54 protein-coding genes (2 of these 54 cut by a window edge) are annotated in these 56,744 nt (G+C 70.4%); 26 read left to right on the forward strand and 28 right to left on the reverse strand.

Going from position 1 to position 56,744, the window contains the following annotated elements:
• A protein-coding gene (locus IG08_RS0139365; protein WP_030614561.1) for a fumarylacetoacetate hydrolase family protein crosses the window boundary here: on the forward strand, positions 1 to 498 show its 3' portion. 282 nt of this gene lie to the left of the window's left edge; the window shows 498 of its 780 coding nt (coding positions 283-780); its start codon lies off the left edge, out of view; the stop codon is at positions 496 to 498.
• Between the two features lie 77 nt (positions 499 to 575).
• Here IG08_RS0139365 and IG08_RS0139370 read toward each other — a convergent pair whose 3' ends face one another.
• Positions 576 to 1,844, reverse strand: a complete 1,269-nt coding sequence (locus IG08_RS0139370) for an MFS transporter (protein ID WP_030614563.1) — start codon at positions 1,842 to 1,844, stop codon at positions 576 to 578.
• A 745-nt stretch (positions 1,845 to 2,589) separates the two neighbouring features.
• On the opposite strand from IG08_RS0139370, the gene IG08_RS0139375 reads away from it, so the two are divergent.
• The 4 genes from IG08_RS0139375 to IG08_RS0139390 all read left to right on the forward strand — a co-directional run bounded on the left by IG08_RS0139375 (position 2,590) and on the right by IG08_RS0139390 (position 6,071).
• A complete protein-coding gene (locus IG08_RS0139375; protein ID WP_030614567.1) occupies positions 2,590 to 3,594 on the forward strand; it encodes a C-terminal binding protein in 1,005 nt (334 codons plus the stop codon).
• A complete protein-coding gene (locus IG08_RS0139380; RefSeq protein WP_030614569.1) occupies positions 3,591 to 4,643 on the forward strand; it encodes a phosphotransferase family protein in 1,053 nt (350 codons plus the stop codon). Before IG08_RS0139375 ends, IG08_RS0139380 begins: the two co-directional genes overlap by 4 nt.
• Before the next feature lie 19 nt (positions 4,644 to 4,662).
• Positions 4,663 to 5,193 carry a cupin domain-containing protein gene (locus IG08_RS0139385; protein ID WP_030614571.1) on the forward strand — a complete coding sequence of 177 codons (531 nt, stop codon included), beginning with the start codon at positions 4,663 to 4,665 and terminating at the stop codon, positions 5,191 to 5,193.
• Between the two features lie 218 nt (positions 5,194 to 5,411).
• Positions 5,412 to 6,071 carry an MFS transporter gene (locus tag IG08_RS0139390; protein WP_199820984.1) on the forward strand — a complete coding sequence of 220 codons (660 nt, stop codon included), beginning with the start codon at positions 5,412 to 5,414 and terminating at the stop codon, positions 6,069 to 6,071.
• A 302-nt stretch (positions 6,072 to 6,373) separates the two neighbouring features.
• Here the strand turns inward: IG08_RS0139390 and IG08_RS0139400 are convergent, their stop codons facing one another.
• Entirely contained in the window at positions 6,374 to 7,531 is a 1,158-nt protein-coding gene (locus IG08_RS0139400; RefSeq protein WP_030614575.1) for a magnesium and cobalt transport protein CorA, read from the reverse strand.
• A gap of 153 nt (positions 7,532 to 7,684) precedes the next feature.
• Here IG08_RS0139400 and IG08_RS0139405 point away from each other — a divergent pair, with 153 nt between their 5' ends.
• Entirely contained in the window at positions 7,685 to 8,803 is a 1,119-nt protein-coding gene (locus IG08_RS0139405) for a winged helix DNA-binding domain-containing protein (protein WP_030614576.1), read from the forward strand.
• An 87-nt stretch (positions 8,804 to 8,890) separates the two neighbouring features.
• On the opposite strand, the gene IG08_RS0139410 is transcribed toward IG08_RS0139405, so the two are convergent.
• A complete protein-coding gene (locus IG08_RS0139410) occupies positions 8,891 to 9,538 on the reverse strand; it encodes a LysE family translocator (RefSeq protein ID WP_030614577.1) in 648 nt (215 codons plus the stop codon).
• Between the two features lie 71 nt (positions 9,539 to 9,609).
• On the opposite strand from IG08_RS0139410, the gene IG08_RS0139415 reads away from it, so the two are divergent.
• Positions 9,610 to 10,479: a LysR family transcriptional regulator gene (locus IG08_RS0139415; RefSeq protein ID WP_030614578.1), complete on the forward strand. Its 870-nt coding sequence runs from the start codon at positions 9,610 to 9,612 to the stop codon at positions 10,477 to 10,479.
• 92 nt (positions 10,480 to 10,571) lie between these two features.
• Positions 10,572 to 10,754, forward strand: coding sequence for a 4-oxalocrotonate tautomerase DmpI (dmpI, locus tag IG08_RS0139420; RefSeq protein WP_030614580.1), 183 nt, complete (start codon positions 10,572 to 10,574; stop codon positions 10,752 to 10,754).
• A gap of 97 nt (positions 10,755 to 10,851) precedes the next feature.
• On the opposite strand, the gene IG08_RS0139425 is transcribed toward dmpI, so the two are convergent.
• From IG08_RS0139425 to IG08_RS0139435, 3 genes are all read right to left on the reverse strand, one after another.
• Positions 10,852 to 11,643 (reverse strand): S1 family peptidase, encoded by a 792-nt coding sequence (locus tag IG08_RS0139425; protein WP_030614582.1) that lies wholly within the window; start codon positions 11,641 to 11,643, stop codon positions 10,852 to 10,854.
• Positions 11,644 to 11,890: 247 nt separating this feature from the next.
• A complete protein-coding gene (locus tag IG08_RS0139430; RefSeq protein ID WP_030614587.1) occupies positions 11,891 to 14,698 on the reverse strand; it encodes a helix-turn-helix transcriptional regulator in 2,808 nt (935 codons plus the stop codon).
• Positions 14,699 to 14,840: 142 nt separating this feature from the next.
• Positions 14,841 to 15,680: a helix-turn-helix transcriptional regulator gene (locus IG08_RS0139435; RefSeq protein ID WP_030614590.1), complete on the reverse strand. Its 840-nt coding sequence runs from the start codon at positions 15,678 to 15,680 to the stop codon at positions 14,841 to 14,843.
• Between the two features lie 115 nt (positions 15,681 to 15,795).
• Here IG08_RS0139435 and IG08_RS0139440 point away from each other — a divergent pair, with 115 nt between their 5' ends.
• Together IG08_RS0139440 and IG08_RS0139445 are read left to right on the forward strand one after the other, a co-directional pair.
• On the forward strand, positions 15,796 to 17,460 hold the full coding sequence (locus tag IG08_RS0139440; RefSeq protein ID WP_030614593.1) for an AMP-binding protein: 1,665 nt from the start codon (positions 15,796 to 15,798) through the stop codon (positions 17,458 to 17,460).
• Complete coding sequence (locus IG08_RS0139445; RefSeq protein ID WP_030614596.1) at positions 17,457 to 19,049, forward strand: AMP-binding protein; 1,593 nt, start codon at positions 17,457 to 17,459, stop codon at positions 19,047 to 19,049. Before IG08_RS0139440 ends, IG08_RS0139445 begins: the two co-directional genes overlap by 4 nt.
• A 112-nt stretch (positions 19,050 to 19,161) precedes the next feature.
• On the opposite strand, the gene IG08_RS0139450 is transcribed toward IG08_RS0139445, so the two are convergent.
• Complete coding sequence (locus IG08_RS0139450; protein ID WP_030614599.1) at positions 19,162 to 19,665, reverse strand: GNAT family N-acetyltransferase; 504 nt, start codon at positions 19,663 to 19,665, stop codon at positions 19,162 to 19,164.
• Positions 19,666 to 19,783: 118 nt separating this feature from the next.
• Complete coding sequence (locus IG08_RS0139455) at positions 19,784 to 20,494, reverse strand: hypothetical protein (RefSeq protein WP_030614602.1); 711 nt, start codon at positions 20,492 to 20,494, stop codon at positions 19,784 to 19,786.
• A gap of 182 nt (positions 20,495 to 20,676) precedes the next feature.
• Between IG08_RS0139455 and gcl the strand changes: the two genes are divergently transcribed.
• Positions 20,677 to 22,461, forward strand: coding sequence for a glyoxylate carboligase (gcl, locus tag IG08_RS0139460; protein ID WP_030614605.1), 1,785 nt, complete (start codon positions 20,677 to 20,679; stop codon positions 22,459 to 22,461).
• A gap of 220 nt (positions 22,462 to 22,681) precedes the next feature.
• Here gcl and IG08_RS0139465 read toward each other — a convergent pair whose 3' ends face one another.
• From IG08_RS0139465 to IG08_RS0139480, 4 genes are all read right to left on the reverse strand, one after another.
• Entirely contained in the window at positions 22,682 to 22,918 is a 237-nt protein-coding gene (locus IG08_RS0139465) for a hypothetical protein (protein WP_030614606.1), read from the reverse strand.
• A gap of 335 nt (positions 22,919 to 23,253) precedes the next feature.
• On the reverse strand, positions 23,254 to 24,711 hold the full coding sequence (locus tag IG08_RS0139470) for a catalase (RefSeq protein ID WP_030614609.1): 1,458 nt from the start codon (positions 24,709 to 24,711) through the stop codon (positions 23,254 to 23,256).
• Between the two features lie 179 nt (positions 24,712 to 24,890).
• Positions 24,891 to 25,781: a 2-hydroxy-3-oxopropionate reductase gene (locus IG08_RS0139475; RefSeq protein ID WP_030614612.1), complete on the reverse strand. Its 891-nt coding sequence runs from the start codon at positions 25,779 to 25,781 to the stop codon at positions 24,891 to 24,893.
• A 168-nt stretch (positions 25,782 to 25,949) separates the two neighbouring features.
• Entirely contained in the window at positions 25,950 to 26,789 is an 840-nt protein-coding gene (locus tag IG08_RS0139480; RefSeq protein ID WP_030614613.1) for a TIM barrel protein, read from the reverse strand.
• A gap of 138 nt (positions 26,790 to 26,927) precedes the next feature.
• On the opposite strand from IG08_RS0139480, the gene IG08_RS0139485 reads away from it, so the two are divergent.
• From IG08_RS0139485 to IG08_RS0139515, 7 genes are all read left to right on the forward strand, one after another.
• Positions 26,928 to 27,179, forward strand: coding sequence for a hypothetical protein (locus tag IG08_RS0139485; RefSeq protein WP_043456362.1), 252 nt, complete (start codon positions 26,928 to 26,930; stop codon positions 27,177 to 27,179).
• Positions 27,176 to 27,544 (forward strand): helix-turn-helix domain-containing protein, encoded by a 369-nt coding sequence (locus tag IG08_RS0139490; protein WP_030614620.1) that lies wholly within the window; start codon positions 27,176 to 27,178, stop codon positions 27,542 to 27,544. The genes IG08_RS0139485 and IG08_RS0139490 overlap by 4 nt, the downstream gene beginning before the upstream one ends.
• 144 nt (positions 27,545 to 27,688) lie before the next feature.
• A complete protein-coding gene (gene uraD / locus IG08_RS0139495; RefSeq protein ID WP_030614623.1) occupies positions 27,689 to 28,198 on the forward strand; it encodes a 2-oxo-4-hydroxy-4-carboxy-5-ureidoimidazoline decarboxylase in 510 nt (169 codons plus the stop codon).
• A 7-nt stretch (positions 28,199 to 28,205) separates the two neighbouring features.
• Positions 28,206 to 28,595, forward strand: coding sequence for a hydroxyisourate hydrolase (uraH, locus tag IG08_RS0139500; RefSeq protein WP_030614631.1), 390 nt, complete (start codon positions 28,206 to 28,208; stop codon positions 28,593 to 28,595).
• A 4-nt stretch (positions 28,596 to 28,599) separates the two neighbouring features.
• Entirely contained in the window at positions 28,600 to 29,547 is a 948-nt protein-coding gene (gene pucL, locus IG08_RS0139505; RefSeq protein ID WP_030614635.1) for a factor-independent urate hydroxylase, read from the forward strand.
• Between the two features lie 100 nt (positions 29,548 to 29,647).
• Positions 29,648 to 31,027, forward strand: a complete 1,380-nt coding sequence (locus IG08_RS0139510) for an 8-oxoguanine deaminase (protein WP_030614638.1) — start codon at positions 29,648 to 29,650, stop codon at positions 31,025 to 31,027.
• A gap of 232 nt (positions 31,028 to 31,259) precedes the next feature.
• Complete coding sequence (locus IG08_RS0139515; protein ID WP_030614641.1) at positions 31,260 to 32,627, forward strand: nucleobase:cation symporter-2 family protein; 1,368 nt, start codon at positions 31,260 to 31,262, stop codon at positions 32,625 to 32,627.
• Positions 32,628 to 32,669: 42 nt separating this feature from the next.
• Here the strand turns inward: IG08_RS0139515 and IG08_RS0139520 are convergent, their stop codons facing one another.
• The 3 genes from IG08_RS0139520 to IG08_RS0139530 all read right to left on the reverse strand — a co-directional run bounded on the left by IG08_RS0139520 (position 32,670) and on the right by IG08_RS0139530 (position 35,676).
• The gene (locus IG08_RS0139520; RefSeq protein ID WP_030614642.1) at positions 32,670 to 33,479 is read right to left on the reverse strand and encodes a chitosanase; all 810 of its coding nucleotides are present in this window, start codon (positions 33,477 to 33,479) and stop codon (positions 32,670 to 32,672) included.
• 81 nt (positions 33,480 to 33,560) lie between these two features.
• A complete protein-coding gene (locus IG08_RS0139525) occupies positions 33,561 to 34,157 on the reverse strand; it encodes a 3'-5' exonuclease (RefSeq protein WP_030614645.1) in 597 nt (198 codons plus the stop codon).
• Positions 34,158 to 34,239: 82 nt separating this feature from the next.
• The gene (locus IG08_RS0139530) at positions 34,240 to 35,676 is read right to left on the reverse strand and encodes an MFS transporter (RefSeq protein WP_030614648.1); all 1,437 of its coding nucleotides are present in this window, start codon (positions 35,674 to 35,676) and stop codon (positions 34,240 to 34,242) included.
• A gap of 101 nt (positions 35,677 to 35,777) precedes the next feature.
• Here IG08_RS0139530 and IG08_RS0139535 point away from each other — a divergent pair, with 101 nt between their 5' ends.
• Positions 35,778 to 36,173 (forward strand): winged helix-turn-helix transcriptional regulator, encoded by a 396-nt coding sequence (locus IG08_RS0139535; RefSeq protein ID WP_030614651.1) that lies wholly within the window; start codon positions 35,778 to 35,780, stop codon positions 36,171 to 36,173.
• A gap of 69 nt (positions 36,174 to 36,242) precedes the next feature.
• On the opposite strand, the gene IG08_RS0139540 is transcribed toward IG08_RS0139535, so the two are convergent.
• The 6 genes from IG08_RS0139540 to IG08_RS0139565 form a co-directional block, all read right to left on the reverse strand.
• Entirely contained in the window at positions 36,243 to 36,665 is a 423-nt protein-coding gene (locus IG08_RS0139540; RefSeq protein WP_030614654.1) for an acyl-CoA thioesterase, read from the reverse strand.
• Positions 36,666 to 36,720: 55 nt separating this feature from the next.
• Positions 36,721 to 37,353, reverse strand: a complete 633-nt coding sequence (locus IG08_RS0139545; RefSeq protein WP_030614656.1) for a hypothetical protein — start codon at positions 37,351 to 37,353, stop codon at positions 36,721 to 36,723.
• 80 nt (positions 37,354 to 37,433) lie between these two features.
• A complete protein-coding gene (locus IG08_RS0139550) occupies positions 37,434 to 38,033 on the reverse strand; it encodes a histidine phosphatase family protein (protein WP_030614658.1) in 600 nt (199 codons plus the stop codon).
• A gap of 105 nt (positions 38,034 to 38,138) precedes the next feature.
• Positions 38,139 to 38,540 (reverse strand): hypothetical protein, encoded by a 402-nt coding sequence (locus IG08_RS0139555; RefSeq protein ID WP_030614660.1) that lies wholly within the window; start codon positions 38,538 to 38,540, stop codon positions 38,139 to 38,141.
• A 13-nt stretch (positions 38,541 to 38,553) separates the two neighbouring features.
• Positions 38,554 to 40,890: a hypothetical protein gene (locus IG08_RS0139560; protein WP_030614661.1), complete on the reverse strand. Its 2,337-nt coding sequence runs from the start codon at positions 40,888 to 40,890 to the stop codon at positions 38,554 to 38,556.
• A gap of 116 nt (positions 40,891 to 41,006) precedes the next feature.
• Positions 41,007 to 42,215 carry a pyridoxal phosphate-dependent aminotransferase gene (locus tag IG08_RS0139565; RefSeq protein WP_030614663.1) on the reverse strand — a complete coding sequence of 403 codons (1,209 nt, stop codon included), beginning with the start codon at positions 42,213 to 42,215 and terminating at the stop codon, positions 41,007 to 41,009.
• Positions 42,216 to 42,302: 87 nt separating this feature from the next.
• On the opposite strand from IG08_RS0139565, the gene IG08_RS0139570 reads away from it, so the two are divergent.
• Positions 42,303 to 42,929 carry a winged helix-turn-helix transcriptional regulator gene (locus IG08_RS0139570; protein ID WP_030614666.1) on the forward strand — a complete coding sequence of 209 codons (627 nt, stop codon included), beginning with the start codon at positions 42,303 to 42,305 and terminating at the stop codon, positions 42,927 to 42,929.
• Positions 42,930 to 42,970: 41 nt separating this feature from the next.
• On the opposite strand, the gene IG08_RS0139575 is transcribed toward IG08_RS0139570, so the two are convergent.
• The 3 genes from IG08_RS0139575 to IG08_RS0139585 are packed head-to-tail and all read right to left on the reverse strand — an operon-like array spanning position 42,971 to position 46,572.
• Positions 42,971 to 43,768 carry a hypothetical protein gene (locus tag IG08_RS0139575; RefSeq protein WP_030614669.1) on the reverse strand — a complete coding sequence of 266 codons (798 nt, stop codon included), beginning with the start codon at positions 43,766 to 43,768 and terminating at the stop codon, positions 42,971 to 42,973.
• Positions 43,768 to 45,033, reverse strand: a complete 1,266-nt coding sequence (locus IG08_RS0139580) for a VWA domain-containing protein (RefSeq protein ID WP_030614672.1) — start codon at positions 45,031 to 45,033, stop codon at positions 43,768 to 43,770. Before IG08_RS0139580 ends, IG08_RS0139575 begins: the two co-directional genes overlap by 1 nt.
• Positions 45,034 to 45,078: 45 nt before the next feature.
• Positions 45,079 to 46,572, reverse strand: coding sequence for an IucA/IucC family protein (locus tag IG08_RS0139585; RefSeq protein ID WP_030614677.1), 1,494 nt, complete (start codon positions 46,570 to 46,572; stop codon positions 45,079 to 45,081).
• 92 nt (positions 46,573 to 46,664) lie between these two features.
• On the opposite strand from IG08_RS0139585, the gene IG08_RS0139590 reads away from it, so the two are divergent.
• From IG08_RS0139590 to IG08_RS0139600, 3 genes are read left to right on the forward strand one after another with little or no spacing between them, the layout of a single operon-like run.
• Complete coding sequence (locus IG08_RS0139590; RefSeq protein ID WP_078655914.1) at positions 46,665 to 48,176, forward strand: IucA/IucC family protein; 1,512 nt, start codon at positions 46,665 to 46,667, stop codon at positions 48,174 to 48,176.
• 20 nt (positions 48,177 to 48,196) lie between these two features.
• A complete protein-coding gene (locus tag IG08_RS0139595; protein WP_030614684.1) occupies positions 48,197 to 49,102 on the forward strand; it encodes a HipA family kinase in 906 nt (301 codons plus the stop codon).
• Positions 49,099 to 49,392 (forward strand): Rdx family protein, encoded by a 294-nt coding sequence (locus IG08_RS0139600; RefSeq protein ID WP_030614687.1) that lies wholly within the window; start codon positions 49,099 to 49,101, stop codon positions 49,390 to 49,392. Before IG08_RS0139595 ends, IG08_RS0139600 begins: the two co-directional genes overlap by 4 nt.
• Here IG08_RS0139600 and aceB read toward each other — a convergent pair.
• A complete protein-coding gene (gene aceB / locus IG08_RS0139605; protein WP_030614689.1) occupies positions 49,382 to 51,007 on the reverse strand; it encodes a malate synthase A in 1,626 nt (541 codons plus the stop codon). The genes IG08_RS0139600 and aceB overlap by 11 nt on opposite strands.
• Before the next feature lie 187 nt (positions 51,008 to 51,194).
• The gene (locus IG08_RS0139610) at positions 51,195 to 51,794 is read right to left on the reverse strand and encodes a nucleotidyltransferase family protein (protein ID WP_030614691.1); all 600 of its coding nucleotides are present in this window, start codon (positions 51,792 to 51,794) and stop codon (positions 51,195 to 51,197) included.
• A gap of 217 nt (positions 51,795 to 52,011) precedes the next feature.
• On the opposite strand from IG08_RS0139610, the gene IG08_RS0139615 reads away from it, so the two are divergent.
• Positions 52,012 to 52,299, forward strand: coding sequence for a DUF5955 family protein (locus IG08_RS0139615; RefSeq protein ID WP_030614694.1), 288 nt, complete (start codon positions 52,012 to 52,014; stop codon positions 52,297 to 52,299).
• 1 nt (position 52,300) lies between these two features.
• On the opposite strand, the gene IG08_RS0139620 is transcribed toward IG08_RS0139615, so the two are convergent.
• Positions 52,301 to 53,098, reverse strand: coding sequence for an IclR family transcriptional regulator (locus IG08_RS0139620; protein ID WP_030614697.1), 798 nt, complete (start codon positions 53,096 to 53,098; stop codon positions 52,301 to 52,303).
• Positions 53,099 to 53,349: 251 nt separating this feature from the next.
• On the opposite strand from IG08_RS0139620, the gene allB reads away from it, so the two are divergent.
• Together allB and alc are read left to right on the forward strand one after the other, a co-directional pair.
• Positions 53,350 to 54,687, forward strand: coding sequence for an allantoinase AllB (gene allB / locus IG08_RS0139625; RefSeq protein ID WP_030614700.1), 1,338 nt, complete (start codon positions 53,350 to 53,352; stop codon positions 54,685 to 54,687).
• Positions 54,688 to 54,735: 48 nt separating this feature from the next.
• On the forward strand, positions 54,736 to 55,851 hold the full coding sequence (gene alc, locus IG08_RS0139630) for an allantoicase (RefSeq protein ID WP_030614703.1): 1,116 nt from the start codon (positions 54,736 to 54,738) through the stop codon (positions 55,849 to 55,851).
• Between the two features lie 211 nt (positions 55,852 to 56,062).
• Here alc and IG08_RS0139635 read toward each other — a convergent pair whose 3' ends face one another.
• Positions 56,063 to 56,744, reverse strand: the 3' portion of a protein-coding gene (locus IG08_RS0139635; protein ID WP_030614705.1) for an SDR family oxidoreductase. 92 nt of this gene lie beyond the right edge of the window; the window shows 682 of its 774 coding nt (coding positions 93-774); its start codon lies beyond the right edge, outside the window; the stop codon is at positions 56,063 to 56,065.

Below are 56,744 nucleotides of genomic sequence, written 5' to 3' on the forward strand. Positions count from 1 at the left end.
GACTCCATCGTCTATCCTGCGGATGGTGAACTGATCCATTTCGAGGGCGAGTTGGTTGTCGTCATCGGAAAGGAAGCCCGTCATGTGAAGCCCTCCGAGGCCCATGAGTACATCCTCGGCTATACGTGCGGCAATGACGTCAGCGACCGCATCGTCCAGCGCAAGGAGAGTGCATTCGGAACGCTTCTGATCGGTAAGGGGCAGGACACTTTCGCTCCCCTCGGGCCGGTCATCGCGACCGAACTCGACCCCTCGGCACTGTCGCTGACGACTCGTGTGAACGGCACCGTCGTGCAGTCGGCGAGCACCGCCGACCTGCTGCTCGCCGTTCCCGACATCGTCAGTTACCTCAGCCGCTATCTGACGCTGCTGCCCGGAGACGCGATCATGACCGGCACGCCGTCCGGCGTCGGGCCGATCAGCCCCGGAGACGAGGTCGAGGTGGAGATCGAGGGCATCGGAGTGCTGCGCAATCCGGTCGTGGCGGAGAGCGCCTGACTCGAAACGACCTGGCATTGGGGCCTGTCCACCGCTCGTCGGTGGGCAGGCCCCAATGCCAGGTCGGCGCCGGCTCGCTAGCGCACCGCGTTGTTGAACTGCGAGGTACGGACGAAGGTCAGGGACACGACGGCCACCATCGGCAGCACTGTGACCTGCAGCAGCCCGGCCCGGTCCCAGCCGAAGGAGTCGACCAGGGCGGCGAAGAGCAGGCCCGAGAACGCCGCCGGTCCGTAGTAGCTGGTGACGAAGAGTCCGGAGGCGCGTCCGATCTGCGCGGGACGGACGGCCCGCTGTATCGCGCTGTTGGTGTTGGGGTAGATGAAGCCCAGGCCGAAGGCGCCCATAAGGAAGGCGAACACGCACTGCAAGCCGACTCCGGCATGCGTCTCGTAGATGCACGCGCCGATGGCGGAGACGGCCAGCAGGCTCAGGATCAGCAGGTTGCGCTGGTTGAAGCGGTCGCCGAGCCAGCCGCCGAAGACGGCCGTCATGCCGCCGAAGCCGAGGAAGCTCATGGCCAGTGCGGCCTGTCCGGAGCTGTAGTGCAGCGAGGTGATGAGGAACGTCGGGTAGAGACCGAGGAACCCGTAGATCGCCACACCGCTGATGACCGAGTGGACGGCCAGCGCGACGGTGTTGCGGTTGTAGGCGGAGGCCGGCATGTACTCGAAGGTCCTGGTCGAGACGACCTTCTCGGCGGAGTGCTCGGTCAGGCCGCTCTTCACGAGGAACAGGGAGGCGGCGGCGATCAGCAGCCCGGCTGTGCCGAACAGGTAGAAGGGCGAGTGCCAGGTGCCGTGCATGCTCATGAGCCGGACGCCGATGAGCGGGGCGATGAACACGCCGACGGAGTAGCCCATGCCGATGACGCCGAAGGCGAGGCCGCGCCGGTGGGCGAAGAAGGCGCCGATCGCCGCGAAGATGGCGGCGGACTGCATGCCTTCGCCGAAGCCGGAGACGACCCGGTACAGGGTCATGTCGGCGAAACCGGTGGCCAGGGGCGTGGCCATCGTGCCCAGGGAGTAGATCACGATGCTGACCAGCAGCACGGTCTTGCGGCGGAAGCGGTCCAGGAGATAGCCCGCGGGCAGGCCGGCCAGGGCCATGCCGAGGGTGAAGTTCGTCGCCAGCAACCCGCCCTGCTCCAGGGAGAACCCGTACTCCGCACGGATGTTGGGCAGCAGCGGAGGAAAGACCTGGCGGTCCATCGCGTTGACCATGTAGGAGAGGGTCACCAGCAGGAAGCCCACGCCGATCATGGTGCGGGAAATGGGGGCACGGCTGCTTTCCTGCGTTTCACTGGCGGGCACCGCGCTGGTGTCGACTTGCGCTGCGTGAGTCATAGCGGCTCCTGAGGAGGAATGGGCCACGGCAGGCCGCGGCGGATCCATCGCCGGCACGGGGACGTACGGGCGATGACGAGAAGCGGTGAGCTGAACACGGACTCGAGTCGACGACGGAAATGTCGTCGGCGACTGGCGGAATGCGGGCGACGGGCTGCCGCACGGTCGGACACCGCATGCGGAATTCAGCCGTATATCGCCCGTCGGGGACGTCCGTGGCTATGGCGTCTTCGACAGCCGGACCCCGTGCGGACACTTGTCGGTCAGACGGGCGGCGCTGGCAGAAACCATGAGGGGGAAGTCTCCGGCGCGTCAAGATGTGAACACCGGATTTCTTCGGCGTTCCTTGATTTCCCGTGGCGGCCGGGTTCCTTGGCACCGGGCGGGCCCTGCCGTGGGGGTGCCGGCGATCGAGTGCACGCCGCACTCTTGACGCGTCGAAACCCTCGAGTGCTATCGTTAGCACCACGTGGCTGTGACAGAGTGATTCGACGTGCCCCGGCATCTCGTGACCCGTTCCAGGGACGTCCTGCGGCGCCCGCACCGACCACAAGTCGACGAGCGCCGACCGACACCGACCCGAGCCCAGCGACCCCCTCCCTCCCCATCCACGGCGGCCGACGGCCACACGGACAAGCCGGCGGCCGCCCTTCCGGGTGGCGATTCAGACCCGCTCATCGGATGCGACCGGGCGTGACACCCGGCCGTCCGCCGCGGCCGCACGATTCTGCGAGGACGACCTGCCATGAACCCACCGAGCCGCCCAGGCACCGTGCTGCTCACCGACTACGCCTGGCCCGACGACTCCGTCGAGCGATCGGTCATCGAGGAGGCGGGCCACACCCTGGTGACCGGCCCCGCCGATCCCGCCTCCGCCGAGGCCATCGAGGAACTGGTGGCCGAGCACCGGCCCGCCGGGATCCTGACCTGCTGGGCCCCCGTCTCCGCCACCGCGATCGGCACCTCACCGGATCTGCGGGTCGTGGCCAGGCTCGGGGTCGGGCTCGACAACATCGCCGTGGACGCCGCCACCGAGCGTGGCGTGTGGGTCACCAACGTGCCCGACTACTGCGTCGAGGAGGTCTCCGACCACGCCGTCGGCATGGTGCTGGCCTGGACGCGGGGCCTGGCCGTGTCCGACCGGGAGGTCCGCGCGGGCCGTTGGGATCCCGCCGGCGCCCGCCTGCGCCGCCTGTCGACGCTGACCTGCGGGGTCGTCGGATACGGCCGCATCGGACGCGCCACCGTCCGCAAGCTCGGCGCGTTCGGCTGCCGGATCCTCGCCCACGACCCGTATCCGCCGAAGGATGCCCCCGGAGTGGAGATGGTGGGCCTGGAGGAGCTGCTGCGCCGCAGCGACGTGGTGATCCTCCACGTGCCGCTCACGCCCGGCACGCAGCACATCATCGGCGCCGAGCAGTTGGCGCTGATGCCACCGGGCGGCCTGCTGGTCAACGTCAGCCGGGGTGGCCTGGTGGACACCGACGCGGTGGTCAAGGCGCTCGACACCGGGCACCTGGACGGAGCCGCCTTCGACGTCCTGGAGACCGAACCGCACGTCCCCGCCGCACTGTTGGACCAGCCGGGCGCGCTCCTCACCCCGCACATCGCCTTCTCCTCCGACGCCTCGGTCACGGAACTGCGCCGCCGCGCGGCCGAGGAGGTCGTACGGATCCTGGCGGGCGAGGCGCCGGCCCACGCCCGCAACACTCCCCGTGGTCTGCCCACCGGGTCGGGGGACCGGCGATGAGCCGCCCCTCCGCGCAGGCGAGCCCGGAACCCGCGCTGACCGACTTCCTGACCGCCCACCAGCTCGCCGGACCCGGGGAAACGGCCCGCTGGACGCCGCTGGCCGGCGGCGTCTCGTCCGACCTGTGGCGAGTGGACCTGCCGGGACGCTCCCTCTGCGTCAAGCGTGCCCTGGCCAAGTTGAAGGTCGCCGCCGACTGGCAGGCACCGGTGTCGCGCAACGCCTACGAATGGGCGTGGATGCGGTTCGCGTCCCGGCACCGCCCGGACAGCGTGCCCGAACTGCTGGCCCACGACCCCGAAGCCGGCCTCTTCGCGATGGCGTTCCTGCCACCCGAGCACTACCCCGTGTGGAAGACGCGGTTGCTGGACGGCGAGGTGCGGGTGGCGACCGCGGCGGCCGTCGGAGAACTGCTCGGCACCCTGCACTCGGCGAGCGCCGGCGACGCCGCCCTCGCCGCGGAGTTCGCGACCGACGACAACTTCCACGCGCTGCGCATCGAGCCGTACCTGCTGGCCACCGCCGCCGCGCATCCCGGTCTGAGCGACATCCTCCGGGGCCTCGCCGACCGCACGGCAACGACGCACCTGGCCCTGGTGCACGGTGACGTCAGCCCCAAGAACATCCTCGTCGGACCGTCCGGACCCGTACTGCTGGACGCCGAGTGCGCCTGGTACGGAGACCCGGCCTTCGACCTCGCCTTCTGCGTCAACCATCTGCTCCTCAAGAGCCTGGTGGTGCCGGGAAGCCGCGCCGATCTCCTGCGGTCCGCCCGGGTGTTGGCCGAGGAGTACGTCCGGTGCGTCGACTGGGAGCCCCGGCCGGCCCTCGAGGCGCGGGCCGCATCGCTGCTGCCGGCGCTGCTGCTCGCGCGCGTGGACGGCAAGTCCCCGGTGGAGTACCTCACGGACGACCGGCACCGGTTGTTCGTACGCACGGTGGCAGCCGCCCTGCTCCGGGCACCCGCCCCCACCACGGCGGACGTCCTGGACGCCTGGGCGACTGCGCTGGTGGCATCGACCGAGCCCGGCAGCGGCCGGCCCGACTGACCCGACCGAGGAGAGACACATGCGCAGAGTCGTCACCGGCCATGACGAGAACGGCAGGTCGGTCGTCGTCAGCGACGGCCCCGTCCCGCGCAGCCGGGAGTTCACCAGTCTGCCGGGCTGGGTGTCCCGCCTGCCCTGGGCCACCGAACCCGGCGAGCAGATCGGTCGGACCGGAGAGGATCCCACGCCGAAGGTCACCAGTCTGCTTCCGGCGCCCGGCGGCACGCGGTTCATCGTGCTGACCTTCCCGCCGGAGACCGCGATGGCCGACCCGGCGTTCGACCCCGTCGCCTTCGACCGCGAGCAGCGCGCCGACTCGCCCGGTATCGCCGACCTGATCGAGCCCGACGGCATGCACACGACGCCGACCGTGGACTACGGCATCGTGCTGCAGGGCGAGATCGTCCTCGAACTCGACGACGGCCGTTGCACCCCCCTCTCGGCAGGGGACATCGTGATCCAGAACGGCACCCGCCACGCCTGGCGCAACCGCAGCGACCAACCCGTCACGATGGCCTTCGTCCTCGTCGGTGCGGAACGCGACAGCTGACTCCAGGGCAGCCGATCCCGGAGGAGGCGCCGCGCTACCCCTTTCCTGGTCAGCGATCCAGCGCACGTTCCGTGCGCGCCGGGGGCACGGTGAATCTCGGGCGCGCGCCGGAGGTGCTTCTGCCTGCCCTGCCGGGGGCTGAGGTCGGTCCTGGACGCTGAAGGGGCCCTCCCGGAACGGCTGACCACTTGGCTGTCCGTCAGGGAGGGGCCGAGGCCGTGGATGTACTGCATGAACGCTGTGCGGGGCGGGAGCGCACGCCCGTCGGTCGGGTCTTCGCCATCCCCGGCGTGGTCCCGGTCCTGGTCGTCGCTCTCCTGTACGTGATGGCGCACAACGTGCTCTACACCTACATTGCCTCGTTCCTCGTTCCTCGTTCCTCGTTCCTTGTTCCTCGTTCCTTGTTCCTCGCTCCCGTCGGCCTGGGCGGCAAGGTCGGAGCCGTGCTGCTCGTCTTCGGCGTTGCCTCTCTGGTCAGCATCTGGATCACGGGCGTTCTCATCGACCGCCACCTGCGGCTTCTCATGATCAGCAGTACCGCGCTCTTCGCGCCGGCGGTGCTCGCGCTCGGCCTGCCGGCCTCCCTTCCCGCCGCCGTCCTCCTCAGTGCGGCGCTGTGGGGACTCGCTTTCGGCGGAGCCGCGAGCCTGCTGCAGACCGCCTCCTCCGACGCGGCCGGTGACGCCGTGGACTCCGTCCAGCCGGTCATCGTGACGGTCTGGAACATCGGCATCGCCGGCGGCGGTGTCGTGGGCGGACTCCTCCTGAGCGGGCTCGGGACCTCCTCCCTGGCCTGGGGCCCCTTCGCGCTGCCGGCCGTCGCGCTCGTCATCACCATCGCCGGACGGCGCCACGCCTTCCCCGCCCACCGCGGGTGATCCGCGGCCACGCCGCGCACGCAGGGCACCACACACCCGAAGGAGATCCATCTGCGCGTTACTGGGAATTCGACAGGGCCGGCGGCCCCGAGGTACTGCGACTCGCTCAAGGTCCTCGTCAGGAACCGGGTCACGGCGAGGTCCGGCTGAATGTCGAGGCGCTCAGCTTCAACCGGTCCGACCTGATGTTCCTCGCGGACGGGTACGCCGAGAAGCCCATCCTCCCCTCCCGGTTCGGAAGCGAGGTGTCGGCCGCGCTCCCGCCTCCCGGTCCCCTCTACGGGTGCTCGTGAGGTGACTGTTCAGAGCCAGTCACGCCGCTTGAAGATGATGTACAAACTGGTACATACAGCCGCCATTAGCAGCATTGCGAAAGGGTATCCGAACACCCAGTGCAACTCCGGCATGTGGTCGAAGTTCATGCCGTAGATGGTCCCGACCAGTGTCGGAGCGAACAGGATCGCCGCCCACGACGAGATCTTCTTGATCTCCTCGTTCTGCTCGAACCCCGCCTCCGCCAACGCCCGCATCTCCGCGTTCTGTTGCTGTGTCACCAGCGTCGCGTTGACCGTGAGGATGTCGGTCAGGGCCTGGCGGAAGCTGTCGACGCGTTCGCTGGTGTGGGTGACGTGGTCCGCCACGTCCCGTAGGTAGCGCTGGAGTTCCTCGTCCGTGCCGTACTTGGCGAAGCCGGCCATCAGGGCGTGCAGCATGCCGACGAGGGGGCGGGTCGCGCGCTGGAACTCGACCATTTCGCGGGAGAGTTCGTAGATACGTCGGGAGACCTCGGGGTCGCCGCCGAAGACCTCCGTCTCGATCTCGTCGATGTCGATCTGGACGCCCGCGACCACCGGGACATAGCCGTCGACCACCGCGTCGAGGATCGCGTACAGCACCGCCTCCGGGCCCAGTTTCAGCAGCTCCGGGGTCTCCTCCATGCGGTGGCGCACGGCGGACAGGTCGGGGGCGGCGCCGTGGCGGACCGTGATCACGAAGTCCGGGCCCACGAAGACGTGCAGCTCGCCGAAGTCGACCTCCTCCGAGGCGTCGAGGTACCGGGCGGCTCGGAGGACGACGAAGAGCGTCTCGCCGTAGCGCTCCAGTTTCGGCCGCTGGTGTGCCTCCATCGCGTCCTCGACCGCGAGCGGGTGCAGGTCGAACTCCGCGGCCAGGGAGAGGAGTTCACGCTCGGTGGGGCGGGCCAGGCCGATCCACGCCATGCCCGAGGGCTGCTCGCGCAGTTCGCGGAAGGTCTCCGCGAGCGTGGCGGGGGCCGAGACGCGCACGCCGTCGCGGTACAGGGCCGCCTGGACGATGCTCGCCGGATCCGTCTCAGCCGCCGGCGGATCGGTGCGGGGTGCCGGCTGCTCGGCAGGCGGCACGGGCGGTGGGTTCAGGGCGCGGCGCCAGCCGGACTTCTTGAGGCTCTTCGGGTTCGGGCGGGCGCGTCGCTCGGACATCGCGGCTGCCTCTCTGGTCGACGAGTCGAGGCCACGTCTGCGTGATCACGCAGCAGGATATACGGGGCAAACGACATCGGAGAGTGGACCGGTGCGGGATCCGGTGAGAGTTGGGGACAGAAGGTGTCCGCAAGCACCGCTAGCGTCCTTGGTATGACGAAGACGACGACCGCTACGGCCCCCGTGCTCAACACCCGCGCCCTGAACCGCGCGACCATGGACCGACAGCTGCTCCTGCGCCGTGCGGACCCGTCGGCGATGTCCGCGAAGGCCGCCGTCGCGCACCTGCTCGGCCTCCAGGCCCAGAACGTCAAGCCGCCGTACTACGCGCTCGCCGCCCGCCTCGACGGCTTCACCCCCGAGGCGCTGTCGGGGCTCATGGCCGACCGCGAGGTCGTCCGCATCGTCAGCATGCGCTCGACCATCCACACCCACTCGGCCGACGACTGCCTCACCCTGCGGCCGTTCGTGCAGCCTGCCCGCGACCGCGAACTCATCAACTTCCGCAAGGGACTTGAAGGAGTCGACCTGGACCGGCTCGCCGTGCTCGCCCGTGAACTCGTCGAGGCAGAGCCGCGCACCATGAAGCAGTTGCGCGAGGCACTGCTCGTCGAATGGCCGGACGCCGACCCGCAGTCCCTCGGCATCGCCGCCCGCTGCAGGCTCCCGCTCGTCCAGGTCACCCCGCGCGGGCTGTGGGGGAAGAGCGGCCAGGTCGCGCTCACCACGGCCGAGCACTGGCTGGGGCGCCCCGCCGAACCCGCCCCTGAACCCGACGCCGTAGTACTGCGTTACCTCGCCGCCTTCGGCCCCGCCTCCGTCAAGGACATGCAGACCTGGGCCGGACTGACCCGGCTGCGCGAGGCCTTCGAGCGGTTGCGCCCGCGGCTCGTCACCTTCCACGACGAGAACGGCGTCGAGCTCTTCGACCTCCCGGATGCCTCACGCCCCGCCGAGGACACCCCGGCCCCGCCCCGTTTCCTCCCGGAGTTCGACAACCTGCTCCTCTCCCACGCCGACCGCACCCGTGTCGTACCGCCGGAGTACTGGGGCCGCACCTGGCAGGGCAACCAGGCCTACTGCACGCTCCTCGTCGACGGTTTCCTGGCCGGGGTGTGGAAGCTGGAGGAGGACGCGCTGGTCGTCGAGCCCTTCGGCACACTCACCAAGGCCCAGCGGGAAGAGGTCACGGTGGAGGGGGAGCGCATGCTGACCGTGATGCACCCTTCAGCGGCGTACGACATCCGGTTCGGGACCGTCGTACGACAGTGACGCCCAGCCCCAGCCCCGAGCCCTCAGCCCCGAAGCCTCCAGCCCCGAAGCCTCCAGCCCCGAGCCCTCAGCCCCAGCCTCAAAGACTCACTCCGCCCGCCCCGTCACCGCCACCGTCAGCCCCAGCCCGATCATCGTGAACCCGCCCGCGCCGCCGATGAACGACAGCCGGCGGTCGGAGCGGGCGAACCAGGTGCGGGCCCCCGCGGCGGTCAGCCCCCACAGGGTGTCCGTGACCAGGCCGATCGAGATCGGGATCAGGCCGAGCAGCAGCATCTGCAGCGGCACGTGACCGGCCGTGTGGTCCACGAACTGGGGGAGTACGGCGGCGAAGAACACCACGCCCTTGGGGTTCGTGACTCCCACCAGGACGCCGTCGAGCACCGTTCGCAGATCACCGCGGGCGGGCTCGTCCGCCCGGGCCCGGATCGCCGAGGCCTTCAGCTCCTTGCGGTGCCGGAACGCCTGCACACCCAGGAAGACCAGATAGGCCGCGCCCGCCAGCTTGACCGCCAGGTAGACCGCGACCGACCGCTCGACCAGCGAGCCGATCCCGACCGCGACCGCGACGACCAGCAGGTAGGAGCCGAAGACGTTGCCGATCGCCGTGGCCACCGCGGTGCGCCGGCCGTGCGCGAGGGCCCGCCCGATGACGAACAGCACGCTGGGCCCCGGGATCACGATCACCAGCAGCGACATCGCCGCAAAGGCGAGGAAACGGTCCGTGGACACCATGTGCATCACTCCCAAGTCCATCCGCCGCTCATTGAAACAGGCGTCCGCCGGTCCCCTCTAGAGTCGAGGTCATGGAACTGCGGCAGCTCACCTACTTCGTGACGCTCGCCGAGGAGCTGCACTTCGGGCGGGCGGCCGAGCGGCTGCACATCGTGCAGTCGGCGGTCAGCCAGCAGATACGGCGGCTGGAGCGGGAGCTGGGTGCCGAGCTGTTCGACCGTTCGTCCCGGCACGTACGGCTCACGGCGGCGGGGGAGCGGCTGCTGCCCGAGGCGCGGACGGTGCTGTCGGCGGCCGACCGGGCCCGCGCGTCGGTCGCTCCGCCGCCGGGGCTCCGGATCGGCACGAGCACCGGGCTCGGGGAACACCTGGACCGGGTGCTCGCCGCGTTCGCGCGGCGCGCGCCGGAGGTTCCCGTGGAGCTCTTCTCCCTGCCGGCTGCCGAGCGGCTGGCCAGGGTCGCGGGCGGGCGGCTCGACGCCGCGTTCGTACGGGCCGTGGAACCGGTGGCGGGCGTACGGGTGCTGCCGCTGTGGTCCGATCCGCTGGTGGCCGCCCTTCCGGCCGCGCATCCCCTCGCCGCCCTGCCCGAGGTCGGGATAGGAGACCTGGCCGGGCTGCCGCTGAGCCTCACCGAGCGGCGCAACAACCCCGCCCTCGTCGACCTGGTCGTCGGAGCCTGCCACGAGGCCGGGTTCGAACCGCTGCCCGGGCCGACGAGCGGCTCCCTGCAGGACACGCTCGCCACCATCGGCACCCGCCCGCTGTGGACGGTCGTCTACGCGTCCCACGCGCGCGTGCTGCACAGTCCCCGCGTCGCCTTCGTACCGTTCCGCACTCCGGGCCTCGCCCTGTCGACCGGCCTCGCCGTACGCGCCTCGGCCCAGTCGCCGCCGCACGTCGACACCTTGCTGCTGGCCTGTGGCGATCACGAGAACTGATCGCTGCGGTCGCGGGCTGCTTCTTGGTCGTGAACACCGGAAGCGATGAACTGGACTCACCGAACAGGAAAGCCGTTCAAGGGAGTTCAGCCATGCCGATCGTCACCATCCAGCAGGGCCCGCGCGACATCGAGCTCAAGCGCGACCTCGTCAAGCGCGTCACCGACGCCTTCGTCGACGCGTACCGGATCCCCGCCGAGACCGTGCAGGTCTGGATCCACGAGGTACCGACCGACAGCTGGGGCGCCGCCGGAAAGCTCACCGCCGACAAGTAGCCGCAGACACATGGATAGGGGGCGTTGCGGGCCGCTCGTGGAGGCCCGCAACGCCCCCTGGTTTTTCACCTGAGGTGTGCTCAGGAGAACCTCTGGGTTACGAGTTGACCTGCTCGGTCACCTCGTCCGAGAAGGTGGTCAGCCGGGTGTAGACACCCGGGTAACCGGCTGCCGCGCAGCCCTCGCCCCAAGAAGTGATCCCTGCCAGGACGCCCCCGATGAGCAGGGGACCGCCGCTGTCGCCCTGGCAGGTGTCAGTGCCGCCGGAGGTGTATCCGGCGCAAACCATGTCGCTCGCGATGTAGTCGGAGCCGTACGAGCTGCTGCAGCTGGAGTCGGAGACCGTCGGCACGGTCGCCGTGCGCAGCTGGTTGGAGGAGCTGCCGCCCGAGGAGGTGGTGCCCCAGCCGAGGATGCGGGCGGTGGTGCCGGCCGCGTACACGGAGGTGTCCGAGGAGTCGACGTACGACGCCGGGGTGTACGACATCGACGTCGCCAGCGTCAGGACGGCCACGTCGTCGCCGTTGGTCGCGTCCGTGTAGTCCGGGTTGACCCAGATGTCGGTGACCCGGCTGACCGTGCCGTTCGTGCCGTTGAGGTAGGTGCGGCCGCCGACGACTCTGACGCTGCTCGTGGTCTCGCCGACCATACAGTGGGCCGCGGTCACGACCTTGGTCGCCGACACCAGGGTGCCGCCGCAGAACTGGTTCTGCGAGGCGTCCGTGATCTGCATCATGAACGGGTACGTGGTCGTCGTGGTCGTGGAACCGCCGACGATGGGCTGGGGCGCGGCGACAGCGGTGGGGGCGCTGAGCAGTGCGGTCGCGGCGGCGGCAGCGGTTGCTGCGACGACTGCTGCGGTCTTCTTGGCGCGGTTGAGCCCGAACAACATGAGTCTCCTCAGTGGGGGTTGCCGGTGGGGGGACGCGCGGGTGTGGGGGGTTGTGCACGGGGGTCGCGGGACCGACCCCCGTATGCCCGGGCGAGCGGCACACCCCTAAGCTAGAACCCGGAAGTTCCCCTTCCCAATGAGGGAACCCCCTAAGGGAGTTGGGCAGGGAAAACCCTCGGTCGGCCCTGGCAAACCTGTTGCGGGGGTAAACCTGTCGCGGGCCGGTAGAGCCCGCGGGCTCCGACTACGTACGGTGCCCCGCCGCCAGTCTGACGATGTCCACCCGCGATCGGATCCCTAGCTTGCGGTAGACCCGGGTCAGGGTCGCCTCGACCGTCTTGACGCTGATGAACAGCCGCGCGGCTATCTCCCGGTTGGTGGCGCCCTCCATGACGAGCGCGGCCACCTGACGCTCCATCGAGGCGAGGCCCTCGAGCGCGTCGAGCGTCGCGGCGGGGGTGACCACCGGTTCCGCCGGGCGCGCCACGGCCGCCGCCTCCACCTGCCGCAGCCAGGGCAGCGCCCGGCAGCGCCGGAACAGCCGCGCCGCCTCGTCGTACGACGTCGGACCGGGCCGGCGGGTACGCAGCTGGGCCGTCGCGAACGCGGCCCGCGCCTCCTCCAGGCCGTAGCCCAGCTTGGCGAGCCGGTCCTGCACCGACGTCAACTGCGCGAGCGCGGCGTCGTGTTCGCCGCGCGCCGCCCGCACCATCGCCTCGGCCCGGTCCAGTACGGCGAGCACACTCTCGCGGCCCAGGCGCAGTGCGTGTTCGCGGGTCACGTCGATGACGTCCTGCGCCTCGCCGGTCTCGCCGACCAGGACGAGGGCCTCGGCCAGATCGCCCTGCCAACGGCCGCGCGCCGGGTCGTGGATGCCGAGACCGTGCTCCAGCTCCCGCACCCGGCGCAGCGAACGGACCGTCCCCTGCGCGTCCCCGGACACCAGCTGCGCGTACCCGAGGGCGGCCAGCGCGCGGGAGGTGTACATCTGGTCGCCGTTCTGCTCGGCGTGGTCCACGGCCTCCCGGGCCAGCTCCAGCGCCCGCTCCACGTTGCCGCCGGAGGCCTCCGAGAGGGAGGTGAGCACGGCCGAGGCCACCTCGCCGATCCCGGTGTCCCGGGCCAGCATCAGGCTCTCCCGGGCCAGGTCGAGCGCCCGGCCGCAGTGCCCGGAACGCAGCTCGGTCTCGGAGACCCCGCGCAGGAAGTGGACCTCGCTCTCGACCGACCCGCGCCGCCGCACCTCGCGCAGCAGGGCGGTGACCGTCGCCCGCGCCTCGGGCAGTTGGTCGCTCATGATCAGCCAGCGGAAGCGCGAGTAGCCGGCGCCGTTGTGATGGCAGGACACCCTCGGGTCCTGGGGCTCCTTCAGTGCGCGCTTGATGGTCGCGGGGGCGTCCGCGTGGCCCATCAGGGTCTCGATCTGGGCCTGGAAGGACAGCGACATGAGCTCGTTGTACCGGTCGCCGCCCCGGGCTGCGAGCTCCGCCGAGTACGCGGCCTCCCCGCGCGCCTCGTCGAAGTCGCCGTCCACGAGCAGGGCCCGCCAGGCCAGTTGGTAGTGGATCAGCGCGAGCAGCTTCGGGTCGTCGCCCGCGTCGGCCAGGGCCTGCGGGAAGACGGCGTCGACCTCCGTCATGGCGTGGCCGGCCGTGTCGATCACGATGATCCAGGCGCGCACCCGGTCCGCGGGCACGGTCGCCCGGGTGAGCACGTCGCGGGCGACGTCCCGGGCGAGGTCCAGCTCGCCGGCGGTGATCGCGTCCTCGGCGGCCTGCAACCGCCGTAGGTCCGGACACGGCACGCTCTCCGCCGGGGTGTGGCGGGCCGAGAGCAGTCCGAGGGAGGCGGCCATCGACGGCGCGCCCCGGTCCCGGGCGAGGGTCGCCGCCTCGGCGAGCCGCGCCGCCACCTCCGGGTCCGTGCCGACGGTCGCCAGGGCCAGGTGCCGGGCCCGCTCGATCGGATCGGAGGCGGCCGTGGACAGCGCGCGGTGCGCGGCCCGCCGTTCCTGTGCGGGCGCCTCCGCGTACAGCGCGGCCGAGATCAGCGGGTGCGCGAACCGTACGGCGGGACCCTCGGCCTCCGTCGCCAGCAGCCCGAGCGCGGCGGCCTGGGCCATCTCCGCCTCGGCGTTCTCGCGGCCGGCCGTGTGCAGCAGGGCCGGCGTGGGACGGGCGCCCGCGCTCGCCACGAGGAGGGTGTGGCGGGCCTCCTCCGACAGCATCCCGAGGCGGTTCAGGACCAGGGCCCGCAGCGAGGTGGGCACGGGCAGCGGCTCGCCCGGCCGGGGCGGGGTCGGGTTCTCGGCGAGCGCGCGGCCCAGTTCGAGCGCGAAGAGCGGGTTGCCGCCGCTGGTGCGGTGGATGTCCCGGACGGTGGAGCGCTGCAGGCCGGTGTAGCCGCGATGGTCGAGCAGCGCGGAGACCTGGGCGCGGGAGAGCGGGTTGAGGCGGACCGCGAGGCTGTCCGGCGGCAACGCGCGTAGATGGCGGTCGTACTCAGGACCGTCGGTCCGGACCGCGCACAGCATCCGCACGGGGGTCTCGCCGAGCCGGCGGGCGGCGAAGCCGAGGAGCTCGGCGCTCGCCGGGTCCAGCCACTGCACGTCGTCCGCGACGACCAGGACGGGGCCCTCGGCGGCCAGGGCGCGCAGCGTCGACAGGACGGCCAGGCGCAGGGCGAGCCCGTCGCGCTGGAGGGTGGACTCGCCGCGGCCCGTGAGTGCCGACTCCAGGGCGGTGCGCTGGGCGGCGGGCAGCTTGTCGGACACCTCGTCCAGGACCAGACCGAGGAGGTCGGCCAGGGCGAGGAAGGGGAGATGGGATTCGGACTCCGTGGCCGAGCAGCGCAGCACGGTCCGCGCCGCTTCGCCGCATTCCGTGGCCAGCGCGCGCAGGACGGTCGACTTTCCTATTCCGGCGGTGCCGTGGAGCAGCACGCTGCCACCACGATTGAGCTGGTCACGCGCCTGGCCGAACAGCTCCTCCCGGCCGATGACCAGGTCGGGGCGGCATCTGGCAGGCTCCTTGAAGTCCCGTGGCACGGTCACCGCTCCCCTCCGTGTGTCGTGTCCTGGCCAATATTAGGCAAGGGTCTTTGAAATTCGGAGGGAAGCGGTCGTGAGGGAAATAACAACATTGCGGCATAGGGAAATTCAGAGCGTCGACGCATGAATGAGATGCGAACGGATGTTACGGAAGCAGCCCTGCCCTGCGGGCGGCGACAACGGCCTCGCCACGGGTCCGGGCCCCGAGTTTCCGCATGGCCGACCGCAGGTAACCCTTGACCGTCTCGGCGGTCACACCGAGCCGCCGAGCCGCGCCGGCGTTGGTCGCCCCGGCCGCCACGCACGCCAGTACGTCCAGCTCACGGGGTGCCAGACCGACGTCGTCCCTGGGCGCGGTCGGCGCGGTCGGTGAGGTCAACAGCTCGCAGGCATCGAGGAGTTCGGCCCGTACGGCGGGGTCGCTGATCCGCGGCGCCAACGCCCGCAGCGCCGCATGCGCCTCCCGCACCTGCTCCCACGCGGAGCCGGCGTCGCCGCTCGGCTCGGCCCGCGCGGCGACCAGCAGGTCCCGTACCTCGTCGCCGACGACCAGCGCCTGCTCCACGTCCCGTGCCGCCTCCACCGCCGCGGTCAGCGTGCGGTCGCCCAGCGGGCGGGCGTCGCGCAGAGCGCCGTACAGCACGCCCCGCACCCGCCGCCGTACGACCACCGGCACCGCCAGCACCGAGCGCAGGCCTTCGGCGGAGACCGCGGAGTCGTACTCGTGGCTGATCCGCCGGGAGGAGGAGTAGTCCGTCACGGCGCAGGGGCGGGCGAGGGCCACCGCCTTGCCGCCGAGGCCGTTGCCGGAGGTCACCGCGAGCGCGCTGAGCGCCGAGGTGGCCGTGCCGTTCAGCTCGCTGATCCGTATCTGCGGCCGCCCGGACTCCACCAGGCCGCCGAAGGCGATCGGAAGCCCCGTCGTCCGCCGCAGCCGCACCAGCGCACGCCGGATCTCCACCGCACCGGCCGCGTCCACTGCCACGTGCTTGTCCCTTCACCGCGGCACACACCCCCGTTCGGGGGTAGTGAGACCTGCATCACGGACTACACGATGGCAGAGAGCCGCCCGGCAACGCTGCCGGTATCGAGGAGGACAGATGACGACGGAGGACTTCCGCGGGGCGCGGGACTTCCTGCTGGAGCACCGCGAGGACTACGCCGCGGCCTACGAGGGCTTCGCCTGGCCCCGCCCGCAGCACTTCAACTGGGCGCTCGACTGGTTCGACGTGATCGCGGAGGGCAACGACCGGACGGCCCTGCACATCGTCGAGGAGGACGGCAGCGAGGTCCTGTTGTCCTTCGCCGAGATGACCGAGCGGTCGAACCGGGTCGCCAACCTGCTGCGCGAGCGCGGGGTCGGCGCCGAGGACCGCATCCTCGTCATGCTCGGCAACCAGGTCGAGCTGTGGGAGACGGCCCTCGCGGCCATGAAGCTACGGGCCGTCGTCATCCCGGCGACCCCGCTGCTCGGTCCCGCCGACCTGCGCGACCGCGTCGAGCGCGGGCGGGTGCGGCACGTCCTCGTCCGGGCCGAGGACACCGGCAAGTTCGACGACGTGCCCGGCGACTACACGCGCACCGCCGTCGGCGGCGTGCCCGAGGGCTGGCAGCCGTACGAGGACGCGTACGCCGCCTCCGCCGAGTTCCTGCCGGACGGCCCGACCCTGGCCGACGACCCGCTGATGCTGTACTTCACCTCCGGCACGACGGCCCGCCCCAAGCTGGTCGAGCACACCCAGACCTCGTACCCGATCGGGCACCTGGCCACCATGTACTGGATCGGCCTGATCCCCGGCGACGTGCACCTGAACATCTCCTCGCCCGGCTGGGCCAAGCACGCCTGGTCCAACCTGTTCGCGCCGTGGAACGCGGAGGCGACCGTCTTCATCCACAACTACGCACGCTTCGACGCGGGCCGTCTGATGGCGGAGATGGACCGCGCGGGGGTGACCACGTTCTGCGCCCCGCCGACCGTCTGGCGCATGCTCATCCAGGCCGATCTGACCCAGCTGAACACCCCACCCCGTGAAGTGGTCGCGGCCGGGGAGCCCCTGAACCCCGAGGTCATCGAGCAGGTGCGGCGGGCCTGGGGCGTGACCATCCGGGACGGCTTCGGGCAGACGGAGACGGCCGTGCAGGTCTCCAACAGTCCTGGGCAGGTGTTGAAGACCGGCTCGATGGGGCGGCCGAGCCCCGGCTACCGGGTGGAGCTGCTGGATCCGGTGACGGGAGCCCCGGGCGCGCAGGAGGGCGAGATCGCACTGGACCTGTCGGCTCAGCCCGTCGGCCTGATGACCGGCTACCACGGCGACGCGGACCGTACGACGGAGGCGATGGCCGGGGGTTACTACCGGACCGGGGACGTCGCGTCGCGGGACGAGGACGGATACCTGACGTACATCGGGCGCAGTGACGACGTCTTCAAGGCCTCCGACTACAAGATCTCCCCGTTCGAGCTGGAGAGCGCGCTGCTGGAGCACGAGGCGGTGGCCGAGGCGGCCGTCGTGCCTGCCCCGGACGAGGTGCGGCTCGCCGTCCCGAAGGCGTACGTGGTGCTCGCGGAGGGCTGGGAGCCCGGCCCCGACACGGCCAAGGTGCTGTTCGAGCACTCCCGCGAGGTCCTCGCGCCGTACAAGCGCATCCGCCGCCTGGAGTTCGCCGACCTGCCCAAGACCGTCTCCGGCAAGATCCGCCGGATCGAGCTGCGCGAGGCGACGGCGGCGGGGTCGGCGGGGGAGTACCGCGAGGAGGACTTCCGGTGACCTCGTACACCCATGGCACCAGCGGGACCGCACTCCTCGGCGACACGATCGGCGCCAACCTGGACCGGGCGGTGGCCACCTGGCCGGACCGCGAGGCGCTCGTCGACGTGCCGTCCGGGCGGCGCTGGACGTACGCCCAATTCGGCGCGGACGTCGATCAGTTGGCTTCCGCCCTGCTCACCGCCGGGGTCGTGAAGGGCGACCGGGTGGGGATCTGGGCGGTCAACTGTCCCGAGTGGGTGCTCGTCCAGTACGCCACCGCCCGCATCGGCGCGATCATGGTCAACATCAACCCGGCCTATCGCACCCACGAGGTCGAGTACGTCCTCAGACAGGCCGGAATCTCGCTGCTGTTCGCCTCGCTGAGCCACAAGACGAGCGACTACCGGGCGATGGTGGACCAAGTGCGGGGTAAGTGCCCGCAGTTGAGGGAGGTCGTCTACATCGGCGACCCGAGCTGGGACGCGCTGATCGCGCGAGGGGCGCCCGCCGATTTCGAGGACCTGTCCTGCGACGACCCGATCAACATCCAGTACACCTCGGGCACGACGGGCTTTCCCAAGGGGGCCACCCTCTCCCACCACAACATTCTCAACAACGGTTACTTCGTGGGCGAGTTGATCGCCTACAGCGAGCAGGACCGGGTGTGCATCCCGGTGCCCTTCTACCACTGCTTCGGCATGGTCATGGGCAACCTGGCGGCCACCTCGCACGGCGCGTGCATCGTCATCCCGGCCCCCTCCTTCGACCCCGTGGCGACCCTGCGCGCGGTCCAGGAAGAACGCTGCACCTCGCTCTACGGCGTCCCGACCATGTTCATCGCGGAGCTGAACCTGCCCGACTTCGCGACGTACGACCTCTCCTCCCTGCGCACCGGCATCATGGCGGGCTCGCCCTGCCCGGTGGAGGTGATGAAGCGGGTCGTCGCCGAGATGCACATGGCGGAGGTCTCCATCTGCTACGGCATGACCGAGACGTCGCCGGTGTCCCTGCAGACGCGGATGGACGACGACCTGGAACACCGCACCGGCACGGTCGGCCGCGTCCTGCCGCACGTCGAGGTGAAGGTCGTCGACCCGGCGACCGGCGTCACCCAACCGCGCGGCAGAGCAGGCGAGTTGTGCACCCGCGGCTACAGCGTGATGCTCGGCTACTGGAACGAGCCCGAGAAGACCGCCGAGGCCGTCGACCCCGGCCGCTGGATGCACACCGGCGACCTCGCGACGATGCGCGAGGACGGGTACGTCGAGATCGTCGGCCGCATCAAGGACATGATCATCCGGGGCGGGGAGAACATCTACCCGCGCGAGATCGAGGAGTTCCTCTACGCCCACCCGAAGATCGCGGACGTCCAGGTCGTCGGCGTACCCCATGAGCGCTACGGCGAGGAGGTCCTCGCCTGCGTCATCCCGCGAGACCCGGCCGACCCACCGACACTGGAGGAGCTGCGCGCCTTCTGTGAGGGGCGGTTGGCCCACTACAAGGTCCCGAGCGGGCTGCGGATCCTGGAGTCCTTCCCGATGACGGTGTCGGGGAAGGTGCGGAAGATCGAGCTGAGGGAGACGTACGGCGAGCACAGCGCCCCGTAAGGGGCGCGGGGCTGTATCGATAGGCGGTCCGGCAACGCCCCAAAGGGGCGCGGGGAACTGCGCGACCAGCCACGACGGCGCCGCAGCCAAACGGCGACCCTCCCAGCGGAGCTCAGTCCCGGCGCATACAGACCCGGGGCCACGCGTCGAGGCCGAGCTCCGCCTCATGGGCGCGGATCTTCCGCAGCCCCGGGGTGAGTTCGGCGTCGTCCAGCACGCGGAAGCCGATGCGTGCGTAGTACGGCGCGTTCCACGGGACCTCGGCGAAGGTGGTCAGGGTGAGCCCGGCCAGGCCCTCCTCGCGGGCGCGGTCGGCGGCGTACGCGAGGAGGGTCCGCCCGATGGCGCGGCGGGCGACGTCGGGGTGGACCGAGATCTGCTCGATGTGCAGGGCGCCGTCGACGGGCTCGCAGATCAGGTAGGCGACCGGCCGGTTCCGTTCGTCGGCCGCGACCCACGCGCGGCCCTCCCGGCGGTAGCGGTCCAGGACCTCCACGGCAGGCGGGTCGTTCTCGGCGATCCAGCCCATGCCGAGATCGTGGAAGGGGGCACCGGCGGCGAGCTCGATGTCCTGGAGGGCCGGGAGCTCGTCGGCCGTGGCGTGACGGATGCGCATGCGCGGAGTCTGCGGCACTGTCGGTACCCGCGGCGAGCGGATTAGCCGGCGCCTGTGCCGTCCAGCTATGCGCATCCGCCGAGTCTCCGGTACCGGGGCGGCACCCGCCGCGAGCGGATTACGCGGCCCCCGTGCCGTCCAACTCGTCGGCGAGGGTGTTGACCGGCTGCGGGGTGCCCGTGAGGTCGAGGACGAACAGCGGGACGCCCAGCGAGTCGGCCCGCGCGCGGGCGTCGGGCGCGTACCCGGCGAGGGAGAAGTAGACGCAGTCGGCGGACTCCGTCATGGCGGTCAGCCACAGACACTCCACGTCCCGCAGCGACGCCGGGCGCACGGTCGGGTCCACCTGGGCCAGCAGCCCACGTGCGGCGAGCCCGATCCCGGCCGGGGGCCGCTGGTCCGCCCGGCGGATGTCCTGGAAGCCGAGCCAGCGCAGATACAGGGCGGCCACGGTGACGGCGTCGCGGGCGGTGCGGATGGTGATCGGCTGGAAGGCCCGGCGTGGGGGAGTGGTGGTCCGCCCGGCCGTGCCGACGACCGGCTCCGCCTCCTGGGGGGACTCCCCGTCCTCCCCGGCCACCGGAATCCACAGCACCGTCCCGCAGGCGCAGCCCAGCTCCGGCCGGGGCCACTCGTCCCGACGGCCGCAGACGGAGCAGCGCACGGCGACCCAGGCCTCGTCCCACACCCGGTGGGCGATAGCCGTCGGCGCGCCGTGCGGGTCGAGGGGTGGCGAGACCGGGGCACCGCACACGCACGGATACGACGGTGCCGCGTAGAGGTGCTCGCGCCGGCAGGCCGGGCAGCGCAGCGACACGCTCTCGGACATGGCCACATCGTCCTCCAGGAAGCCCCCGCTTGTCCTTGTCTTGACGGCCTTGGCCCCTTGACGGCCCTGGCCCACCCACTTACATTGCTTCCAGATAGTAGAAAACATTTTCCGCAATACGGAAGTGCTCGCCGCGGGGCGCGACGGGAGTACGCATCCGAAAGCCGAAGCAGGAGTACTCGATGGCTCGAATGACCGCTGCCCGCGCGGCAGTTGAGATCCTCAAGCGCGAGGGCGTCACGGACGCGTTCGGTGTCCCGGGCGCGGCGATCAACCCCTTCTACGCGGCGCTCAAGGCCTCGGGCGGGATCCACCACACCCTCGCCCGCCATGTGGAGGGCGCCTCACACATGGCCGAGGGCTACACGCGTACCCGCCCGGGCAACATCGGCGTCTGCATCGGCACCTCGGGCCCCGCCGGCACCGACATGATCACCGGCCTGTACTCCGCGACCGGCGACTCCATCCCGATCCTGTGCATCACGGGCCAGGCGCCGACCGCCGTGATCCACAAGGAGGACTTCCAGGCCGTCGACATCGCCTCGATCGCCAAACCGGTGACCAAGATGGCCGTCACCGTCCTGGAGGCCGCGCAGGTCCCCGGCGTCTTCCAGCAGGCCTTCCACCTGATGCGCTCCGGCCGTCCCGGCCCGGTCCTCATCGACCTGCCGATCGACGTCCAGCTCACCGAGATCGAGTTCGACCCGGAGACGTACGAGCCGCTCCAGACGTACAAGCCGGCCGCGACCCGCGCCCAGATCGAGAAGGCGATCGGCCTGCTGAACGCCTCCGAGCGCCCGCTGATCGTCGCCGGCGGCGGTGTCATCAACGCCGACGCGGCCGAACTCCTCGTCGAGTTCGCCGAATTGACCGGCACCCCGGTCGTCCCGACCCTGATGGGCTGGGGCGTCCTCCCGGACGACCACGACCTGAACGCCGGCATGGTCGGCCTCCAGACCTCGCACCGCTACGGCAACGCGACCTTCCTGGAGTCCGACTTCGTCCTCGGCATCGGCAACCGCTGGGCCAACCGCCACACCGGCAAGCTCGACGTCTACACGGCCGGACGGAAGTTCGTCCACGTCGACATCGAGCCCACCCAGATCGGCAAGATCTTCGCCCCGGACTACGGCATCGCCTCCGACGCGAAGGCCGCGCTGGAGCTCTTCGTCGAGGTGGCAAGGGAGTTGAAGGCGGAAGGCAAGCTGCCCGACCGCTCCGCGTGGGCGGCCTCGGCGCAGGAGAAGAAGGCAACTCTCCAGCGCCGTACGCACTTCGACGACATCCCGATCAAGCCGCAGCGCGTCTACGAGGAGATGAACAAGGCCTTCGGCCCGGAGACCCGGTACGTCTCCACGATCGGCCTCTCGCAGATCGCCGGCGCCCAGATGCTGCACGTCTACCGGCCCCGGCACTGGATCAACTGCGGCCAGGCGGGCCCGCTGGGCTGGACCATCCCGGCCGCGCTGGGTGTCGCCAAGGCCGACCCCGAGGCGTCCGTCGTCGCCCTCTCCGGCGACTACGACTTCCAGTTCATGCTCGAGGAGCTGGCGGTCGGGGCGCAGCACAGGATCCCGTACGTCCATGTCCTGGTGAACAACGCCTACTTGGGCCTGATCCGTCAGGCGCAGATCGGTCTGGACATCAACTTCCAGGTCAACCTCGAGTTCGAGAACATCAACTCGCCCGAGCTGGGTGTCTACGGCGTCGACCACATCAAGGTCGTCGAGGGCCTCGGCTGCAAGGCGATCCGGGTCACCGACCCCGCCGAACTGGGCGCCGCCTTCGAGCAGGCCAAGAAGCTCGCCGCCGAGTTCCAGGTCCCGGTCGTCGTCGAGGCGATCCTGGAACGTGTCACGAACATCGCGATGAGCAAGACGAACGACATCAGCAACGTCGTGGAGTTCGAGGAGATCGCGACCGAGCCCGGGCACGCGCCGACCTCGATCAGGACCCTGAAGGTCTGACGCACCGGATCCGCCAAGGGCGGCCCGTCCTCAGGGACGGGCCGCCCTTTCGCGTGCTTCCCCCGTGCGGGCCCGCCGCCCCCGTGTCGGCGGGCCCGCACGGGGGAGAATGTGCCCACCTCCGGGGGTGGTTGAAGCCTCTTGAACCATGTTCAGAGCTTGATTTGAGGGTTTCGTAGCCGGCGTACGACCGATGGCGTACGTCGGCTCGGTGCGCGTGTCACGGCTCGTGGTGTTCGGAGAGCCCCGGCCAGTCGTCGGGGCCGCCGCCCTGCCACTCCACGATCTCTTCGTCCTCGACCTCGATCCGGTCCAGGTCGGCGAGGCGCAGCAGCTCCACCACGTCGTCCAGGTGCGAGGCGACGCCGAGGTTCTGGTCGTCCGCGGTGACCCGCCGGGAGCCGTCCAGGGCCGGCGAGTGCACCACGACGTGCGGGTGGTGCGTGGGATGTGCCATGCCTTCAGGCTCCTGCGCGTACGGCGGATCCGCCACCCCGGGAACGTCCTCGGGAACGCCGGAGAGCGCCGGATACGGGACCGTCCGTATCCGGCGCTCTCCGGCCGGTGAGGTTCTTCGGATGTTGCCGGTGTTGCCGGTGTTGCTGGGACCGCGGCGGCCGCGACGGAACCGGGGGTCTCCTTCCCTCAGGTCGAGAAGGAGGGGCCGGGACCTTCACCACCGCACTGGCTCGCACGCCGCCGCGGTCCATACCCTGCCCGCGCCCGGTGCCGGGCGATCACCCCTCATCCGGGTCGCCCGGGGGTCGGGTGCGGGCAGGGAGTCCGGGGAGGTCAGTCCTCGCGCAGGGCGCGGACCGCCTCCTCCACGCGCTTGCCGTACTCCGGGTCGGCGGCGTGGAAGTGGGCGAGGTTCTTCTCGATCACGTCGTCGCGGGAGACCTGGGAGAGGCCGCCGGAGATGTTCGCGATCAGACGGGACCTCTCGTCCTCGGACATCAGGCGGTACAGCTCGCCCGCCTGGAAGAAGTCGTCGTCCTTGGTGTGCTGCGGGGCCTCGTGGGTGCCGGTCCAGCCGCTGACCGCCAGCGGGGCCGACAGGGCGCGGCCGGTCTCCGCCGGGCCGTCGTACGAGTTCGGCTCGTAGTTCTTCGCCGCGCGGCCCTGCGCGTTGGACGCCATGAGACCGTCACGGCCGTAGTTCTGCGCGGTCGTCGCCTTCGGGGCGTTCACCGCGAGGAGGGTGTGGTTGACGCCCAGGCGGTAGCGGTGGGCGTCCGCGTAGGCGAAGAGGCGGCCCTGGAGCATCTTGTCCGGCGACGGGCCGATGCCCGGGACGAAGTTGTTCGGGGAGAACGCGGCCTGCTCGACCTCGGCGAAGACGTTGTCCGGGTTGCGGTCGAGGACCAGACGGCCCACGCGCTGCAGCGGGAAGTCCTTGTGCGGCCACACCTTGGTGAGGTCGAAGGGGTTGAAGCGGTAGTCCGCCGCCTCGGCCGCCGGCATGACCTGGACGTAGAGGGTCCAGGACGGGTTCACTCCGCGCTCGATGGCCTGGAGCAGGTCCGTCTGGTGCGAGTTGGCGTCCTTGCCCGAGATCTCGGCGGCCTGCTCGGAGGACAGGGACCGGACGCCCTGGTTGGTCTTGAAGTGGTACTTGACGAAGAAGGCCTCGCCCTCGGCGTTCGTCCACTGGTAGGTGTGCGAGCCGTAGCCGTTCATGTGGCGGTACGACGCCGGGATGCCGCGGTCGCCCATCAGCCAGGTCACCTGGTGCGTGGCCTCGGGGGCGTGCGCCCAGAAGTCCCAGACGTTGTCCGGCTCCTGCTTGCCGGTGAACGGGTCGCGCTTCTGCGAGTGGATGAAGTCCGGGAACTTGATCGGGTCCTTGATGAAGAACACCGGGGTGTTGTTCCCGACGAGGTCGTAATTGCCCTCTTCCGTATAGAACTTGACCGCGAACCCGCGCGGGTCGCGCACCGCGTCCGCGCCGCCCAGCGAGTCGGCCACGGTCGAGAAGCGCAGGAAGAGCTCGGTGCGCTTGCCGACCGTGCTGAGGAAGTCGGCGTACGTGAAGCCGGTGACGTCGTCCGTCACCTCGAAGTAGCCGTACGCGCCGGAACCACGGGCGTGCACCACGCGCTCCGGGATGCGCTCGCGGTTGAAGCGCGCGAGCTTCTCCAGCAGGTGCTGGTCCTGGAGGAGGAGGGGCCCGCCGATGCCGGCGGAGGCTGAGTTCTGGTTGTCGGCGACCGGGGCGCCGGACTCGGTCGTGAGCACGCGCTTCGACATCGTGGACCTTCCGTACGGGAGTCAGCGGAATCTTCGGATTCTTTGGAAAAGAACTTCCGCTTTGTGGAGCCTAGGTTTGGGGCGATCTGGACGTCAACAGTTTGTTGAAGTGGTTTCCGGACGGCGCCGCCGCTTGGGCGCGACAGGACAGTTGTCAGCGGCGGCGCCGCCCGGAAGTCTCAGAGCTGAGCGCCGGAGAGGCGCTCGACCGCGCGCAGGAGCGCGGAGTGGTCCAGGCCGCCGTCACCCTGGGCACGCAGGGACGCGACCAGCTGGGCGACGACCGCACCGACGGGCAGGGCCGCGCCGACGTTCCGGGCGGCGTCCGTGACGATGCCCATGTCCTTGTGGTGGAGGTCGATGCGGAAGCCCGGCTTGAAGTCCCGGTTCAGGAAGTTGTCCTTCTTGCGCGTCAGTACGGTCGAACCGGCGAGCCCGCCGTTGAGGACGTCCAGCGCGGCCTTGAGGTCCACGCCCGACTTCTCCAGGAAGACCACGGCCTCGGCGCACGCCTGGATGTTCACGGCGACGATCAGCTGGTTCGCGGCCTTCACGGTCTGACCGGAGCCGTGCGGACCGCACAGCACGATGGTCTTGCCGAGCGCGTCGAGAATCGGCTTCGCGGTGTCGAAGTCGGCCTGCTCGCCGCCGACCATGATGGACAGCACGGCCTCGATCGCGCCGGCCTCACCGCCGGACACGGGCGCGTCCAGGACGCGGATGCCCTTGTCCTTGGCCGCCTGCGCCAGGTCGACCGAGGTCTGCGGGGTGATCGAGGACATGTCGATCAGCAGCGCGCCGGACTTCGCGTTCTCGAGGATGCCGTCGGGGCCGTACGCGATCGCCTCGACCTGCGGGGAGGCGGGCACCATCGTGACGACCACGTCGGCGTCCTCGACGGCCTCGGCGATCGAACCGGCCACGGTGCCGCCGGCGGCCGCCAGGCGATCCAGCTTGTCCTGCTCCAGGGTGAAGCCGGTGACGTCGTAACCCGCCTTGATCAGGTTCTCGGACATGGGGGAGCCCATGATGCCGAGGCCTATCCAGGCGATCTTGGGGAGGGTGCTCATGATGGGGGAACCTCTCTGAACTGCTGTGCTACGTCTGTGAATTGGCGCCGGTACGGCACTCTTCAGCGCCGGGTCGGCAATCCCAGCCCGTCCGGCGTTTGAGGACGAGTCCCCTTCAGGGCCGAAGCGGGGGCCTGGGGGCGGCAGCCCCCAGAGACGACGGCCCCGTCAACGAGCGGCACGCGCCTCGACCGGCAGCCACCCGAACGCCTCCGCGCTCGGCCGGTCGCCCGGCTTGTACTCCAGGCCGACCCAGCCCTCGTAACCGGCCTTGGCCAGCTGGTCCAACAGCTCCTCCAGCGGCAGCGACCCCGTGCCGGGGGCGCCACGGCCCGGGTTGTCGGCGATCTGGACGTGGCCGGTCTTCGCCGCGTACTGCTCGATCACCGCGGGCAGGTCCTCGCCGTTCATGGACAGGTGGTAGAGGTCCATGAGGAAGCGCGCATTGCCCAGCCCCGTCGCCTCGTTGACCTTGTCGACGATGTCGACGCCGGCCGGGGCGGTCACCAGCGGGTACAGCGGCGACTCGGGCTTGTTGAGGGTCTCGATCAGGAGAATCGCACCGATCCGGTCGGCGGCCCGGGCCGCGAGGACCAGGTTCTCCAGCGCGAGCGCGTCCTGCTCGGCCGGGTCCACGCCCTCGACGCGGTTGCCGTACAGCGCGTTGAGCGCCTTGCAGCCCAGCGACCGGGCGAAGTCCGCGGCCACGTCGATGTTGGCGCGGAACCTCTCCGACTCCTCGCCGGGGATCGACAGGGCGCCGCGGTCCGGGCCCGGCAGCTGTCCGGCGTAGAAGTTCAGGCCCGTGAGCTGGACGCCCGCGTCCTCGATCGCCCTCTTGAGGGCGTCGAGCTCGGACTGCTCGGGGGTGGGGGAGTCGACCCAGGGCCACCACAGCTCGACCGCGGTGAAGCCCGCCGCGGCGGCGGCCGCGGGGCGCTCCAGGAGCGGGAGTTCCGTGAAGAGGATCGACAGGTTGACGTTGAAGCGCTGCTCAGCGAATCCCATGGGTTCCGGCGCTCCCTTCCGTGTCGAGTGATTCCGTATTGCGGAAGTTCGTTTCTGCTTAATGGAAGATTGCCGTCGTGTGTCGGGGCTTGTCAAGAGGGCTCGGCGGAAAACGGCACCGCGCGTTAGGTTGTGCGCGTGCGATTGAGAGTGGAGTTCACGACCGAGCCCTTCGACCTCGACGAGGCACCCGCGCACGCCCTGGCGGCCCGCGAGGTCATCGAGGCGGCCGAGCTGGACGCGGTGGACGTCGGCCCGTTCGGCAACACGGCGGAGGGCGGCGCCGACGCCGTACTCACGGCCGTGGACGCCCTGCTGCGCAAGAGCCTGGAGTCCGGCGCCACCCGGATCTCGCTGCAGCTCAACGTGATCGGGGAGGGCGGCGCGTGACCGGCACCGGGGACGAGCCCTTCATCTCGGCCGTGAAGCCGCTGGTCGACGCCATGGGCGGGGAGATGCTCCCGCCCGACGAGGCCGGCCCCGACGACGTCGTCCTCGCCTGGGAGGGTGCCGACGTGGTCGCCGTGCGCCTGCCGCAGCTCGCGGACTCCCTTGACCACATCCTGGCCGCCTTGGAGCGCAAGCGCGGCAAGCCGCTGGCCGACCTGGACCGCAAGGCCAAGCAGGAGATCGTGCGGATACTCGAGGCGCGTGGCGCCTTCTCCGTACGGCACGGTGTGGAGACCGTGGCGAGCGCGCTCGGGGTGAGCCGCTTCACCGTCTACAACTACCTCAACCGCGAGAAGGAGGCCTGAGCGCCGGGCTCTGTCCGCCGTTCCTCGGCCTCTCCTTCTTTGTTACCCGGAATTTTCAACAAACTGTTGACGCACTCTTCATGAGGGCGTTAGCTAGCGGCAGCCCGTTCAGTACGAAGGCCGTTCGCGGCCACGGAGGCTCCCGTGACGTCGACTTCCACGCCCCCGGGTCTGGCCCGGTTCAACGCCCTGGAGGAGCACGCGGCTTTCGCCGCCCTCCACGAGGCGTGCGCCTCCACGGCATGGGCGAGGCGGCTGCTGGCCGCCCGCCCCTACGGCACCGCCGACGACCTCTGCACCGCCAGTGATGCCGCGATGGCCGAGCTGAGCGCCGAGGACCTCGCCGAGGCCATGGCCGGACACCCGCCGATCGGCCGCCCCGAGCCGGGTGACCCGACCTCGGCGCGGGAACAGCGCGGCATGGCCGGCGCGACCGAGGAGCTCAAGGCGGAGATGCTGGAACTGAACCTGGCGTACCAGGAGAAGTTCGGCCACGTCTTCCTGATCTGTGCCACCGGCCGGACCGGCGAGCAGATGCGCGACGCGGTCAAGGAGCGGATCGGCAACGCGCCGGAGCAGGAGAGGGAGATCGTCCGCACGGAGCTGGGCAAGATCAACCGTATCCGGCTCGCCCGCATCGTCGAAGAGGACTGAGAGCAGCATGACCACGAGCACCACCGCCTCGGTGTCCACGCACATCCTGGACACCTCCGTCGGCCGCCCCGCCGAGGGTGTCGCCGTCCAGCTCGCGGCCCGCAGCGGCCGGGATGCGGACTGGCAGACGCTCGGCGGCTCCGCGACCGACGCGGACGGGCGGTGCAAGGACCTGCCGGCGCTGCCGGCGGGCACCACACACGTACGGCTCGACTTCGCCGTGGAGCCGTATTTCGAGAACAAGCAAGCCGATGCGCAGCAGGACGCCCCCGCGAATCGGGACAGCGATGCGTTCTTTCCAGAGGTAGCGATCACCTTCGCCGTCAAGCCCGGCGAGCACTACCACGTACCGCTGCTGCTCAACCCGTTCGGCTACTCCGTTTACCGAGGGAGCTAGCTAAATGACTGACAATTCCCGCCCTGCCCGCCCTGTCATCCTGGGACAGAACCAGTACGGCAAGGCCGAGAACCGAGTCGTAAAGATCACGCGGGACGGCGCCACCCATCACATCAAGGACCTGAACGTGTCCGTGGCGCTGAGCGGCGACATGGACGAGGTCCACTACTCCGGCTCGAACGCCAACGTCCTGCCGACCGACACCACCAAGAACACGGTGTACGCGTTCGCCAAGGAGCACGGCATCGAGTCCGCCGAGCAGTTCGGCATCCACCTGGCGCGTCACTTCGTGACGTCGCAGGAGCCGATCAAGACGGCCCGGATCCGCATCGAGGAGTACACCTGGGAGCGCATCGACGCCTCCGACGCCAACTCCCAGTTCATCGGCGCGGACGAGGTCAAGCACTCCTTCGTCCGCAAGGGCCAGGAGACCCGGGTCACCCAGATCACCTACGACGGCTCGTCGTGGGAGGTCGTCTCGGGTCTCAAGGACCTCGTAGTGATGAACTCGACGAACTCCGAGTTCTGGGGCTACGTCAAGGACAAGTACACGACGCTGCCCGAGGCGTACGACCGCATCCTGGCCACCCAGGTCTCCGCCCGCTGGCGGTTCAACTGGACCGACGACGAGCAGCGGATGCCCAACTGGGAGAAGTCCTACGAGCAGACGAAGAAGCACATGCTCCAGGCCTTCGCCGAGACGTACTCACTCTCGCTGCAGCAGACCCTCTACCAAATGGGTTCGCGGATCATCAACAACCGCAGCGAGATCGACGAGGTCCGCTTCTCGCTCCCGAACAAGCACCACTTCCTGGTCGACCTGGAGCCGTTCGGGCTGAAGAACGACAACGAGGTGTACTTCGCCGCCGACCGGCCCTACGGCCTGATCGAGGCGACCATCCTGCGGGACGGCTGCGAGCCGAAGATCCCGGTGGACCTCACCAACCTCTGAGCAACTCCATCTGCGGCACCCGCGGCCCGCCTGTGCGGGCCGCGGCACTCAAATCCCGGGGTCCTGCCGTGCCCACTCCACACAGGGAAAAGGACGAACCATGGCAGCAGCCCAGCGCATCGTCATCGAGAACTGTTCGATCGCGACCGTCGACGCCAACGACACGGAGTACCCCACCGGTTACCTCGTCGTCGCCGACAACCGCATCGAGGCGCTCGGCGCGGGCAGGGCACCCGAGGGCCTGGAGAACGTCGTACGCAGGATCGACGCCACCGGCCACCTCGTGACCCCCGGCCTGGTCAACACCCACCACCACTTCTACCAGTGGATCACCCGGGGCCTGGCCACCGACCACAACCTCTTCAACTGGCTGGTCGCGCTGTACCCGACCTGGGCGCGCATCGACGAGCAGATGGTCCGCGCCGCCGCGCAGGGCTCGCTCGCCATGATGGCCCGCGGCGGTGTGACCACCGCGATGGACCACCACTACGTCTTCCCGAAGGGCTCCGGCGACCTCTCCGGCGCGATCATCGGCGCGGCGCGCGAGATGGGTGTCCGCTTCACCCTCGCCCGCGGCTCCATGGACCGCAGCGAGAAGGACGGGGGCCTGCCCCCGGACTTCGCCGTCGAGACCCTCGAAGGCGCCCTCGCCGCGACCGAGGCGACCGTCAAGGAGCACCACGACTCCTCCTTCGACGCGATGACCCAGGTCGCCGTCGCGCCCTGCTCGCCCTTCTCCGTCTCCACCGAACTGCTCAAGCAGGGCGCCGAGTTGGCCCGCCGTCTCGGCGTGCGCCTGCACACCCACGGCTCGGAGACCGTCGAGGAGGAGCAGTTCTGCAAGGAACTGTTCGGCATGGGCCCGACCGACTACTTCGAGTCCACCGGCTGGCTCGGCGAGGACGTGTGGATGGCGCACTGCGTCCACATGAACGACTCCGACATCGCCGCCTTCGCCCGTACGAAGACCGGTGTCGCCCACTGCCCGTCCTCCAACGCCCGTCTGGCGGCCGGCATCGCCCGGGTCCCCGACATGCTCGCGGCCGGCGTCCCGGTCGGCCTCGGCGTCGACGGTACGGCGTCCAACGAGTCCGGCGAGCTGCACACCGAACTGCGCAACGCCCTCCTCATCAACCGCCTCGGCGCCCACCGCGAGGCCGCCCTGAACGCCCGTCAGGCGCTGCGCCTCGGGACGTATGGGGGCGCCCAAGTCCTGGGCCGTTCTGCGGAGATCGGCTCCCTGGAGCCCGGCAAGCTCGCCGACCTGGTGCTGTGGAAGCTGGACACCCTCGCCCACGCCTCCATCGCCGACCCGGTGACCGCGTTGGTCTTCGGCGCGGCCGCCCCGGTCACGGCCTCGTTCGTGAACGGCCGTCAGATCGTCGAGGACAACCGCCTGTTGCACGTCGACGAGGACGCCATCGCCCGCTCCACGCGGGACGAGGCCCAGCGCCTGGCGCGGATCGCCGCACAGGGCTGACCAGTTGAGGATCTGAAGATCTCCGGTCGAGGGGGACGGCCCTCGACCGGTGGCCGTGGACTCGCTCGGGTCCATGGCGGCCGTCTCCGGGGCGTGCATGAACATGTGCGCCCCGGAACGGCCTCCTTTGCCCCTTTTGAGGGGTTCCGTCCCCCCGGTCCCGCATGACCGCGCACCACCTCCATGAAACCCACGTCAGAGCCGACGTGTTAGCTGACCCGGAGGAACCGCCGTGACCGCTCACCCCGTCGACGAAAAACTCCCCGCACTCAAAATGGCCACCACGGGCCTGCAGCACGTGGCCGCCATGTACGCGGGGGTCGTCGCCCCGCCGCTGATCGTCGGGGCGGCCATCGGCCTCTCCGGCACCGAACTCACCTTCCTCACCGGCGCCTGTCTGTTCACCGCGGGCCTCGCCACCTTCCTCCAGACCCTCGGCGTCTGGAAGATCGGCGCCCGGCTGCCCTTCGTCAACGGCGTCACCTTCGCCGGTGTCGCGCCGATGACCGCGATCGTGGCCTCCACCAAGGACAAGTCCGACGCCCTGCCGATCATCTTCGGGGCGGTCATCGTCGCCGGACTCCTCGGCTTCATCGCCGCTCCCTTCTTCAGCAAGGCGGTGCGCTTCTTCCCGCCGGTGGTCACCGGCACGGTCATCACGCTCATAGGTGTGTCTCTGCTGCCGGTGGCGTTCGGCTGGGCACAGGGGCCCAACCCGGCTGCGGAGGACTACGGTTCGAGGACCTATCTGGGGCTGGCGGCCGCAACGCTGGTGATCGTCCTGCTGCTTCGCCGCTTCACGCGCGGCTTCGTCAAGCAGATCGCCGTCCTGCTCGGCCTGGTCGTCGGCACACTCGTCGCGATCCCGTTCGGCGTCACGGACTTCAGCCCTGTCGCGGACGCGGCTGTGATCGGCTTCCCGACCCCCTTCCACTTCGGCGCACCGCAGTTCCAGGTCGCCGCGATCGTGTCGATGATCGTGGTGATGGTGGTCTCGATGACCGAATCGACCGCGGACATGCTGGCGTTGGGCGAGATCGTGGAACGCCCGGCCGACGAGAAGACCATCGCGGCCGGCCTGCGCGCCGACACCCTCGGCTCGGCGGTCAGCCCGCTCTTCAACGGTTTCATGTGCAGCGCCTTCGCCCAGAACATCGGCCTGGTCGCCATGACGAAGATCCGCAGCCGGTACGTCGTCGCCACCGGCGGCGCCTTCCTGGTGCTGATGGGCCTGTGCCCCATGGCCGCCTCGCTCATCGCGGTCGTCCCGCGTCCGGTGCTCGGCGGGGCGGGCGTGGTCCTGTTCGGCTCGGTCGCGGCCAGTGGCATTCAGACGCTCGTCAAGGCCGGCCTGGAGAAGGACAACAACGTCCTGATCGTGGCCGTGTCGCTGGCCGTCGGCATCATCCCGATCACGGCGCCGGACTTCTACCACGCGTTCCCGGAGACGGCGAAGATCGTCCTGGACTCGGGCATCTCGACGGGCTGTATGGCGGCGGTGCTGCTCAACCTCGTCTTCAACCATCTGGGCAAGCACCGGGACGCGCAGGACGTGACGCATCCGATGGAGGCGGGCGAGGAGATCGCGGCCGCCCACTGAACCTCGGGGCGCGGCATCCCGACGGTGCCGCGCCCCGAGGCCTCAGGCGATCGTGTAACCGTCCCCGTACACCTTCCACTTGAGCGGCGTGTCCAGGTCGAGGTTGCCCTTCTTCAGGAACACCCGCTGGGCCGTCTCGACCCGGGTCACGTCGCTGTGGGCGGCCTCCTGCTTCATCGCCCACGCGCGCGCGTCGAGGAAGGCGTGCAGATACGTCGTCTCGTCGCCGCCGTCCGCCGGGGTGTCCGCGTTCTTCCGCGCCCGCTTGCGGATGCCACCGAAGCTGACGGCGTCCGTGCCGGGGCCGTGCATGACCATCGCGTCGTAGTAGACGAACTGGCCGAGCGTGCCGAGGCCGTCCTTCTCGGCACGCGCGACGGCCGGGTCGAAGTAGACCCGGTCCCGCTCGTCGCGCTGTGCCTTGCGGAAGGCGGATGTCTTCGCGGCCTTTCTCCAGGCGGTCGGGAAGCCCGACAGCCCATTGAGCGAGTCGGTGCCGTCCACCGCGCGCAGGGCGGGCAGATAGTCGGCCAGGGGATTGTCCGGATCCCGCTCGGTGTACAGCTCGACGAGCGCCAGCATGTCGCTCGTACCGGAGCAGAAGCCGATGATGCCGGCGGTGTAGCCCCGACCGTCGCCGATGTCCTTGATGAACCCGTACTGCGCCTTCCAGTCCAGCGACGAGTTCTCCGCGCTGGACACCAGCCGCATCGCGATGTCCTTCTTCTCCGGGGCATCGAGCCCGGTCGTGGTCGCCGCCTCGGCCGACGGCCACTGCGTGGCGGTCGCGAGGGCGGTCCCGAAGGCGGCGAGCAGGGTGCGGCGGGCGGCTTTACCGTGAACTCTCGGCACATCATCTCCAAGTCAGGTGCTGTGAAAGGCAGTTGAGACTCGCGCGCCAACTTGGGAATGCCGTGGGGTGCCATTAGGAGGTCACTGTGAGTTTCCGGACCAGGCCATGAGGTTCGCGAACAGCTCTGCCTGCTCGATCGCGTCGTCCAGGGCATGGTGCGTGTGGCGGCGCTTCGAGAGCAGCTCGGGCGGCATCGTCCGCTTGGCGACGGCCCGTAGCGGGAGTCCCGCCTTCGTGGCGTACAACGTCTTCATGTCCAGGCAGCCCGAGTGTCCGAAGGGGCTCGCCCCGGTGAAGCGGATCAGGTACCAGTACAGGAATGTCCAGTCGTACGAGGCCGGGTAACCGCACATCACCGGCTGGGCGCCGACACCCACCTCGCGCACCCAGTCGGTGAACTCGGCGAGTGCTACGGCAGGTTCAGCGCCCTCCCTGTGGAGCCGCTCCCGGTCGAGACCGCTCACGGCCAGCGCCTCGGGCACGAACTCCCCACTGATCGGCCGCAGTTCACGGTAGAAGGTCTGCTGCTCCGGGTCGGCAGCGGTGAAACCCTCGGTGTCCTGCACTCCGGCGACCGCGGCGCCGAAGCTGAGCATCGAGTACGGCCCGGGGATCGGGCCGTCGGCCTCGATGTCGATGGAGATGTACAGGCTAGGCCTGCTGCGTCGTGCGCCCATGGGCTGGAGGATCGCAGGTGGGACGGGGCGTCCGCATCCGAATTCAGCCCCGTGCCTCAGCCCCGTGCCTCACTCCTGCGCGTCAGTCCTGTGCGTCGGCCCTCGGCCGCAGCACGACCGCCGCCAGCCCCAGCGCCCCCACCGCGATCCCCGCCCCCACCCGGAACGCCAGCTGATACCCCTCCGCCGTGGCCGGGACCAGTTCCGCACCCCCGCCGAGCAACCCCTCCGTCCGGTTCGACGCCAGCACCGAAAGGATCGCGAGGCCCAGTGAACCGCCCACCACCTGTGTGGTGTTGAACAGCCCGGACGCCAGTCCCGCGTCCTCCTCGAGGGCGCCCGCCATGGCGATCCCGGTCAGCGCGGGCATCGCGGCCGCGAAACCGGCGGAGAGCAGGAGCAGTGGGGGCAGTACGTCGGTGACGTACGAGCCGTCGGCGGGCGCGCGGCCGAGCAGTGCCATGCCGCCGGTGATCAGCACGAGCCCCGCCAGCAGCACCCGGTAGGCGCCGAACCGGCCGATGGTCCGCGCGGACAGGCCCAGCATCAGCACCCCGATCGCGATCGGCGCCGGCAGGAAGGCCGTGCCGGTGAGCAACTCGCCGTAGCCGAGCACGCGTTGGAGGTAGAGGGCGCCGATGAACTGGAAGCCGAACATCGTCCCGATCATCAGCACCTGGACGGCGTTCGCGCCGGACAGCAGCCGGGAGCCGAACAGCCGCAGCCGCAGCAGCGGACGCGCGGCCCGCGCCTGGCGGACGGTGAACGCCACGAACAGGGCGAGGGCGAGCACGGCCAGCAGGAGGGTGGCCGTCAGGTCGCGGTCGCCCGAGCCGACGATGACGTACACCGTCAGCATCAGCGCGCCGGTGACCAGCGCGGCCCCGGGATAGTCGGCGCCCCGGCCGAGACCCTCGCCGTCCTCCGGTGCGAGGACACGGAGGGCCGCCAGCAGGGCGACGACACCGATCGGCAGGTTGATCAGGAAGATCCAGTGCCAGTTCAGGGCCTGCGTCAGCGCTCCGCCGAGGAACGTGCCGAGCGCCCCGCCCGCCGCGCCGACCGCGCTGAACACCGCGATGGCACGGGCCTGTTCGCGCGGCTCGGGGAAGAGGGAGACCAGCATGCCGAGCACCACGGCCGAGGTCATCGCCCCGCCCACGCCCTGCAGGGCACGGGCCGCGATCAGCATGCCCTGGCTGGTGGCCACCCCGCACAGTACGGACGCCGCGGTGAACACGGTGAGCCCCGCCGCGAACATCCGCCTGCGGCCCACCAGGTCGCCGAGTCGGCCCACCAGCAACAGCAGCCCGCCGAACGGGATCAGATAGGCGTTGACGACCCAGGCCAGCCCCGGAGCCGAGAAGCCCAGGTCGCTCTGGATGGCCGGCATCGCGACCGTGACGATGTTGCCGTCCAGGATCGTCATCAGGGTTCCCGCGCACAGCACGACGAGGGACGCCCAACGGGAGTACGTTCGGTGTGTCGGTCGGGTCGGGGACTCGGTCAGGACCGTCATGGCGGCAGTGCCTCCGCATTCTCCATGGGAACCATAGGTGCACGACTTGTAACGGGGTTCATCGTGGGTGACCATGGAGGTCGGCGTAAGGAGGCAGTCCAATGTCCCAGAGGAACACCGGTGTTACCGCGCAGGTGGTGAACGCGCACGCGTGTCCGGTCCGTGAGGTTCTTGACAGGGTCTCCGGAAAATGGAGCGTCCAGATCCTCGTCGCGGCCGCGCACGGACCCATCCGGTTCACCGAATTGGAGCGCAGTATCGAGGGCATCAGCCGCCGCATGCTGACCCTCACCCTGCGCAACCTGGAGCGCGACGGCCTCGTCACCCGCACCGTGCACCCCACGGTGCCACCGAAGGTCGAGTACGAACTCACCCCGGTGGCCCGCGAGTTGCACGAGACGCTGCAGCGGCTGACCAACTGGGCGGAGCGGAACCGGGTCTACATCGCCGAGGCGCGCGCGACCTACGACGCCGAGCGCGAACCGGAGTTGGTCTGACCTACAGGTCGAAACGCCCTACAGGTCGAAAGTCCCTACAGACCGAAGACGCCTACCGGTCGAAAGGGCCTACAGGCCGAACAGGCTTGCATCCGCGGCCAGTTCCTTGAAGAGCCCCCTCGGATTGGCGATCAGGCGCCGCTCCTTGAGGTCCATCAGCCCGCCGACCGCGGTGATCTCGGCGGCCACCGTGCCGTCCGTCTTGCGTATCGTCTGCTGTATTCGGAACGTCTTGCCCCCGCCCCAGTCGAAGCCGCAGGTCACCTCGACTTCGTCGCCCGCGACCAACTCCCGCTGATAGCGGATGGTGGTCTCCAGGGCCACCGGCCCCACGCCCTTGCCGATGAGGCCGGACTGGCTGATCCCCGCCGCCTTGAGCAGTGACCAACGGGCGTGCTCCGCGTAGTTGATGTACACGCTCTGGTTGAGGTGACCCTGCACATCCGTCTCGTACCCACGGACGGTCACCGGGACGGAAAACGTCTCGCTCACGGTTTCCTCTTCTCGTGCCACGGTTGTTGATTGACCCGATCCTGACACGTGCCCATTACAGCCGTCGCGGAGACGCCAGCAGATAACGGGCCCTCGTCCGCGGCTCCGTGTACTCGCCGACCTGCCAGCCCGCCCCCTCCAGCGTGGCCGCGCAGGCTCGCAGCACCTCGGCGTCCGGCGCGTGCACGGCGACGGCCTCCGGCTGCGGGGTCGCCCGCACTCGGTAGCCCGGCAAGTCCCCTCCCTGGGGACGGTGTTCGGCCGCCTCCAGGGCGAGGGCGGCGGCCTGCACCAGATGTGTGCGCTCCCAGCCGCACGGCCGGTCCGTGGCCCCGTCCGGGTTGGTCATCCGGCGCAGCTCAAGGAGACCCTGCCAGGCGCTGTGCACCTCGCGGACGCGAGTGGGACCGGTGTCCGGCGCCTCCTCCTCGCCGCCGACGCGGGCGGCGAACACCCCCGAGTCCGCCACGGCAGCCACGGCGGGCTTCTCGGGGACCTCGGCGACGGCCTCCCGTATGCGATGCCCCGCCGGTGTCAGGAAGTGGTCGTGCGGTGGCCGCGGATGCCGGAAGGCCAGGCCGCGCTTCACCAGCGCGTCGAGCTGTGCCTCCGTACCCTTCACCCGCCCGGTGACGGGATCGGCGGCGTCGATGACACGCCGCTGGGCGGCGGTAGGCGGTCGGGTCACGGCGTGCTCCTCCCCGGTGAACGGCCTGAACGAGCCTGATCGAAGGACCGTCGCACTGCCGCGATCAGCCCGTTCGAAGACTACGACCCGGGTCTGACATTCCACCCGGCGATCACCGGCCGCCCGTGCTCGGTGCCCAGTCGGCACAGCGTCCCGGTCGCCAGCTGGAACAGCGCTCCGCTCGACGCGGGCAGTCCGAGGCGCCGGGCGGTGAGGACCCGGAGGAAGTGTCCGTGCGCCACGAGGACGACGACGCCCTCGGTGTTGGCGAGTGCCGCGTCCACCTTGGCCAGCATGCGGTCGGCGCGCTCCCCGACCTGCTCAGGGCTCTCCCCGGGATGCTCGGGCGGCCCGGGCGTCACCCCGTCCGTGAACAGGAACCAGCCGGGCCGCTCCCGCTGGATCTCCACGGTCGTGATGCCCTCGTACCCGCCGTAGTCCCACTCGCGCAGATCGACGTCGACCCGCGCGTCGTCCAGCCCGATGAGCTCGGCGGTCTCCCGCGCGCGTTGCAGCGGGCTGACGAAGGCGGCCCCGATCCGGTGCGAGCGGATCAGCGGCACCAGCCGGCGCGCCTCCTCCCGCCCGCGCTCGGTCAGCGGCACGTCCGTCGAACCCGTGTGCCGACCGGACCGCGACCACTCGGTCTCCCCGTGCCGGACCAGAAAGAGATCACCCACGTGCGCGCCCTTCCCGCTCGCCTCCCTGCACCGTGCCACACGGTTCCGGAGGCCCGCAGGGCGGACTGGGCCGGACGGCCGTTCCCGAGGAACCCCTGTGCGGCCTCAGTGCCCCGGGAGGCTCTGCACCGACTGGGCGAGTTGTCCGACGGCGACGACGAGCGGGGTCACCGGCTGGACGAAGTCGTTCAGGCGGTCCAGGGCGCGGCGCAGGACCGTGGGCTGCGGTTCGTCCTCGTCCAGTTCCTCCCGCAGGCGCCGCAGTTCCCTGGTCGTGGCGTCGGGGTCGGCGAGCGCCGCGCGGTGCTCCTGCAGCAACTGCTCGACGTGGGCGAGGAGTTCGGCCGTCCGGGCGGCCTGCTCGGCGTCCTGCGGCTGGAAGGCGACCGAGCCGGAGAACGCCTGGGCGCCGTGTCCCACGGCCTGGTTGCCCACGTAGTGGGTGCCGCCGTTGATCACGAGGCCGTTGTTGACGGGAGGGTCGAGTCGCCCGTCGTCGTCGCGCATGATGTGGAACCCCCTACTTGTTGGAACCGCCGGAACTGCCGGAACCGCCGGTGGCGCTGAGGGCGGCCGGGCCGGACTGCTGCGGGACGTTCTGCGTGGCGTTCGCGCCGGTGCCGATCGCCTGGTTGCCGATGATGCTCGTCCCGCCCTGCTGGATGAGGCCCTGGTTGAGGATGGTCTGCTGCTGGGCGCGGAAGTCGGTGGTGTCGTAGCCGTGCGAGTCGAGGAATTCCCGGATGGCGGCGAAGGTGTGGCGTTGCACCAGGGACGTGATCCGGTCGGCGTCCACGACCTGGAAGTAGTTGTGGTAGTCCGGGCTCAGTGCCATCTCCCGGATGCTCAGCCGGGCGCCGTAGTCGTAGACCGGGTCCTGCTCCATGGCCTGCAGTTCGTCCGTCATCCGCCGCTGGTGCCGTCTCTCGAAGAGGGCGTGGCGCCACACCCGGAACGGCGCGCTGAGGAACGCCCTGCCCGTGCCGGGGAGGGCGTTCATCAGCAATCCTCGCTTCGCCTCGGGAGTGAGGGAGCCGCGCAGTCGGTCCACGACGTGGTAGGCGGCCTGCACCGGGCCGAGCACGTGGTTGCTGATGTCCAGGTGGAGTGTCCTGCCCACGGTCGAGAAGTGCAGGAACACGCTCGGCACCACGTCGCCGCCCCACAGCGGCACGTGGATCGCCAGATGGTGGCGGACCGCGCCGGTCGGACGCCGCATGATCTGCTCGACCGACTCGGCCGACAGCCGGCCGGCCGGGGCCAGACTCGTGGATCTCATGAACCGGTCGTCGTCACCGATGGTCGTGCCGCTCGCGAAGACCCGGTCCTCGATGACGAGGGAGCCGAGGGCCTCCTCGGCGGCCGTGGCCGCCTCGTCGGTGGCGCCGCGCGCGGCGACCGCGTGGAGCCGTTCGCGCACATGGCCGACGAGCTCGGTGACCGTGAACGGCCTTGGCTCGGCGGCGCGTTGACGCATGCCCATGGGGTCGTCGGCGGGCAGCAGCGGCACGGTGAGCGGCCACTGGGAGCTGGTCGCCGAGTAGCCCACCCAGGGGGTGTATCCGCTGTACACGGTGACGTTTCCGTCCCGCGCCTCCTTGATGGCCGCCAGGCGCTCGGCGATCCACTTCCGCTTGGGCACCGTGGGGCGGGGCTGCCGGGCGAACGTCTCGCGGGTCATGGTGGTGCGCAGCAGCCGGTCGATGTCGAGATCGTGGCGTACGACCGTCACGTACGCGAACGCCACCGCGCCGAGGGACGCGAGCACGGCGGGTACCCCGTCCAGATAAGCGCCGAGCAGCCAGCTCACGAATCCGGGCGCGGGCAGCGACGAGACGAGGGCGCCGAGGTAGAAGGCGAGGAGTACCGCCAGGCCGGCCGCGAGCCCGGTGCCCACCAGCACCTTGCTCTCGGGGTGGCGGTGACCGCGGGTGGCAAGGCTCGGCCGGGAGCCGGCTCGTAGGGTGATCCCGAGGAACATCATGGAGAAGAGGAGCCACAGCGGTGCGAGGAGTGCCACGACCGCGAAGGCCGCCGTCAGCCGCAGGTCGCGTTGGTAACGGATCTCCTGCGCCGTCAGGCTGTGGCGTACCACCGCCACCAGGTCGACGTCCGGTGAGGGGGCGACGGCACTGGCCTCGTCGGCCAGCACCTCGTCCACCACCCGGTCGGCGAACCCTTCGTCGACGTAGGCCGCGGCGCACAGATACCGGGTGACGTCACCCGGGGTGCTTCCGACGGGCATGTGGACCGGGGCCGTCGTCATGAGCCCTCCCTCTTTCCTCCGACGCAGCGGCGCCGCCACGGCGCCGAAGGACCTCGTGGCCGATCTCGCCGGCAGCCCGGCGGTCAGGAACGCGAGCAGCACGCCGACCGCGAGGCCGAAGATGAGACCGCTGCGCAGCAGGTTCGTCAGCAGCGAGTCGAACGGCGCCCAGAACACCTCATCGAGGAAGAACTTGTGCAGGCCCCACCACAGCAGGTTCGCCAGTACGGCCGCCAGCACGCCCACGGCGAGGCAGCGGAGCAGGCCCGGCCGCCCGCGGGCCGACAGTCGCGACGTGAGGAGGACGAGCACCACGAGCAGCACCAGGACGCTGAGATCGTTCACGACCAGCGAGGACGTGCTGACGTACCGATCGGAGGAGATGTCCCATCCCGGGGTGAAAGCCGCCTCGACGAACCAGCGCAGGGTCTCGTCGTCGGCCCTTTCTATGAAGAACTTCTGCTCGTAGTAGTCCGAGACCGACCGCTGCGCCCATGGGCTGCCGGCGACGACGAGGAGCAGGACCAGCAGCGCGAGGCGGACGTGTAAGGCCGGTCGAGTGCCCGAAGCACTCGGACGTGACAAGAACACCTGGGGTTCCCCCATCCCCCGATCCCCGTGATCAGTGGCCGCACTCTATGGCATCCCCCTTCTCCACGACCGCGAATCCGCGAACATCGACAAAGCCCGGGAGATGCGCCCGAGAGCTACTGCCGATACCCGCTCAGGAACCGCCCGATCCGCCCGATCGCCGCTTCCAGGTCGTCCGCGTGAGGCAGCGTCAGGATCCGGAAGTGGTCCGGAGTCGGCCAGTTGAAGCCGGTCCCCTGCACCACCTGGATCTTCTCCCGCAGCAGCAGGTCGAGGACGAACTTCTCGTCGTCGTGGATCTTGTGCACCTTGGGGTCCAGACGCGGGAACGCGTACAACGAGCCCTTCGGCTTCACGCACGACACCCCGGGAATCTCGTTGAGCTTCTCCCAGGCCACGGTGCGCTGTTCGTGCAGGCGCCCGCCCGGGGCGGTCAGCTCGTGGATGGACTGACGGCCGCCGAGCGCGGCCTGGATGGCGTACTGCGCGGGTGCGTTGGCGCACAGCCGCATGGAGGCCAGCATGGTGAGGCCCTCGAGGTAGTTCTTCGCGTGCTGCTTCGGGCCGGTGACCACCAGCCAGCCCGAGCGGAAGCCGGCCACCCGGTACGTCTTCGACAGGCCGCAGAAGGTCAGGACGACCAGGTCGGGGGCGAGCGCGGCGACCGAGTGGTGCACGGCGTCGTCGTACAGGATCTGGTCGTAGATCTCGTCGGCGAAGACCATCAGGCCGTGCCGGCGGGCGAGGTCGAGGATGCCCTCGATGATCTCCTTCGGGTAGACCGCGCCGGTGGGGTTGTTCGGGTTGATGATGACGACGGCCTTGGTGCGGTCCGTGATCTTCGCGGCCATGTCGTCCAGGTCCGGGTACCAGTCGGCCTGTTCGTCGCAGAGGTAGTGGACCGCCTTGCCGCCCGCGAGGGTCGTGACGGCCGTCCAGAGCGGGAAGTCCGGGGCCGGGATGAGGATTTCGTCGCCGTCCTCGACCAGCGCCTGTACGGCCATCGAGATCAGCTCGGAGATGCCGTTGCCGAGGAAGACGTCGTCGACGCCGACCTCCAGGCCCAGCGACTGGTAGCGCCCCGCCACGGCCCGCCGGGCGGAGAGGATGCCGCGCGAGTCGGTGTAGCCGTGCGCCTGCGGAAGCATCCGGATCATGTCCTGGAGGATCTCCTCCGGCGCCTCGAAGCCGAACAGCGCGGGGTTGCCGGTGTTCAGGCGCAGCACGCTGTGGCCCGCTGCCTCCAGCGCGTCGGCGTGCTCGATCACCGGGCCCCGGATCTCGTAACAGACCTCGCTGAGCTTGTTCGACTGCCGGAACTCCATGCGCGCTCGCCCCTCCGGTTTCGTGTGTTGCTTGGTTTTACCAAGTTCGAGCTTGGAAAGTCCAACAACTTGTCTAGACTGCGTCGCATGTCACCTCGCCGAAGCTACGACCAGTACTGTTCCGCCGCCCGCGCGCTCGACGTCGTCGGCGACCGCTGGACCCTGCTGATCGTCCGGGAGCTGCTGGCCGGTCCGCGCCGCTACACCGACCTGCACGCCGACCTGCCGGGCGTCAGCACGGACGTACTCGCCTCGCGGCTGAAGGACATGGAGCGCGACGGGCTGACGACACGCCGCCGGCTGCCGCCGCCCGGTGCGGTGTACGTCTACGAACTCACCGGACGCGGACGGGAGTTGCTGCCGGTACTCCAGGCGCTCGGTACCTGGGGCGTGCCCGAGCTCGGCGAGCGGCGGCCCACGGACGCTGTACGGGCGCACTGGTTCGCGCTGCCCCTGCTCCGCGCGCTGGAGGGCGAGGGGCTCGTCGAAGTCCGGCTGGAGGAGGGGGACTTCCACCTGTACGTCGGTGCGGAGGACGGTCCCGTGTACGGCGACGGGGCCGCCCCTGCCGAGCCCGACGCCCGACTGGTGCTGGACGCCGAGACGTGCGGAGCCGTCGGGCGTGGGGAGTTGAGCGTGCCGGACGCGGTGCGCAGCGGCCGGATCGAGGTGACCGGCGAGGGCGCGCTGGCCAAGGCGCTACGGGAGGCCTGAAAGGCAGAAGGCCCGCCTGGGGCGGGCCTTCTGATGATCCGTCAAGGCACCCGGGTCGGCCGCCCCGCCCCGCGTGTCAGCGTGTACCCGCCGACACCCGCCAGCGCGGCCAGCACACCGCCCAGCGCGGTCCACACCCACCGGTCGGACCACCAGCCGGAGGACCAGCCGTCCTCGGGCTCGATGGCGGACAGGACGGCGGACGTGGTCTCCGAACTCTCGTCATCCGCTTCCGACTTCACCGCGACGCCCGGCACCAGCGGCTCGGCCAGCGAGCCGTCCACCGCTGCCGAACCGCCGATGTCCTTCGAGTCGACCCGCACCTCGGTGTCCACCGGAAGGCCCAGGTCCGCCGTCGTGAGGTCGACTACCGTCAGCCGGACGTAATAGGTGCCCGGCAGCGGGTCGTTGGCCCATGGCTCCGACCAGGCCCGGACCGTACGCAGGGTGCAGGCCAGCTCCACGGAGGAGGTACCGGCCGCGGCGGTGCGCGTCTGTGCCCCGTACTGGCAGGCCTGACGGCGCCGCAGTCCGTCGTACACGTCGATCTGCCAGGTCTCGGCGGCGTGCGTTTCCGGCAGCTTCACCGTTGCCTTGACGGTGGGGCGCTGTCCGGCGTCCGCGGGGAACGACCAGTACAGGTAGTCGCCCGCGGAGCCGTTCGCCGTGGCCGTCCGGCCCTGCTCGATCTCGGTCGCCGTACGGAAGGACGTGCCCGCCTGGGTGGGCGCGTCGCCGTCCGCCGAAGCCGAGGGGGACGGCGAGGAGTCGGCCACGGCAGGAGAGGCCGCGAGCCCGAGCATGAGCAGAGAAGCGCTCAACGCGCGTGTGATCCGCATCAGTTGGTCCTCCAGATCGCGAGCCGCCAGCGCGACAGCCAGCCCCAGATGAGACCGGCGAGGAAGCCGGTGAGGATCAGCGCGCCCAGCAGCCACCAGCCGCGCCCGAGGCCGAAGGAGGCCACGTCGCCCGCCGAGGACGGCCCGTCCACGACGTCGACGGTCAGCTCCAGCGGCAGACCCGGCGTGGTCTTCACCCCGGAGGCCGCCGAGTAGGAGTTGGTGACCTGCAGGCACACGGTCTCGGCCGGCGCCTCGTCCTCGTCGCTCTCCGCCTTCGGGTAGCGCAGACCGGTGGAGACGGCATCCGTACGGCCGTTGCCCGCCGTCTCGCCCCGTACGATCTCGCGGCCGTGCACGGTGACCGCCCGCAGCAGCACCCCGTAGTCGGGGTTCACGGACCGGTCGGCCGCCACGCTCACCGAGGCGCGCAGCTCCTGGCCGGGGTCGACGTCCACCCGGTACCAGCGCTGCTTCCCGAACTCCTCGCGGTCGGTGTACAGCCCGGACTTCAGCGTGGGCGCCTTCGCGCACGCCTCGGCGCCCTCCGTGGCCACCGGCGTCACCACCGGGTCGGCCGCGCGGTCCACCAACTGGTTGACCTTGTCGGCGAGTTCGTCGGTGTGCTCGACCGAGGTGTAGGTGCCGCCGGTCGCCTCGGCGATACAGCTCAGCTGCTGCCGCATCTTGGAGTTCGGGACCAGGCCGAGGGTGTCGATCGTCAGGCCGATGCCCTTGGCGGCGATCTCGCGGGCCACCTCGCACGGGTCGAGCGGGGCGCAGGTGTCCTCGCCGTCGCTGATCAGCACGATCCGCTTGGAGCCGTCGCTGTCGGCGAAGTCGTCGGCGGCCTTCAGCAGGGCCGGGCCGATCGGCGTCCAGCCGGTGGGGGAGAGGGTCGCCACCGCGGTCTTGGCCTCGGTGCGGTCCAGCGTGCTGACCGGGTAGAGCTGCGCGGTGTCCTTGCAGCCCGTCTTCTGGTCGTCGCCGGGGTAGTTGGCGCCGAGGGTCCGGATGCCGAGCTGGACCTCCTCGGGCGTCGCGTCCAGCACCTCGTTGAAGGCCTGCTTCGCCGCGGCCATCCGGGTGCCGCCGTCGATGTCCGCCGTCCGCATGGAGCCGCTCACGTCGAGGACGAGGTCGACCTGGGGTGCGGTCTCGCCGGTGGGTTCACCGGCGACCGCCGCGGCCGGGAAGGCGATCCCGGCCGTCATGGCGACGAGCAGGGCGCACATCCCTGTTGCCAGCCGTTGTCTTGTGATCATCGGCGGATCCTATTGATGAGGAGTGCCGGGTTCCAAAACGGCCCGTCAGCGCAGGGGGTTCGGCAGCCCCGTCCACTGGTCGCCGGGTGTCCCCGGCGAGAGTCGCATCAGCGTCAACGCCTTCGTCGGCAGCGGCTGTTCGCGCAGGACGACGAGATCCGGGGTGTGCGGCAGGTCCCGTACGGCCGTCTCCAGCGCCTCTCGCAGCGCCGCCGCCGAACCCGCCGTACCGGCGAGGGCGCCGGCCACGAGGGAGCCGAACAGCTTGCGCCGCAGGGTCGTTTCGTCGTCCGTGACGATCCGTCCGGTCAGCTCCGGGACCGGGATGCCGTGCCGGGCCAGCCGGACCGGACTGACCCGGATGTCGGCGAGGTCGCGGTAGACCAGACGCAGCGGGGCGCCGGTCGCGGACAGGACGACGAGGAGGTTCTGGCCGTGCGCCTCCAGGGCCACGCCGAGATCCAGCAGGCGCAGACCGACGGTGAGCGCGAGCCGCGTGAACTCGGCCAGCCAGGCAGGGGAGTCGGGCAACTCGGTGGTGGCGAGGGCCGCCACGGGCAGGACCCGCTCGCCGGGCGCCGTGTAGGTCTGGGGCGACTCGCGCAATACGGCGGCCAGGTCGGGGGAGTTGGCGGTGGCGGCACTCAGAGTTCGGGTCGTGTGCAGCAGGCCGTCCGTGCGCGCCGCCAAGGCCTCCGCGAACGCCGAGAGCGTCGCCGACAGGGTGATCGAGTAGACCGAGATGTCCCGTACCGAGGACGTCAGACGGGTGCTCAGCGCGGTCTTGACGTGCGGTCCGCCGGGCACGGCCAAGGTCCGCAGGGACATCAGTGGATGCGCGTCGCATCCCGCTTCGTAGGGTCGCTTGAGCACGTGCTCCGCCTGCCACGGATGCACGGACAGCAACAGCCGTGCCCCGTCCCGCATGTCGTCCGGCCACTCGCCCGTCACCAGGCACTCGTCCGCCGGTACCGGCACGAACCCGAGCCGCACGAGCGGCCGGTGCTCGGGACCGTAGGCGAGCTGCTCGGCCACCGAGAAGCCGGGCCGGGAACGGCAGTTGGGGTGGAACGGATGCCCGTCGACCACCCGCTGCTCCCACTCCCAGTCGTACACCGGCCACTCTTTCGTGTGGGGTCCCTGCCCGGCCCGCGACAGCGCCGACGACGCGACGCTGTCACCGAGTTCGGCCGCGAAGTCCGTACCGTGAGGTACGCCGAGGGCGGTCATCAGGCGCGCCGGATCGTCGTACGCCACCTCGTCGAGCCGTACGGCGGTGACGTACGCGGCCGTGGCGTACGGATCAGGGTGCGGGCCGTGCAGCCGCCGTCCGTCCGCAAGGCGCAGAGTGAGCCCGTCCCTGCCCGCCGCACGGCCCGTGACCCAGGGCAGCGGTTCATGGGTGAGCGCACGCCACAGCCGGGACAGCACCGCCGCACGGGCGCCGGGCAGTTCGGCCGCGTACCGCGACCCGAGGTCGGGGCGTACGGCGGCCAGCTCGTCGGCGAACTCGGCCTCGGCGGCGGAGGGACGGTGCACGGTCGGGCTCCTCGGGTACGAATGGGGTGTCACGGCAGCGTGCGACGACAGACATACTGATCGTCACCGCCCGAACAGACCGTAGAGAACGAGTGGATCGCGTGGATCTCATCCCCCCGCCCGGCGAAAACGCCGCCGTGGAGCGCGACGACGTCGCGGACCGCGCCGACGCGTACGCCGCAGCGCCGCTGCTCAACTGTCTGCTGCGCGAGGTGGCCGAGCCGCTCCCGGAACCCGGCGCACACCGGGTGTACCGGCTGCCCGGGGGTCGGCTGCTGCGGGTGCGGGGCGACCGGCGTCCCGCGGAGCCCGAGGTGGCGGCCGTGGGCGGCTGGCAGCGCGTCGGCCACACCGAACTCGTCAAGCTCGTCGCCGAGGAACTGGACCGGCACACCGGCCTGCCCAACCACGAACTCCCCGCCGAGATGATCGACAGCCGGGACGCGGTGGCCGCCCTCCTGACGGCACGCGCGCGTGCGACGGCGCCTGACGACGCGTATCTGCGCTCGGAGCAGTCCCTCATCACCGGCCACCCCCACCACCCCGCTCCCAAGGCCCGGGGCGGCGGCCCCGTCGCCGGATGGCTGCCCTACGCCCCCGAGGCGCACGCCCGTTTTCCGCTGACGCTGCTCGGTGTGCGCGAGGACGCGGTCGTCGAGGAGGGCGACACCTCGGCCCTCGACACCCTCGCCGAGGCCCCGCCCGGCTACCGCCTGCTGCCCGCGCACCCCTGGCAGCTCGACCTGGTCGACCTCACGCAGGCCTTCGCCGACGGCCGCCTGATCCGGCTGGGCACGACCGACTTCGATGCCTGGCCGACCGCCGCGATCCGCACGCTGTACGCCCCCGAGCGCGATCTCTTCCTGAAGTTCAGCCTCGACGTGCGCATCACCAACGACATCCGCCGGCTGTGGCGCCACGACCTGCTGAAACTCCGCAGGACCGACACGGCGGTGTCCGAGGCGTTCGCGGCGGGTCCGGCGGCCTGGCTGTCCGACCGCGGCTACCGCACCGCCGACTTCGCCTTCGAGGAGCTGGCCGTCCTCGTCCGCGACGGCTTCCACGGCCGCCTCCGGCCCGGCGCGACCCCGCTGCTCGCCGCCGGCCTCGTCGAGGGCTTCGACGGCAGCCCGCTCGACGGTACGGCGGACCCGGCGGCCTGGTGGGAGGCGTACCTGGGCACGGTCGTACCGCCCGCCCTCGCGGCCTTCGCCGACCACGGCGTCGTACTCGAAGCCCACCTGCAGAACACGCTGGTCGCCGTCGACGCCGACGGCACACCGGTGCAGGCGCTGTTCCGGGACGCGGAGGGCGTGAAGCTGCTGCCGGACGTGTCTCGGGCGGCCGGCTGGGAGCGGCTGGTGTACTGCCTGGTCGTGAACCATCTGTGCGAGGTCGCCGCGGCTCTCGCCGAGCGCCGCCCCGGCCTCGACCCCTGGCCCGCAGCACGCCAGGAACTGGCCCGCCACGACCTTCCCGAGGCCGCCGCCCTGCTCACCTCGCCGACCCTCCCCGGCAAGACGAACCTCCTGCTGAGGTGGACGGGCGCGGACGGTGCCGACGCCCGCTACCTGCCTCTCCCGAACCCCCTGGCCGCTCCGTGATCTGAATTACCCTGGCCGATGTGCTGCGCGATGTGACTGCTGTTCGATACGTGACCCCGTTGCGGTCCGGCGGCTCCGTACCCGGAGTCGTCGAGGCCGACGACCTGGGGACGTACGTCGTCAAGTTCACCGGCTCCGCGCAGGGCCGCAAGGCGCTGGTCGCCGAGGTGATCGTGGGCGAGCTGGCCCGGGCCCTGGGGCTGAGATTCCCCGAGCTGGTCCTGGTGCACTTCGACCCGGCGATCGCCGACGGCGAGCCGCATCAGGAAGTGCGGGAACTCCACGGCGCGAGCGCGGGACTCAACCTCGGCATGGACTATCTGCCGGGCGCTGTCGATTTCACGCCGGAGGTCGCCAAGACCTTCCGGGTCGACTCGCTGGAAGCGGGCCGGATCGTCTGGCTCGACGCGCTGACCGTGAACGTGGACCGTACGGTCCACAGCTCCAACCTCATGGTCTGGCCGACGCTCGGCATCGCGCCGCCGCGCCTGTGGCTGATCGACCACGGCGCGGCTCTGGTCTTCCATCACCGCTGGGACGGCTCGGACCCCGCCAAGCGGTACGACTTCCGCCACCACGCGCTCGGCCACTACGCCCCCGACGTACGGGCCGCCGACGCGGAGCTGGCGCCCAGGGTCACCGAAGAACTGCTGCGCGGGATCGCCGCGGAGGTCCCCGACGCCTGGCTCACGGACTTCGCGACACCTGACGAGGCACGCGAGGCCTACGTGACGTACCTGTACGCGCGCGTACAGGCCTCCGCGGCCTGGCTGCCCACCGACTTCCCCACCCGGGAGGAGCTCGCCGCGGAGGAGGCCCTCCGGGCGGCGAAGACACAGGAAGGTCGGCCGAAGTGGCTGAAGCGGGTCCCCGACCTGCACGGCAAACCGGCCGCGGAACAGGATTGGTCGGTGCACCTCGGATGAGTGGCCGTGTCGAGATCGAGTACTGCACCCAGTGCCGCTGGCTGCCCCGCGCGGCCTGGCTGGCACAGGAACTGCTCACGACCTTCGAGACCGAGCTGACGGAACTGGCACTGAAGCCCGGCACGGGCGGCGTCTTCGTCGTCCGGGTCGACGACGAGGTCGTCTGGGACCGCCGCGAGCAGGGGTTTCCCGAGCCGACGGCCGTGAAGCAGGTCGTACGCGACCGAGTGGCCCCGGGAAAGTCCCTGGGCCACTCGGACAAGGCTGCGCAGGAGGACGTCAGCCCTTGAGCTGCTCGTATGCCGGCAGGGTCAGGAAGTCGGCGTAGTCGTCGTCGAGCGCGACCTCCAGGAGGAGGTCGTGGGCCTGCTGCCAGTGACCGGCGGCGAAGGCCTCCTCGCCCAGCTCGGCGCGGATGTTCGCGAGCTCCTCGGCGGCGACCTTGCGGGCCAGCTCGGGCGTCGCCTTTTCGCCGTTCTCGAACTCGACACCCGCGTTGATCCACTGCCAGATCTGCGAGCGGGAGATCTCGGCGGTGGCCGCGTCCTCCATGAGGTTGAAGATGGCGACCGCGCCGAGGCCGCGCAGCCAGGCCTCGATGTAACGGGTGCCGACCTGGACGGCGTTGACGAGGCCGTTGTACGTCGGCGTGGCCTTGAGCGAGTCGACGGCGATCAGGTCGGCCGCCTCGACGTGGACGTCCTCGCGGAGGCGGTCCTTCTGGTTCGGCCTGTCGCCGAGGACCGCGTCGAAGGAGGCCATGGCGATCGGGACCAGGTCGGGGTGGGCGACCCAGGAGCCGTCGAAACCGTCGCCGGCCTCACGGTCCTTGTCCGCCTTGACCTTCTCGAACGCGACCTTGTTGACCTCTTCGTCGCGCCGGGACGGGATGAACGCCGCCATGCCGCCGATCGCGTGCGCACCGCGCTTGTGGCAGGTGCGGACGAGGAGTTCGGTGTACGCGCGCATGAACGGGGCCGTCATCGTGACCGCGTTGCGGTCCGGCAGGACGAACTTGGCGCCGCCGTCACGGAAGTTCTTGACGATGGAGAACAGGTAGTCCCAGCGGCCGGCGTTCAACCCCGAGGCGTGGTTGCGGAGTTCGTAGAGGATTTCCTCCATCTCGTACGCCGCCGTGATCGTCTCGATCAGGACGGTCGCGCGGATGGTGCCCTGCGGGATGCCGACGTAGTCCTGCGCGAAGACGAACACGTCGTTCCAGAGGCGGGCCTCCAGGTGCGACTCCGTCTTCGGGAGGTAGAAGTACGGGCCCTTGCCGAGGTCGAGCAGCCGCTGGGCGTTGTGGAAGAAGTAGAGGCCGAAGTCGACGAAGGCGCCGGGGACTTGGGAGCCGTCGGCGGCGACGAGGTGGCGCTCGTTGAGGTGCCAGCCGCGCGGGCGCATGACGACCGTGGCGAGCTCGCTGTCGTCCTTGAGGGCGTACGACTTGCCGGACTTCGCGTCGGTGAAGTCGATGTTCCGGGTGTACGCGTCGGCCAGGTTGATCTGGCCGAGGACGACGTTCTCCCAGGTCGGCGCCGAGGCGTCCTCGAAGTCCGCGAGCCAGACCTTGGCGCCCGAGTTGAGGGCGTTGATGGTCATCTTGCGGTCGGTGGGGCCGGTGATCTCGACCCGGCGGTCGTTGAGGGCCGCGGGGGAGGGGGCCACCTTCCAGGAGTCGTCGGCGCGGATCGCGGCGGTCTCCGGGAGGAAGTCGAGCGTGGAGGTGCGGGCGATCTCGGCGCGGCGCTCCGCTCGGCGGGCGAGGAGTTCGTCACGCCGGGGCGTGAACCGGCGGTGCAGCTCGGCCACGAAGGCGAGGGCCGCGTCGGTGAGGACCTCCTCCTGCCGGGGCAGGGGCTCGGCGTCGACGATGGCCAGCGGGGACGGCGCTGGTACGGACATGAGCTGTCACTTCCTTCAGCGAGCGTGGCACCGGGTGCCAGTCGACCACGGTACGGCGGGGAACGCCCGGGGAGCAGTCGGGCGCTTCTGAACAGTGGATACTAGTTTCCTCATCGTGGAACTTCAATAGTTTGTTGATGTCGAGATTCTCTGAGTCGAGGCAAGGTGGCGCTCAGTGCCACCCCGCTTACTCAAGGTGCTTCAGGTCTGCGATGGTGTCGATGTCGTACGGGTGAGCCACGTCCCCGCACTCGACGAGCGCGATCGCCGCCGCGTGTTCCTTCAGGTAGGCGCGTGCCCCCTGGTCGCCGGTGGCAGTCGCGGCGATGCCTGTCCAATGGGCGGCGCCGAAGAGGACGGGATGCCCGCGTACGCCGTCGTAGGCGGCCGAGACGAGTGAGGTCTCGTCCTTGTGCGCGGCGAGCACGCGCGCGACCGCCTCCGGTCCGATACCGGGCTGGTCGACCAGCGAGACGAGTACGGCCCGGGCGCCCGTGCCGGAGAGCGAGTCGAGCCCGGCCCGCAGCGAGGAGCCCATGCCGTCGGCCCACTCCGGGTTGTCCACGAGCACGCAGCCGTCGAGCCGCGCCCGCTCCCGTACGGCGGTGGCCGCGGCGCCGAGTACCACGTGGACGCGGGTGCAGCCGGCCGTGCGCAGGACGCCGACCGCGTGCTCGACGAGCGGCCGTCCCCGGTGTTCGAGCAGCGCCTTGGGGCGCCCGCCGAGTCGCCGCCCGCCGCCCGCCGCCAGGAGCAGCCCGGCGACCTGCTGTTCGTTCTGAGTCATGTCTCCTGCATACCTGACGCACCGGGGAGCGCCGGGTTTCCACGGGCTGAATTTCGGTCCGCGCAGTGGCGCATCCGCCATCGGGTGGCGTTTACTGACCCGCGTCCCCCGGCGCCCGACCAGCGCCACGGGGGTTGTGGGCGGGAAAGCGCGACGTATCGGCGCACGACGGCGTGCGAGGGGGAGAGCTGTGTTGCGGAGCTTGGGGCAGAGGCCAGTGACCGGCAGCGATGAGGACCTGAGAGTGGCGGGCCTGCGGACCGCGGTGTCCCGGTTGCGCCGCGAACTCGCCGCGCACCCGGCCGAGTTCCCCGACCGCGGCATCGCCGAGGACGAACTCGCGGCGCTGGCCGCGATGGCGATCGGCGGCGCCCCTGAAATCCCGCGCCTGCGCCGGTCGTTGCTGCTGATCGCGGGAGCGATCGGATCCGTCAGCGCGCTGTCCCGCGGCCTGACGGAGGTACGCGCGGCGGTGGACCTGTTCGGGGAACCGCCGCGCAGGTGAGCTAGGCCGTGGGCGTGGAGGTCGCCAGTGCCTCCGACAGCTCCACCGCCACCTGCTGCAGCACCGGCACGATCTTGTCCGTGGCCGTCTCCGTGACCCGGCCGGCCGGGCCGGAGATCGAAATGGCGGCGGCGGTGGGGGAGTTGGGGACGGAGACCGCGAGGCAGCGGACGCCGATCTCCTGTTCGTTGTCGTCGACGGCGTAGCCCTGGCGCCGCACGTCCTCCAGGGCGGCGAGGAAGCCGTCCGGGGTGGTGATCGTCTTCTCCGTCGCGGCGGGCATGCCGGTACGGGAGAGGAGGGCGCGCACCTCGGCGTCCGGGGTGTTGGCGAGAAGGGCCTTGCCGACGCCCGTGGAGTGCGGCAGGACGCGCCGGCCGACCTCGGTGAACATGCGCATCGAGTGCTTGGACGGGACCTGTGCGACGTACACGATCTCGTCGCCGTCGAGCAGCGCCATGTTCGCCGTCTCGCCGGTCTCCTCGACCAGGCGGGCTAGGTAGGGGCGCGCCCAGGTGCCGAGCAGCCGGGAGGCGGACTCGCCGAGGCGGATCAGCCGGGGGCCCAGCGCATACCGGCGGTTGGGCTGCTGACGGACGTACCCGCAGACCACCAGGGTGCGCATGAGGCGGTGGATGGTGGGAAGCGGCAGCCCGCTGCTCGCGGAGAGCTCGCTCAGCCCGACTTCGCCGCCCGCGTCCGCCATCCGCTCGAGCAGGTCGAAGGCACGCTCGAGGGACTGGACTCCGCCACTGGAGGATTTCGCGGAGTCGGTGGTGCTGGCGCTGGACGTCGGCACGGCGCGTTCCTTTCGGGACAGGCGGGAAGAGCCAGAAGCCTACCCGCCAGTCGGTTGACTCCCTGCTTGTGTGTAGCTACGTTCTGCTTGCTGGAATTCTAATTCCGCTTTGTGGAAACGTCCAGAGTGTGCGCCCAAGCATCCCTGCGGGCAAGTGTGCCCTTGACGGTACGGAAGCGGGAGTGAAGACTCCTTCAACAGAACGTTGAATTCCGTTACGCGGAAGTAAACGGCGACAGAGAGGGGTCCGGGTGTCCGACGTAGAACTGGTGCTGCGCTCGACGCGCGTCGTCACTCCGGAGGGGACGCGCGGCGCAACGGTCGCGGTCTCCGCCGGGAAGATCACGGCCGTACTTCCGTACGACGCCGAGGTGCCGTCGGGTGCCCGCCTGGAGGACTTCGGCGACGACGTCCTGCTGCCCGGCCTGGTCGACACCCACGTGCACGTCAACGACCCCGGCCGCACCGAGTGGGAGGGCTTCTGGACCGCCACCCGCGCGGCGGCGGCCGGCGGCATCACCACGCTCGTCGACATGCCCCTCAACTCCCTTCCGCCGACGACGACGGTCGACAACCTCCGTACGAAGAAGGGTGTCGCCGCCGACAAGGCCCACATCGACGTCGGCTTCTGGGGCGGCGCCCTGCCCGACAACGTCAAGGACCTGCGTCCGCTGCACGAGTCCGGCGTCTTCGGCTTCAAGGCGTTCCTGTCGCCGTCCGGCGTCGACGAGTTCCCGCACCTCGACCAGGACCAACTCGGCCGGTCCCTGGCCGAGATCGCCTCCTTCGGCGGCCTGCTGATCGTGCACGCCGAGGACCCGCACCACCTGGAGGCCGCCCCGCAACAGGGCGGCCCCAAGTACGCCGACTTCCTGGCCTCGCGTCCGCGCGACGCCGAGGACACGGCGATCGCCCAGCTGATCGCCCAGGCGAAGAGGCTGGACGCGCGCGTGCACGTCCTCCACCTGTCCTCGTCCGACGCGCTGCCGCTGATCGCCGCCGCCAAGGCGGAGGGCGTCCGCATCACCGTCGAGACCTGCCCCCACTACCTCACCCTCACCGCCGAGGAAGTCCCCGACGGCGCAAGCGAGTTCAAGTGCTGCCCGCCCATCCGTGAGTCCGCCAACCAGGACCTGCTGTGGCAGGCGCTGGCGGACGGCACGATCGACTGCGTGGTCACGGACCACTCGCCGTCGACGGCTGACTTGAAGACGGACGACTTCGCCACCGCCTGGGGCGGCATCTCCGGCCTGCAGTTGAGCCTGGCGGCGGTGTGGACGGAGGCGCGGAAGCGGGGGCACGGTCTGGAGGACGTGGTCCGCTGGATGTCCGCGCGGACGGCGGCCCTCGCGGGGCTCGGGCAGAAGGGCGCCATCGAGGCCGGCCGCGACGCCGACTTCGCGGTCCTCGCGCCCGACGAGACCTTCACCGTCGACCCGGCCGCCCTCCAGCACCGCAACCGCGTCACGGCGTACGCGGGCAGGACCCTGTACGGCGTCGTGAAGTCGACGTGGCTGCGCGGCCAACGCATCGTCGCGGACGGCGAGTTCACGGAGCCGAAGGGCCAACTGCTCACGCGCGCCCACTGATCCATATTTCCGCACCCGCAGCGGCCGACTCCCGAAAGGCACATACCCGTGACGGCGATTCCGAGTTTCACCGGCGACGCGAACCCCTACGGAGGCGGTGACCCGTACGCGGACTACCGCACCACCGACTTCCCCTTCACCCAGTACGCCGACCTCGCCGCCCGGCAGCTCGGCGCCGGTGTCATCGCCGCCAACGACGAGTTCTTCGCCCAGCGCGAGAACCTGCTGATCCCCGAGCGCGCCGAGTTCGACCCCGAGCACTTCGGGCACAAGGGCAAGATCATGGACGGCTGGGAGACACGCCGTCGGCGGGGTGCCTCGGCCGACCACCCCTGGCCGACGGCCGAGGACCACGACTGGGCGCTGGTCCGCCTCGGCGCGCCCGGCGTGATCCGCGGGATCGTCGTCGACACGGCCCACTTCCGCGGCAACTACCCGCAGGCGGTGTCGGTCGAGGGCACATCGGTGCCCGGTTCCCCGTCCCCGGAGGAACTGCTGGGCGACGACGTCAAGTGGACGATGCTGGTCCCGCGCACCGCGGTCGGCGGCCACGCGGCCAACGGCTTCGAGGTGGCGGTAGAACAGCGCTTCACGCACCTGCGCGTCAACCAGCACCCCGACGGCGGCATCGCCCGCCTGCGGGTGTACGGCGAGGTGGTCCCGGACCCGACGTGGCTGGAGGTCCTCGGCACCTTCGACGTCGTGGCCCTGGAGAACGGCGGCCAGGCCGAGGACGCCTCGAACCTCTTCTACTCCCCGGCGTCCAACACCATCCAGCCGGGCCGCTCCCGCAAGATGGACGACGGCTGGGAGACGCGTCGCCGCCGCGACCAGGGCAACGACTGGATCCGCTACCGGCTGGTGGCCCAGTCCCAGATCCGTGCGATCGAGATCGACACGGCGTATCTGAAGGGGAACAGCGCGGGCTGGGCGTCGGTGGCGGTGCAGGACGGCGAGGACGGTGAGTGGAGGGAGATCCTCCCGCGCACCCGCCTCCAGCCCGACACGAACCACCGCTTCGTACTCCCGGCCCCGGCGGTCGGCACGCACGCGCGCGTGGACATCTTCCCGGACGGGGGGATCTCGCGGCTGCGACTGTTCGGCTCGCTGACGGAGGGCGGTGCGGCGGGGCTGGCGGCACGGCACCAGGAACTGGGCGGCTGAGGCCGGGTTTTTCTCGCCCCCGCCGCCCCTACCCGTCCCGTCCCTGGGGGCTGCGCCCCCAGACCCCCGCTTTCGGCCTGAACGGCCTCGTCCTCAAACGCCGGACGGGCTGAGATCAGCCCCTCCGGCGTTTGAGGAGCGGGGGTTTGGGGGCGGAGCCCCCAAGGTCGGGACGGGAAGGGGCGGCGGGGGCGAAAACACCCCACGGGCATCACGCCGCATGCCCCCCGTCCACCGAGAACTCCGCTCCCGTGACGTACGACACCCCCGCCAGGTACGCCACCATCCCCGCCACCTCCCCGACCGTCCCGAACCGCCCCACCGCCGTCATCGCCGCCTGCCCCGCCGCATACGCCCCGTCCGCCGGATTCATATCCGTGTCGATCGGCCCCGGATGCACGATGTTCGCCGTGATCCCGCGCGCCCCCAGCTCCCGGGCCAGCGCCTTGGTCAGCCCGATCAGCGCCGACTTGCTCATCGCGTAGAGCGCCCCGCCGGGCCCCGGCACCCGCTGCGTCATGCACGTGCCGACAGTGATGATCCGACCGCCGCTCCCCATCCGGCCGGCGGCTGCCTGGGAGGCCAGAAACACCCCGCGCACGTTCACGGCGAGCACCCGGTCCACGTCCGCGAGCGACAGGCTCTCCAGCGGCCCGAGCAGCCCCACGCCCACGTTGTTCACCAGCACGTCGAGACGGCCCCCGAGCATCGACGCCGTACGCTCCACCGCCCCCGCCGCCTCCTCCGCGTCCGCGGAGTCCGCACGCAGGGCGATCGCCCGCCGCCCCAGTGCCTCGACGGCCCGTACGACGTCGTCCGCCGCCTCCTTGCTGTTCACGTACGTCACGGCCACGTCCGCGCCCTCCTGGGCGAGCCGCAGTGCCGTCGCCGCG

This window comes from Streptomyces fulvoviolaceus, assembly GCF_000718165.1.
Taxonomy (GTDB): Bacteria; Actinomycetota; Actinomycetes; order Streptomycetales; family Streptomycetaceae; genus Streptomyces; species Streptomyces fulvoviolaceus.

Coding starts and splice junctions, on each gene's coding strand:
- IG08_RS0139370 (WP_030614563.1), bottom strand. CDS start 1,844: ATGACTCACGCAGCGCAAGTCGACACCAGCGCGGTGCCCGCCAGTGAA.
- IG08_RS0139375 (WP_030614567.1), top strand. CDS start 2,590: ATGAACCCACCGAGCCGCCCAGGCACCGTGCTGCTCACCGACTACGCC.
- IG08_RS0139380 (WP_030614569.1), top strand. CDS start 3,591: ATGAGCCGCCCCTCCGCGCAGGCGAGCCCGGAACCCGCGCTGACCGAC.
- IG08_RS0139385 (WP_030614571.1), top strand. CDS start 4,663: ATGCGCAGAGTCGTCACCGGCCATGACGAGAACGGCAGGTCGGTCGTC.
- IG08_RS0139400 (WP_030614575.1), bottom strand. CDS start 7,531: ATGTCCGAGCGACGCGCCCGCCCGAACCCGAAGAGCCTCAAGAAGTCC.
- IG08_RS0139405 (WP_030614576.1), top strand. CDS start 7,685: ATGACGAAGACGACGACCGCTACGGCCCCCGTGCTCAACACCCGCGCC.
- IG08_RS0139410 (WP_030614577.1), bottom strand. CDS start 9,538: ATGGTGTCCACGGACCGTTTCCTCGCCTTTGCGGCGATGTCGCTGCTG.
- IG08_RS0139415 (WP_030614578.1), top strand. CDS start 9,610: ATGGAACTGCGGCAGCTCACCTACTTCGTGACGCTCGCCGAGGAGCTG.
- dmpI (WP_030614580.1), top strand. CDS start 10,572: ATGCCGATCGTCACCATCCAGCAGGGCCCGCGCGACATCGAGCTCAAG.
- IG08_RS0139440 (WP_030614593.1), top strand. CDS start 15,796: ATGACGACGGAGGACTTCCGCGGGGCGCGGGACTTCCTGCTGGAGCAC.
- IG08_RS0139450 (WP_030614599.1), bottom strand. CDS start 19,665: ATGCGCATCCGTCACGCCACGGCCGACGAGCTCCCGGCCCTCCAGGAC.
- IG08_RS0139455 (WP_030614602.1), bottom strand. CDS start 20,494: ATGTCCGAGAGCGTGTCGCTGCGCTGCCCGGCCTGCCGGCGCGAGCAC.
- gcl (WP_030614605.1), top strand. CDS start 20,677: ATGGCTCGAATGACCGCTGCCCGCGCGGCAGTTGAGATCCTCAAGCGC.
- IG08_RS0139465 (WP_030614606.1), bottom strand. CDS start 22,918: ATGGCACATCCCACGCACCACCCGCACGTCGTGGTGCACTCGCCGGCC.
- IG08_RS0139470 (WP_030614609.1), bottom strand. CDS start 24,711: ATGTCGAAGCGCGTGCTCACGACCGAGTCCGGCGCCCCGGTCGCCGAC.
- IG08_RS0139475 (WP_030614612.1), bottom strand. CDS start 25,781: ATGAGCACCCTCCCCAAGATCGCCTGGATAGGCCTCGGCATCATGGGC.
- IG08_RS0139480 (WP_030614613.1), bottom strand. CDS start 26,789: ATGGGATTCGCTGAGCAGCGCTTCAACGTCAACCTGTCGATCCTCTTC.
- uraH (WP_030614631.1), top strand. CDS start 28,206: ATGACCACGAGCACCACCGCCTCGGTGTCCACGCACATCCTGGACACC.
- pucL (WP_030614635.1), top strand. CDS start 28,600: ATGACTGACAATTCCCGCCCTGCCCGCCCTGTCATCCTGGGACAGAAC.
- IG08_RS0139510 (WP_030614638.1), top strand. CDS start 29,648: ATGGCAGCAGCCCAGCGCATCGTCATCGAGAACTGTTCGATCGCGACC.
- IG08_RS0139525 (WP_030614645.1), bottom strand. CDS start 34,157: ATGGGCGCACGACGCAGCAGGCCTAGCCTGTACATCTCCATCGACATC.
- IG08_RS0139530 (WP_030614648.1), bottom strand. CDS start 35,676: ATGACGGTCCTGACCGAGTCCCCGACCCGACCGACACACCGAACGTAC.
- IG08_RS0139535 (WP_030614651.1), top strand. CDS start 35,778: ATGTCCCAGAGGAACACCGGTGTTACCGCGCAGGTGGTGAACGCGCAC.
- IG08_RS0139555 (WP_030614660.1), bottom strand. CDS start 38,540: ATGCGCGACGACGACGGGCGACTCGACCCTCCCGTCAACAACGGCCTC.
- IG08_RS0139565 (WP_030614663.1), bottom strand. CDS start 42,215: ATGGAGTTCCGGCAGTCGAACAAGCTCAGCGAGGTCTGTTACGAGATC.
- IG08_RS0139570 (WP_030614666.1), top strand. CDS start 42,303: ATGTCACCTCGCCGAAGCTACGACCAGTACTGTTCCGCCGCCCGCGCG.
- IG08_RS0139575 (WP_030614669.1), bottom strand. CDS start 43,768: ATGCGGATCACACGCGCGTTGAGCGCTTCTCTGCTCATGCTCGGGCTC.
- IG08_RS0139580 (WP_030614672.1), bottom strand. CDS start 45,033: ATGATCACAAGACAACGGCTGGCAACAGGGATGTGCGCCCTGCTCGTC.
- IG08_RS0139600 (WP_030614687.1), top strand. CDS start 49,099: ATGAGTGGCCGTGTCGAGATCGAGTACTGCACCCAGTGCCGCTGGCTG.
- aceB (WP_030614689.1), bottom strand. CDS start 51,007: ATGTCCGTACCAGCGCCGTCCCCGCTGGCCATCGTCGACGCCGAGCCC.
- IG08_RS0139610 (WP_030614691.1), bottom strand. CDS start 51,794: ATGACTCAGAACGAACAGCAGGTCGCCGGGCTGCTCCTGGCGGCGGGC.